51 protein-coding genes (2 of these 51 only partly in view) are annotated in these 57671 nt (G+C 40.0%); 38 read left to right on the top strand and 13 right to left on the bottom strand.

All coding sequences use genetic code 11. The annotated features are described in order from the left end of the window. From ACSHZO_RS03855 to ACSHZO_RS03835, 5 genes are all read left to right on the top strand, one after another. Positions 1-501, top strand: the 3' end of a protein-coding gene (locus tag ACSHZO_RS03855; protein WP_298246140.1) for a cytochrome c oxidase subunit II. It extends 693 nt beyond the left edge of the window; only the last 501 of its 1194 coding nucleotides appear in the window; its start codon lies off the left edge, out of view; the stop codon is at positions 499-501. Positions 502-540: 39 nt separating this feature from the next. Next, on the top strand, positions 541-2364 hold the full coding sequence (locus ACSHZO_RS03850) for a cytochrome c oxidase subunit I (RefSeq protein WP_295181061.1): 1824 nt from the start codon (positions 541-543) through the stop codon (positions 2362-2364). 333 nt (positions 2365-2697) lie between these two features. Next, positions 2698-3657, top strand: a complete 960-nt coding sequence (locus ACSHZO_RS03845; RefSeq protein ID WP_298246141.1) for a S41 family peptidase — start codon at positions 2698-2700, stop codon at positions 3655-3657. Between the two features lie 3 nt (positions 3658-3660). After that, positions 3661-4683, top strand: coding sequence for a Holliday junction branch migration DNA helicase RuvB (gene ruvB, locus ACSHZO_RS03840; protein ID WP_298246231.1), 1023 nt, complete (start codon positions 3661-3663; stop codon positions 4681-4683). Positions 4684-4692: 9 nt separating this feature from the next. Continuing rightward, the gene (locus tag ACSHZO_RS03835; protein ID WP_298246142.1) at positions 4693-6027 is read left to right on the top strand and encodes a cytochrome P450; all 1335 of its coding nucleotides are present in this window, start codon (positions 4693-4695) and stop codon (positions 6025-6027) included. 2 nt (positions 6028-6029) lie between these two features. Here ACSHZO_RS03835 and ACSHZO_RS03830 read toward each other — a convergent pair whose 3' ends face one another. Then, positions 6030-6620 (bottom strand): TetR/AcrR family transcriptional regulator, encoded by a 591-nt coding sequence (locus tag ACSHZO_RS03830; protein ID WP_298246143.1) that lies wholly within the window; start codon positions 6618-6620, stop codon positions 6030-6032. A 72-nt stretch (positions 6621-6692) separates the two neighbouring features. Here ACSHZO_RS03830 and ACSHZO_RS03825 point away from each other — a divergent pair, with 72 nt between their 5' ends. Genes ACSHZO_RS03825 through queG form a run of 3 tightly spaced genes read left to right on the top strand, consistent with a single transcriptional unit; the run spans position 6693 to position 8669 of the window. Then, positions 6693-7130: a cupin domain-containing protein gene (locus ACSHZO_RS03825; RefSeq protein ID WP_298246144.1), complete on the top strand. Its 438-nt coding sequence runs from the start codon at positions 6693-6695 to the stop codon at positions 7128-7130. Positions 7131-7152: 22 nt separating this feature from the next. Further along, positions 7153-7695 carry a hypothetical protein gene (locus ACSHZO_RS03820; protein ID WP_298246145.1) on the top strand — a complete coding sequence of 181 codons (543 nt, stop codon included), beginning with the start codon at positions 7153-7155 and terminating at the stop codon, positions 7693-7695. A 44-nt stretch (positions 7696-7739) separates the two neighbouring features. Continuing rightward, complete coding sequence (queG, locus tag ACSHZO_RS03815; RefSeq protein ID WP_298246146.1) at positions 7740-8669, top strand: tRNA epoxyqueuosine(34) reductase QueG; 930 nt, start codon at positions 7740-7742, stop codon at positions 8667-8669. Here queG and ACSHZO_RS03810 read toward each other — a convergent pair. After that, positions 8666-9436, bottom strand: coding sequence for an energy transducer TonB (locus ACSHZO_RS03810; protein WP_298246147.1), 771 nt, complete (start codon positions 9434-9436; stop codon positions 8666-8668). The two genes, queG and ACSHZO_RS03810, sit on opposite strands and share 4 nt — an antisense overlap. 123 nt (positions 9437-9559) lie before the next feature. On the opposite strand from ACSHZO_RS03810, the gene ACSHZO_RS03805 reads away from it, so the two are divergent. From ACSHZO_RS03805 to tsaB, 23 genes are all read left to right on the top strand, one after another. After that, positions 9560-11854: an NADP-dependent malic enzyme gene (locus ACSHZO_RS03805; protein ID WP_295181046.1), complete on the top strand. Its 2295-nt coding sequence runs from the start codon at positions 9560-9562 to the stop codon at positions 11852-11854. Positions 11855-11937: 83 nt separating this feature from the next. Further along, positions 11938-12519 carry a Holliday junction branch migration protein RuvA gene (gene ruvA / locus ACSHZO_RS03800; RefSeq protein ID WP_295181044.1) on the top strand — a complete coding sequence of 194 codons (582 nt, stop codon included), beginning with the start codon at positions 11938-11940 and terminating at the stop codon, positions 12517-12519. Between the two features lie 62 nt (positions 12520-12581). Continuing rightward, the gene (gene sprA / locus ACSHZO_RS03795) at positions 12582-19679 is read left to right on the top strand and encodes a cell surface protein SprA (RefSeq protein ID WP_298246232.1); all 7098 of its coding nucleotides are present in this window, start codon (positions 12582-12584) and stop codon (positions 19677-19679) included. A gap of 61 nt (positions 19680-19740) precedes the next feature. Next, a complete protein-coding gene (gene gcvH / locus ACSHZO_RS03790; protein ID WP_141878760.1) occupies positions 19741-20121 on the top strand; it encodes a glycine cleavage system protein GcvH in 381 nt (126 codons plus the stop codon). Next, the gene (locus ACSHZO_RS03785) at positions 20114-20512 is read left to right on the top strand and encodes a VanZ family protein (protein WP_260443446.1); all 399 of its coding nucleotides are present in this window, start codon (positions 20114-20116) and stop codon (positions 20510-20512) included. The genes gcvH and ACSHZO_RS03785 overlap by 8 nt, the downstream gene beginning before the upstream one ends. A 25-nt stretch (positions 20513-20537) precedes the next feature. After that, positions 20538-21254 carry an energy transducer TonB gene (locus tag ACSHZO_RS03780; protein WP_298246148.1) on the top strand — a complete coding sequence of 239 codons (717 nt, stop codon included), beginning with the start codon at positions 20538-20540 and terminating at the stop codon, positions 21252-21254. A 111-nt stretch (positions 21255-21365) separates the two neighbouring features. After that, positions 21366-22088: an energy transducer TonB gene (locus ACSHZO_RS03775; RefSeq protein ID WP_026914147.1), complete on the top strand. Its 723-nt coding sequence runs from the start codon at positions 21366-21368 to the stop codon at positions 22086-22088. Positions 22089-22193: 105 nt separating this feature from the next. Continuing rightward, the gene (locus tag ACSHZO_RS03770) at positions 22194-24314 is read left to right on the top strand and encodes a gliding motility protein RemB (RefSeq protein ID WP_298246149.1); all 2121 of its coding nucleotides are present in this window, start codon (positions 22194-22196) and stop codon (positions 24312-24314) included. An 88-nt stretch (positions 24315-24402) separates the two neighbouring features. Continuing rightward, a complete protein-coding gene (gene cyoE, locus ACSHZO_RS03765; protein ID WP_141878756.1) occupies positions 24403-25305 on the top strand; it encodes a heme o synthase in 903 nt (300 codons plus the stop codon). Next, the gene (locus ACSHZO_RS03760; protein WP_298246150.1) at positions 25296-25877 is read left to right on the top strand and encodes a cytochrome c oxidase subunit 3; all 582 of its coding nucleotides are present in this window, start codon (positions 25296-25298) and stop codon (positions 25875-25877) included. The genes cyoE and ACSHZO_RS03760 overlap by 10 nt, the downstream gene beginning before the upstream one ends. Before the next feature lie 45 nt (positions 25878-25922). Further along, entirely contained in the window at positions 25923-26903 is a 981-nt protein-coding gene (locus tag ACSHZO_RS03755; RefSeq protein WP_298246151.1) for a cytochrome c oxidase subunit 3, read from the top strand. Between the two features lie 17 nt (positions 26904-26920). Continuing rightward, the gene (locus ACSHZO_RS03750) at positions 26921-27280 is read left to right on the top strand and encodes a cytochrome C oxidase subunit IV family protein (protein WP_141878753.1); all 360 of its coding nucleotides are present in this window, start codon (positions 26921-26923) and stop codon (positions 27278-27280) included. An 82-nt stretch (positions 27281-27362) separates the two neighbouring features. After that, on the top strand, positions 27363-28007 hold the full coding sequence (locus ACSHZO_RS03745; RefSeq protein ID WP_298246152.1) for a hypothetical protein: 645 nt from the start codon (positions 27363-27365) through the stop codon (positions 28005-28007). After that, the gene (locus ACSHZO_RS03740) at positions 28007-28741 is read left to right on the top strand and encodes an SCO family protein (protein ID WP_298246153.1); all 735 of its coding nucleotides are present in this window, start codon (positions 28007-28009) and stop codon (positions 28739-28741) included. Before ACSHZO_RS03745 ends, ACSHZO_RS03740 begins: the two co-directional genes overlap by 1 nt. Beyond that, complete coding sequence (locus tag ACSHZO_RS03735) at positions 28738-29277, top strand: DUF420 domain-containing protein (protein WP_295180736.1); 540 nt, start codon at positions 28738-28740, stop codon at positions 29275-29277. Before ACSHZO_RS03740 ends, ACSHZO_RS03735 begins: the two co-directional genes overlap by 4 nt. A gap of 44 nt (positions 29278-29321) precedes the next feature. Then, on the top strand, positions 29322-29558 hold the full coding sequence (locus ACSHZO_RS03730) for a hypothetical protein (protein ID WP_298246154.1): 237 nt from the start codon (positions 29322-29324) through the stop codon (positions 29556-29558). A gap of 123 nt (positions 29559-29681) precedes the next feature. Next, on the top strand, positions 29682-30383 hold the full coding sequence (locus tag ACSHZO_RS03725) for an ABC transporter ATP-binding protein (protein ID WP_295180738.1): 702 nt from the start codon (positions 29682-29684) through the stop codon (positions 30381-30383). Then, entirely contained in the window at positions 30376-31620 is a 1245-nt protein-coding gene (locus ACSHZO_RS03720) for an ABC transporter permease (RefSeq protein WP_298246155.1), read from the top strand. The genes ACSHZO_RS03725 and ACSHZO_RS03720 overlap by 8 nt, the downstream gene beginning before the upstream one ends. 1 nt (position 31621) lies before the next feature. After that, entirely contained in the window at positions 31622-32884 is a 1263-nt protein-coding gene (locus tag ACSHZO_RS03715; RefSeq protein ID WP_298246156.1) for an ABC transporter permease, read from the top strand. 26 nt (positions 32885-32910) lie between these two features. Beyond that, complete coding sequence (locus tag ACSHZO_RS03710; RefSeq protein WP_298246157.1) at positions 32911-34029, top strand: efflux RND transporter periplasmic adaptor subunit; 1119 nt, start codon at positions 32911-32913, stop codon at positions 34027-34029. Positions 34030-34090: 61 nt separating this feature from the next. Then, a complete protein-coding gene (locus ACSHZO_RS03705) occupies positions 34091-35527 on the top strand; it encodes a TolC family protein (protein ID WP_298246158.1) in 1437 nt (478 codons plus the stop codon). A 3-nt stretch (positions 35528-35530) separates the two neighbouring features. Further along, the gene (locus ACSHZO_RS03700) at positions 35531-36814 is read left to right on the top strand and encodes an efflux RND transporter periplasmic adaptor subunit (RefSeq protein WP_298246159.1); all 1284 of its coding nucleotides are present in this window, start codon (positions 35531-35533) and stop codon (positions 36812-36814) included. A 10-nt stretch (positions 36815-36824) separates the two neighbouring features. Beyond that, a complete protein-coding gene (gene tsaB / locus ACSHZO_RS03695; RefSeq protein WP_298246160.1) occupies positions 36825-37484 on the top strand; it encodes a tRNA (adenosine(37)-N6)-threonylcarbamoyltransferase complex dimerization subunit type 1 TsaB in 660 nt (219 codons plus the stop codon). 3 nt (positions 37485-37487) lie between these two features. On the opposite strand, the gene ACSHZO_RS03690 is transcribed toward tsaB, so the two are convergent. After that, a complete protein-coding gene (locus ACSHZO_RS03690; RefSeq protein WP_295177897.1) occupies positions 37488-38354 on the bottom strand; it encodes a mechanosensitive ion channel family protein in 867 nt (288 codons plus the stop codon). Positions 38355-38430: 76 nt separating this feature from the next. After that, the gene (locus ACSHZO_RS03685; protein ID WP_298246161.1) at positions 38431-40467 is read right to left on the bottom strand and encodes a thioredoxin domain-containing protein; all 2037 of its coding nucleotides are present in this window, start codon (positions 40465-40467) and stop codon (positions 38431-38433) included. 152 nt (positions 40468-40619) lie between these two features. On the opposite strand from ACSHZO_RS03685, the gene ACSHZO_RS03680 reads away from it, so the two are divergent. Next, on the top strand, positions 40620-42890 hold the full coding sequence (locus tag ACSHZO_RS03680) for an inorganic phosphate transporter (RefSeq protein WP_298246162.1): 2271 nt from the start codon (positions 40620-40622) through the stop codon (positions 42888-42890). Positions 42891-42951: 61 nt separating this feature from the next. On the opposite strand, the gene ACSHZO_RS03675 is transcribed toward ACSHZO_RS03680, so the two are convergent. Beyond that, a complete protein-coding gene (locus ACSHZO_RS03675; protein WP_295177903.1) occupies positions 42952-43866 on the bottom strand; it encodes a NifU family protein in 915 nt (304 codons plus the stop codon). 10 nt (positions 43867-43876) lie between these two features. On the opposite strand from ACSHZO_RS03675, the gene ACSHZO_RS03670 reads away from it, so the two are divergent. Further along, complete coding sequence (locus ACSHZO_RS03670; RefSeq protein WP_298246163.1) at positions 43877-44974, top strand: PorP/SprF family type IX secretion system membrane protein; 1098 nt, start codon at positions 43877-43879, stop codon at positions 44972-44974. Here the strand turns inward: ACSHZO_RS03670 and murI are convergent. The 8 genes from murI to ACSHZO_RS03630 all read right to left on the bottom strand — a co-directional run bounded on the left by murI (position 44971) and on the right by ACSHZO_RS03630 (position 52932). Next, a complete protein-coding gene (gene murI, locus ACSHZO_RS03665) occupies positions 44971-45762 on the bottom strand; it encodes a glutamate racemase (RefSeq protein WP_298246164.1) in 792 nt (263 codons plus the stop codon). The two genes, ACSHZO_RS03670 and murI, sit on opposite strands and share 4 nt — an antisense overlap. A 70-nt stretch (positions 45763-45832) precedes the next feature. After that, on the bottom strand, positions 45833-46342 hold the full coding sequence (locus ACSHZO_RS03660) for an OmpH family outer membrane protein (protein WP_298246165.1): 510 nt from the start codon (positions 46340-46342) through the stop codon (positions 45833-45835). 31 nt (positions 46343-46373) lie between these two features. Continuing rightward, entirely contained in the window at positions 46374-47183 is an 810-nt protein-coding gene (locus ACSHZO_RS03655) for an OmpH family outer membrane protein (protein ID WP_298246166.1), read from the bottom strand. A gap of 31 nt (positions 47184-47214) precedes the next feature. Further along, entirely contained in the window at positions 47215-49839 is a 2625-nt protein-coding gene (locus ACSHZO_RS03650; RefSeq protein WP_295177912.1) for a BamA/OMP85 family outer membrane protein, read from the bottom strand. Between the two features lie 7 nt (positions 49840-49846). After that, positions 49847-50587 (bottom strand): isoprenyl transferase, encoded by a 741-nt coding sequence (locus tag ACSHZO_RS03645; protein ID WP_298246167.1) that lies wholly within the window; start codon positions 50585-50587, stop codon positions 49847-49849. Continuing rightward, a complete protein-coding gene (locus ACSHZO_RS03640) occupies positions 50588-51286 on the bottom strand; it encodes a DUF6089 family protein (protein ID WP_298246168.1) in 699 nt (232 codons plus the stop codon). It lies immediately after the preceding gene. A 100-nt stretch (positions 51287-51386) separates the two neighbouring features. Further along, a complete protein-coding gene (locus ACSHZO_RS03635; RefSeq protein WP_298246169.1) occupies positions 51387-52271 on the bottom strand; it encodes an NAD kinase in 885 nt (294 codons plus the stop codon). Positions 52272-52275: 4 nt separating this feature from the next. After that, positions 52276-52932, bottom strand: coding sequence for a CBS domain-containing protein (locus ACSHZO_RS03630; protein WP_295177920.1), 657 nt, complete (start codon positions 52930-52932; stop codon positions 52276-52278). An 89-nt stretch (positions 52933-53021) separates the two neighbouring features. On the opposite strand from ACSHZO_RS03630, the gene ACSHZO_RS03625 reads away from it, so the two are divergent. The 5 genes from ACSHZO_RS03625 to ACSHZO_RS03605 form a co-directional block, all read left to right on the top strand. Beyond that, the gene (locus tag ACSHZO_RS03625; protein WP_298246170.1) at positions 53022-53735 is read left to right on the top strand and encodes a pyridoxine 5'-phosphate synthase; all 714 of its coding nucleotides are present in this window, start codon (positions 53022-53024) and stop codon (positions 53733-53735) included. A 1-nt stretch (position 53736) separates the two neighbouring features. Further along, complete coding sequence (locus tag ACSHZO_RS03620; RefSeq protein WP_298246171.1) at positions 53737-54498, top strand: alpha/beta fold hydrolase; 762 nt, start codon at positions 53737-53739, stop codon at positions 54496-54498. A gap of 120 nt (positions 54499-54618) precedes the next feature. Continuing rightward, positions 54619-55881, top strand: coding sequence for an OmpP1/FadL family transporter (locus tag ACSHZO_RS03615; protein ID WP_298246172.1), 1263 nt, complete (start codon positions 54619-54621; stop codon positions 55879-55881). 8 nt (positions 55882-55889) lie between these two features. Further along, positions 55890-57470 (top strand): SGNH/GDSL hydrolase family protein, encoded by a 1581-nt coding sequence (locus ACSHZO_RS03610; RefSeq protein WP_298246173.1) that lies wholly within the window; start codon positions 55890-55892, stop codon positions 57468-57470. Between the two features lie 86 nt (positions 57471-57556). Beyond that, a protein-coding gene (locus ACSHZO_RS03605) for a phage holin family protein (RefSeq protein WP_295177931.1) crosses the window boundary here: on the top strand, positions 57557-57671 show its 5' end (the start). The gene runs 227 nt beyond the window's last position; only the first 115 of its 342 coding nucleotides appear in the window; its start codon is at positions 57557-57559; its stop codon lies off the right edge, out of view.

Genomic DNA, 57671 nt, shown 5'->3' with positions numbered 1-57671 from the left:
TTCAGGTCTCAGGATGTATTGCATTCAGCTTATTTCCCATTCTTCCGTGCACAAATGAACGTAGTGCCTGGTATGATCACACAGTTTGGCTTTACTCCAACGATCACTTCCGAAGAAATGAGAGAAAGCGAATATATGCGCGATAAGGTGAAGAGCGTTAATGAGGTAAGAAATGAGCGTAACGAAGTATTAAGAGCACAGGGTGAAGCTACGCTTGATGAGTATGAGTTTGAGTATTTCTTATTATGTAACAAGATTTGTGGGCAGGCTCACTACAACATGCAAATGAAGATCATAGTGGAATCTGAAGAAGATTTTAATGCATGGATGGCAGAGCAGCCTACTTTTGGAAGTACTATGGAAGAAAGCAGTCAGAATGTAGATAGACCAGAGGATACGGCTGGAGACGGCACGCCAGAGGCAATGCAAGAAGATTCTGAAGGGCAGATGGAGACTGAAAATGCACCGGAAGGTGAGAATGCAGTAGCTTCAGTAGAATAGATAACGAACGTACAATTTTAAGATAAAGAAATTAGAGATATGTCAGCACTTGCAACAGCACCGGCACACGATCACCACGATGATCACGGACATCATCATAAGGAAACTTTTATAACAAAGTATATTTTCAGTACCGATCATAAGATGATTGCGAAGCAATATCTTATTACAGGTCTTCTAATGGGAATTGTAGGGATCGGGATGTCCATACTTTTCCGTATTCAGCTTGCATGGCCAGAGGAATCTTTCTGGGTATTTGAAGCACTGTTAGGAGAACGTTGGGCACCGGAAGGAGTAATGTCACCAAGTATTTACCTGGCACTTGTTACTATTCACGGTACCATCATGGTATTCTTTGTATTAACTGCCGGACTTTCTGGTACGTTCTCGAACTTATTAATTCCGTTGCAAATTGGTGCGCGGGATATGGCCTCTGGATTCCTGAATATGGTTTCTTACTGGTTATTCTTCCTTTCTTCAGTGATCATGCTTTGTTCATTGTTCGTGGAGTCAGGACCAGCAATGGCAGGTTGGACGATTTATCCGCCACTATCTGCATTGCCACAGGCAATTAGCGGTTCTGGAACAGGGATGACATTATGGTTGGTCTCTATGGCGATCTTCATTGCATCTTCATTACTAGGATCTTTGAACTATATCGTTACGGTATTGAATCTTAGAACTGCAGGGATGTCTATGACCAGACTTCCACTTACTATATGGGCGTTCTTTGTAACAGCTATTATTGGAGTTGTATCTTTCCCGGTATTACTTTCAGCCGCATTATTATTGATCATGGATAGAAGTTTTGGGACATCCTTCTTCTTAAGTGATATCTTTATTAAAGGAGAGGTATTAAGTCATCAGGGAGGTTCCCCGGTACTTTTTGAACACCTATTCTGGTTCCTTGGTCACCCTGAAGTTTATATCGTATTACTTCCAGCACTAGGGATCACTTCAGAAATTATCGCTACAAACTCACGTAAGCCAATCTTTGGATATCGTGCGATGGTAGCATCTATTTTGGCTATCGCATTCTTATCTACGATCGTTTGGGGTCACCATATGTTCGTGTCTGGTATGAACCCGTTCCTTGGATCGGTATTTACCTTTACCACATTACTTATTGCAATTCCTTCAGCAGTAAAAGCTTTTAACTATATCACGACACTCTGGAAAGGTAATTTACAGATGAACCCGGGAATGTTATTCTCGATAGGTCTTGTTTCTACTTTCATTACGGGTGGTCTAACAGGAATTATCCTTGGGGATTCTACACTGGATATTAACGTGCACGATACTTACTTCGTGGTTGCTCACTTCCACCTGGTAATGGGTATCTCTGCTCTATACGGATTATTCGCCGGTGTTTACCACTGGTTCCCTAAGATGTTTGGTAGAATGATGAATAAGAATCTTGGTTATATCCATTTCTGGGTAACAGCTGTAGGTGCTTACGGAGTCTTTTTCCCAATGCACTTCATCGGGATCGCGGGACTTCCAAGACGTTATTATACCAATACAAGTTTCCCATATTTTGATGACTATGCAGATGTGAACGTTATTATTACGGTAGCTGCCATTATCACTGCATTAGTTCAGTTGGTATTCATTTATAACTTCTTCTCTTCTATGTTCTACGGAAAGAAAGCAGTTATGAACCCTTGGAGATCGAACACTTTAGAATGGACTACTCCTGTAAAACATGTACATGGAAACTGGCCTGGTGCAATCCCATCGGTATACAGATGGCCATATGATTATTCCAAAACCGGAGAAGATGGTGAATATGTAATTGCCGGTCAGGATTTCGTGCCGCAAACGACGCCACTTCAGGAAGGTGAGGAAGAATTAAATCACTAGAAGAACATAAGGTATATACAGAAAGCCTTTTCCATTACGGAAAAGGCTTTTTTTATTCTATATGTTTTATTGACTTCTCAAATTGTAATATCTTTTTACAAATCAACTGATATGAAATATTTATGCTCTTGCTTGCTTTTGATAATTTGCTTCAGCCTTTCTTCGCAAAATGATTGTGACTGCAGCCGGAATGTTGAAATTCTGAATAAAACCGTCCAAAATTTACCTGTCACCAGGAATACATCAGATCTATCAGCATATAATATTGCGTTAAGTGCTGCTGATAATCATTCGTATACCGGAAATTATCCTGAATATGACTGTTTTCAACAGATGAGTAACCTACTTGTCACTCTAAATGATCGGCATAATATGATGTATTCTGAAGTTGGTTATGATGTAAAACAATCAGATACATTCTATCATGAATTTCCGAAGTTTGATGGCGATCTGGATAGCTTAAAAGTAAAGCTTGACGAGATGCCCTTGAATGAGGTACAGGGGATCTATTCCCGTGATGGTTTCAGCATAGGAGTATATGCTTCCGAAGAGAATTTAATAGTAGTGAATCTTAGCGGCGGAAAGAAGGTGTGGCAGCAAGGGGAAATCATAGGTAGATTCCTGAAATATGGGAATGGTCGCTATCTTGCAGCCATAGGTCAGTTTCATGACAAAAAGCTCGTGAATTTTCCACTCGAGATCAAGAATGGTTATATTTCAAAACTTCAGCTTTCAAAGTCCAACGCCAGTCAAAATCGCTCCAGGGTAGAGGATTCAGAAACTTATCAATATTTAAAATCAGGTGATATTACTTATTTGAGAATTGGAAGTTTTTCGGGTTACAATCCCGTTCTTAAAAATGCAGAAACTTTCTATAAAAGTCTGGAAGAGAAACCTGTTACTAAAGACCTCATCCTCGATCTTCGGGACAATGGTGGCGGTGGTGATAGAAATTCTGACATTCTCTATAAATATCTACGGAAAAACTATAAGAATTCTAATTTCTATGTTTTAGTAAATGGTACTACAGTAAGCAATGCAGAGCAGTTTGCACTAAGACTGAAGAAGTTTAAAAATGTAACCTTGCTCGGAAGTAAAACCAGCGGAACCATCGCATATGAACTTGGTAAAACTTATGATTTTCCCTGCTATAACTTCAAAGGATTCTTTACTTTTAAAGGCGATAAAAAATATCTGGAATATGAGTCTGTAGGAGTGCAGCCGGATATAAACCTGGATAATTCTGAAGATTGGATCCAGCAGACTAAAAAATATATTGCGAAAAGCAACTAAATGATGAACGAGAACCTGGATGCCAGTGGAGAAAATCTTTCTCCTGAAGAATTTGATATAGAAAGAGCTTTAAGGCCACTAAGTTTCGATGACTTTGCTGGACAGGAACAAGTGCTGGAGAACCTGCAGATCTTTGTTCAGGCAGCTAATATGCGTGGGGATGCTCTGGATCATACCTTGTTTCATGGACCTCCTGGGTTGGGAAAAACCACTTTGGCGCATATACTTGCCAGTGAGCTCAATGTTGGAATAAAGATCACCTCGGGTCCCGTTCTTGATAAACCCGGAGACCTCGCCGGTTTGCTTACAAATCTCGACGAGCGTGATATCCTATTTATAGATGAGATTCATCGATTAAGTCCCATAGTAGAAGAATATCTGTATTCAGCCATGGAGGATTACCGTATCGATATTATGCTCGAAACAGGTCCTAACGCAAGAACGGTACAGATCAATTTAAATCCTTTCACTTTAATAGGAGCGACAACGCGTTCAGGATTGCTTACGGCACCCATGCGGGCTCGTTTTGGAATTTCCAGTAGACTACAGTATTATTCTACTGAACTGCTTTCAGGTATCGTGGAAAGAAGTTCTGAGATCCTTAAAGTTCCAATATCACAGGAAGCTGCTATCGAGATCGCTGGAAGAAGTCGTGGAACTCCGCGTATAGCAAATGCCTTACTAAGAAGGGTTCGGGATTTTGCACAGATAAAAGGTAATGGAAAGATCGATATTGAGATCGCCAGGTATAGCTTAAAAGCACTAAATGTGGATGCGCATGGACTGGATGAAATGGATAACAAGATCCTGGAAACCATTATCGACAAGTTTAAAGGTGGTCCTGTAGGTATTACCACCCTGGCGACAGCTGTAAGTGAAAGTGCTGAAACTATAGAAGAGGTTTATGAACCATTTTTGATTCAGCAGGGATTTATTTACCGGACACCTCGAGGTAGAGAAGTGACCGAGCATGCTTACCGACACCTTGGAAGAACCAAGGTTCCCGGGCAAAATGGATTGTTTTAATATAGTATCATGAAGGAGAAAGAGAAAAGTATTCCCGAAGTTTCACTGGCTAAATTTTTAAAGCATTCAGCCAATATTTTAAAAAATCCGTTGCCGTTTCATAAAAAGAACTTTGAAGAAAAAGGAGATACTTTTCGACTAAAGATCGGTTTTAGTAAATCGGTTATTTTTAGCAGGGATGCAGCTCTTGTAGAATATGTACTTCAGAAGAATCAGAAAAACTTTGTAAAATCTGAGATTCAAACTAAAGATCTGGTAAAATACGTGGGTAAAGGTCTGCTCACTTCAGAGGGAGAGCACTGGAAGAAACAACGGAAGTTGGTCCAGCCGGCATTTCATAAAAAGCAACTTGCCAACTTGCTGGATTCTATCAAGGAGGCAATCTGTGCCGAATATGAAAAAATCGAGACCGGGAAAGGGATCGATATTTTTCCAATTATGAACGATCTAGCTTTCCAGACGGTTGTAAAATCACTTTTTAGTAGTGCTGCAAATCAAACTGAGATCAACCGACTCCAATACATAACTGAAGCCACGCAACAAATGCTGGTAAAAGAATTGAGGCAACCTTATCTTGGTTGGTGGTTTAGTCTTAGTGGAAAAATTGATAGTTATCTTCAACTAACAGAGGAGGCAAGGAGCATTTTACGAACCATAGTTCACGAACGACAGGCTTCAGGAAACCGTTATGACGATCTCCTGGATATGCTGCTGGATGCGAAATATGATGACGGGAACTTCATGGATGAAGAACAACTTATTGATGAGATCCTGATTCTGTTTACTGCGGGACATGAAACCACCTCGAATTCGTTAACTTTTACAGCTCAGTTACTCGCATTTAATCCGGAATGGCAGGAAAAGGTATATAGAGAGGTCTCAGTTTTGAAGAAAGAAAGCAATGATCTTATGCATCTGGTGACTAAAGCGCCATTCACTCAAATGGTTCTAGAGGAGTCACTGCGTATGTATCCTCCAGCTTATTTTATAGACCGAGTGAATCTTGAGGAATTTGAATTTGAAGGCAAATATTTTGAACCAGGTTCCAATTTGTTGTTCTCACTGCACGAAGTTCATAGACACCCAGATCTATGGCAAGAGCCAGACACTTTTAGGCCAGATAGGTTCGCTGATGGCGGAAGACAATATTCTTCACAGTATTTCCCATTTGGTGCGGGTCCAAGAAAATGTATTGGAAATAACTTCGCAATGTTCGAGATGATCATTGCGGTTGCGGAATTGATGAACGATTACAAACTGCAGCCGGTGAATAACGAGATCGAAATCAAACCCTTGATAACTCTGAAGCCTGAAAATGCTATTCTAAAGTTTACAAGGAGATAGATTTACTTCAATATGGATTCCAGTAATTTTTCCAATCCCCAGTTCAATAGTTTTTTAGAATCTTCATTATTTAAACCGCACATGTCTTTGGTCACTACAAAGGCTTCAACACCCATTAGCACTGTTGCGATATTGGCTAAATTTTCCTTGTCCTCAGCACTCATTTGCTGAGCCTTGTTCTCGAGCAACATCATCAAGGATTTTTTACGCCGAGCCCCACGCATTTTATCGCTTTGATCATTATTGAGGACTACGCTCATGTATTTCCTAAACCCGGATTCGTTATCAATGGTTAACTGGTTGTAGTAATCCTGCATGGACAAAATAGCTTCTTCCAAATCTTTCCCAGCAACTTCATCATACAGATCTTCCGAACTTTTAGTATTCAGATCCAGTACTGCTTCTGCAGCTAGTACATCAATACTGGAGTAGTAACGATAGATCGTTGCTCTGGATATATCTGCTTCTTTCGCTACATCCTCGAGGCTTATATCTTTATTCTTTTCCAGCAACTTTTGTGTGCTTCTAAGGATTTTGTCCCGGGTTTTCAGTTTCTGGGTCTTCCTGCCTTTCTGAATGTATTGTTTATTCATGAGACAAATATCTTATAAAATTTTGATTAAACAAAATTCCGTTTTATATTTACGAGACTAAAATCTCATAAGATGCGTAACGAATTAGAATCATGGGTGTTAGGTCACAAAGTTTCAGTACAGAATCTTTCGGGTGACTATGATCTTAGTATTGGCGAATCCCTTAGTCAGGTACCTGGTCCACCACCACATTATCATGAAAATTTACATGAGTCTTTTTACATCGTAGCGGGTGAGATGGATTTCATCATCAATGGCGAACAGAGAAATGTGAAAGCGGGGGAATCAATAGATATTCCACCAAAAACGCTGCACACATTCGTAAACTCCAAGAGCGAAAACTGTAAATGGGTAAATATTCACAGTCCCAAATGTTTCGGAGAATTCTTTCATAAATACGGGATACCCGCCATTGAGGAAAATGCTATGGAAAAGTCGGTTTCGCCAGAAATTATTCAGCAGGTCTTAGAAACTGCAGGCGATTATGATATGATCATCAAAATGGAATAGGAACCAACAAAAATATATACAAATGAAAAAGAATTTATTTACGAAACCATTTCTGGTTTTGCCAGTTCTATTCTTAGCACTAATTAGTTCCTGTAGTTCAGATCCATTTGAAGATGAGAACTTACAGTCCTATGATTTCAAGGTTGAGAAGGCTGAGACTCTGGATGATCAGCTAGTCATGCTTACTAAAGCAATGCGAAGATTTCATAATTTTGACGTAGCTGTGGATCAGGGTTATAAGCAGGTGAGTCCGCTTGTACCTGGTATGGGCTATCATTATGCCAAAGAAGAATATGTGGATTTGAAATTCGATCTTCTCAAACCTGAAATCCTGGTATATCATCCAGATGAAAACGGGGAAATGCAATTTGTAGCTGCAGAATATTTGATCCCGGTTCCTAACTGCGATCAAACTGAAGATTATACAATACCCGAAGGACCTTTCATAGGGGAAGATGATCACTGGCATCTCAATTGTACCGCTGGAGGATGGACGCTCCACGCCTGGGTGGGACTGGAAAATCCCGATGGGGTTTTTGCGCCATTTAATCCCACACTCCAATGATCTCAGCTAATTAATTTTTACATTAGCTGCTCTAAAGTCATTCTTTGAATCCTTCAGCAGCAAAATATTCTCAACTTATTAAAGCCGAAGCAAAACGCCTCGGCTTTTTGTCATGCGGAATTTCAAAAGCTGAATTTCTGGAAGAGGAAGCGCCGAGACTGGAGAGCTGGCTTCTGAATAATATGCATGGGGAAATGCGCTATATGGAAAATTATTTCGATAAACGTTTGGATCCTACCTTGCTGGTTCCGGGTTCTAAAAGTGTCATTTCGTTATTACTGAACTATTATCCTTCAGAAACTCAAAATTCAGAATCTTATAAGATCAGTAAATACGCTTACGGGAGAGATTATCATTTTGTGATCAAGGATAAATTGAAGGAAATGCTCACCACGCTACAGGATGAAATTGGTGATTTTCACGGTCGTGCTTTTGTAGATTCAGCTCCGGTGCTGGATAAGGCCTGGGCTGCAAAAAGCGGACTCGGGTGGATTGGGAAGCATTCAAATTTGCTTTCGAAACAAACCGGCTCTTTCTATTTTATTGCTGAATTGATCGTAGACCTTGATCTGGAATACGACACTCCGGTTACCGATCACTGCGGAAGCTGTACCGCCTGTATTGATGCCTGTCCAACGGAAGCGATCGTAGAACCTTACAAAGTAAATGGCAGTAAGTGTATTTCTTATTTCACTATTGAATTGAAGGATGAGCTACCGGAGAGTATGAAGAATCAGTTTGATGACTGGATGTTTGGCTGCGATGTCTGCCAGGATGTTTGCCCGTGGAATCGATTTTCCAAACCTCATCAGGAGCCACTATTCAATCCGCATTCTGAACTTCTGGAGAACTCAAAAAAAGACTGGGAGGAGATCACCCGGGAAACTTTCAATGAGATTTTTAGAAAATCGGCCGTAAAACGGACTAAATATGAAGGTTTAAAACGAAATCTAGAGTTCCTAAAGCCTGACTAGTTCGAGAAGTCATAAGAAATAAGCACTTTTTCGTATTCTCCATTCTTATTTTTTGCTGCTTGCTCGATCACGATCCTATCTACTTCAGTCTTTACAATATTCTGAAGTTTACGCTTGGGATGAATTACCATTTTTCTGGAGATGTCTCCATTTTCCTCGATGATCAATGAAATTTTCAGTAGGTCAATTTGCTTGTCTTCATAACTCATTTGCCTTAGCTTCATTCTAAGATCATACTTAAAACGATCAACTATATTTCTAATTCCTGTCTCGTAGCCTAGAAACTCAGGAGGAGTTGCTACTTCATTCACATCGGTTATGTTTGCAAAATCTCCGTCCCCTGAAATCCTGGCGCTATCATTCTCTATTTCAAGGCTTCTGAATTTAAACGGCAGGGTGTAAGTGATCGCTACGGGTTGGTCATTTAACATTGCCGGCTCAGCGATCGTCAATTCCTTTATAGCGTCTTCCGCTACTCGGGCAATGGTAGGAAATTTAGATCTTGATCTTACATTAATGACTTCTCCTTTTTCACTTACAGTAAATTGTATATACGCCTTTCCGGATCCTTTGGATTTGATGATATCAGCAATTTTAGCATTGCTATTCATAAACTGACTTATAGAAATGGTAAAACATTCTTCGGAAGGGTCTTCTTCGCAATAGCCCTTTATAAGTGGTGGACTGTCTACCTCGTTTATGGATAGACTTTGTGCAAATATGTGCACAGGCACCATAAATAGTGCTAAAAACAGACTTTTGATCATGAAAATAATTTAGGCCTCCAAAGTATAAATTATCTTAGAGATACGTTTGAAGCTTTTGTTCTTTTTATTTCTCTAAGGACAGCAGCCTTATTAACTTTGCTAATTAGCCGAAAACTTAAAATTATGAGTAACACTTCCAGAAAAAGAAGAGAGGCATTGGTTTACCACGCTAAACCTAAGCCCGGGAAAATTGAAGTTGTACCAACTAAGAAATATGCCACCCAGAGAGATCTGTCTCTGGCTTATTCACCAGGTGTAGCTGAGCCATGTCTAGAGATTGAAAAAGATAGGGAGAATGTTTACAAGTATACTACTAAAGGAAACCTGGTAGCAGTGATTTCCAATGGTACTGCCGTTCTGGGTCTTGGTGATATTGGTCCCGAAGCATCCAAGCCGGTGATGGAAGGAAAAGGTCTTCTTTTTAAGATCTTTGCAGATATTGATGTTTTCGATATTGAAGTAGACACTAAAGACGTTGATAAGTTTATAGAAACGGTTAAGAATATTGCGCCTACTTTCGGCGGAATCAACCTTGAAGATATCAAAGCTCCTGAAGCATTTGAAATTGAACAACGTTTAAAAGCAGAACTGGATATACCGGTAATGCATGATGACCAGCATGGAACTGCGATCATTTCAGCAGCAGCATTACTGAATGCCTTGGAACTTGCAAAGAAAAAGATCAGTAAAGTAAAGATTGTCATTAGTGGTGCAGGAGCCGCTGCAGTTTCATGTACCAAGCTGTACAAAGCTTTTGGTGCTAAAGCTGAAAATATCGTGATGCTTGATAGTAAAGGTGTCATTAGAAAAGATAGAACAAATCTTTCCGAAGAAAAAGCAGAATTCGCAACTGCCCGTAAGATTGACACACTGGACGAAGCCATGAAGGATGCCGATGTATTCGTGGGTCTCTCTATTGCTAATATCGTAAGTCCGGCAATGCTAAAAAGCATGGCAAAAAGACCTATCGTTTTTGCAATGGCCAATCCTAATCCAGAGATCGATTACAACCTGGCGATGGATACCAGGAAAGATATCATCATGGCGACAGGTAGAAGTGATCATCCAAACCAGGTGAATAATGTGCTTGGATTTCCATTTATCTTTCGTGGAGCACTGGATGTACGCGCGACCAAGATCAATGAGGAAATGAAAAAAGCCGCTGTGAAAGCTTTGGCAGAGCTGGCTAAAGAAGCGGTGCCGGAGCAGGTGAATATTGCTTACGGCGAAACCAGGTTAAATTTTGGACCTGATTATATTATTCCGAAACCTTTCGATCCCAGATTGATCGCCAAAGTTCCACCTGCAGTGGCTAAAGCTGCGATGGAAAGTGGGGTTGCCCGTGAAGGGATCGATGACTGGCAACGTTACGAGGAAGAGTTACTAGAAAGAATGGGTAATGAAAACAAGATCACCCGTTTGTTGCAAAACCGCGCTAAAACAAACCCTAAACGAATCGTTTTTGCTGAAGCAGATCATCTGGATGTTCTTAAAGCTGCACAGATCATTAATGATGAAGGAATTGGATTCCCAATCCTTCTTGGGCGAAGTGAAGTGATTAAGGAATTAATGGCTGAGATCGATTTTCAGGAAGAGGATGTGGTTATTATTGATCCAAAATCTGATGATGAAGAGGAAAAAAGGAAAAAATACGCCTACAAATACTGGGAAACCAGGCATAGAAGTGGCGTAACTAAATACGATGCTGAAAAACTACTAAGAGAACGTAACTATTTTGCCGCGATGATGGTCAATGAAGGAGATGCAGATGCATTGCTTTCCGGTTATTCCAGGGCTTATCCCACGGTGGTGAAACCTATGCTGGAACTTATTGGACTGGCAGATGGCGTTTCCAGGGTAGCAGCAACCAATGTGATGAATACCTCCAGAGGTCCGTTATTTATTAGTGATACCTCTATCAATATAGATCCTTCAGCTAAAGATCTTGCCAAGATCGCGCAAATGACGGCTCGTACGGTTCAGTTGTTTGGTATGGAACCAGTAATTGCGATGGTGTCTTACGCAAACTTCGGATCTTCTAAACATCCAAGAGCGACCAAAGTAAAAGAAGCAGTTTCTTACCTGCACAGGTTTCACCCTGAACTAAGTGTTGATGGAGAATTGCAGGCAGATTTCGCTTTAAATCGTGAGATGCTTCAGAATAAATTCCCGTTTTCAAAACTAGCGGGTAAAAAGGTGAATACGCTTATCTATCCAGATCTGGATTCGGCTAATAGCACTTATAAACTTATCAAAGAACTTAACAATGTGGATTCTATAGGCCCGATTATGATGGGAATGAGGAAACCTGTTCATATTCTTCAGCTTGGTGCAAGCGTGGAGGAAATGGTGAACATGGCGGCAGTAGCAGTGATAGATGCACAGGAGAAAGAAAAGAAGGCTAAGAAAAAAGCTTAGTACCTAGATAAAGTAAAGGCGGAAAGATGATTTCCGCCTTTGCTTTATTTTACTACATTTGAACCTCAATACAACTTTCTTTCATGATTCATCACCTCAAGGGTCAGTTAATAGAAAAAAATCCCACCTACGTGGTTATTGAATGCAATGGAGTAGGATATACCGTAAATATTTCCCTGCATACTTTTTCACTCATTCCTGAATCTGAAGCGATCAGTCTTTATACCTATTTGCAGGTAAAGGAAGATTCGCACACCTTGTACGGGTTTATTGAAAAATCTGAAAGAGAGATCTTTAAACTTCTTATTTCCGTTTCTGGTGTAGGTACGAGCACGGCTCGCGTAATGCTGTCTTCTTTGCAACCAAAGGAAGTGATCAATGCGATTGCGACCGGTGATGTTCCTACCATCCAGAGTGTGAAAGGTATCGGCGCCAAAACAGCTCAAAGAGTTATTCTGGATCTCAAGGATAAAGTGCTTAAGGTGATGGGCGATGATGAAGTTTTAATGACTCCAAACAATACTAATAAGGAAGAAGCGTTATCAGCTTTAGAGATCTTGGGTTACAATAGACGCCAGGCTGGCAAGGTTGTAGAAAAGATTCTGAAGGATGATCCTGAATCCACCGTAGAATCTATTATAAAAATGGCTCTTAAAAAGCTGTAATTAAATTGAAGAACAATTACCTGAAATTGTCTTTACCGGTACGCCTGACTTTCCTGTTATTTATGGTGTTTTCTATAGACGCTATTTCACAGGAGACTCCTCAGGACACCATCCAGGCGGGCTTTGCTCTAGGTGAGCTTCAGCTCCCAGATCCACAATCTATAGAATCCAGATACGAATATGATCCTATCCTCAACCGTTACTTTTACAGAGAGCGTGTAGGCCAGATCAATATAGGACTGCCTTTAGTTCTTACTCCGCAGGAATATGAAGACCTCGTGCTGGAAGAGGAAATGCGTAATTATTTCAAGCTGAAAAATGATGCGCTTTCAGGTAGAAAGGAAGGAACTGAAGATATTCAGCGCGATCTTTTACCAGATTTCTATGTCAATAATAATCTATTTGAGAGCATTTTTGGTGGTTCTGAAATCAATATCGTTCCGCAGGGATCGGTAGAAATAGATCTTGGACTTCTTTATACCAAACAGGATAACCCGGCATTTTCTCCAAGGAACAGAAGCAATTTATCTTTTGATTTTGACCAGCGGATTAGTCTTTCCATGCTTGGGCAAATTGGAGAGCGTCTTCAGGTTACCGCGAATTATGATACCGAATCAACTTTCGATTTTCAAAATCAGTTAAAACTGGAGTATACACCCAATGAGGATGATATTGTTCAGAAAATTGAAGTAGGTAATGTGAATATGCCTTTGAACAATGCTCTTATTCAAGGTGCGCAAAGTCTTTTTGGTTTTAAAACCGAACTGCAGTTTGGGAAAACAAGGATCACCGGAGTATTTTCAGAACAGAAGTCGGAGCGACGTACACTTAATGTGGAAGGTGGAGCAACCGTAGAGGAATTTGCCAAATTTGCTCTTGATTACGATGCCGACCGGCACTTTTTCCTTGCGCACTACTTCCGCGATACTTACGACCAAGCGCTAAAAAATTATCCGTTTATCAATACCAATATTCAGATCAAGAGGATACAGGTTTGGGTCACGAACAGAACCAACAATATCCAGAATATCCAGGATACACGAAATATCGTAGCGATCCAGGATCTTGGAGAATCCAATGTTCCTGGAAATATTGGACTGGATACACCACCGGGCGGATTTTTCAATCAGCCAGCAGGAGCTTTTCCAGATAACCTTGTAAATGACTTTAATCCCTTCGGAATAAATGGCAATGGTGAATCTATCCTGAATCAGGCTATCAGGGATATCGCTACTGTAGACCAGGGATTTGGAACAGTAACAGTTTCCGAAGGAACCGACTATGCAAAACTGGAAAATGCGCGACAACTAAAACCTTCAGAATATACCGTTAACACCCAGCTTGGATATATAAGTTTGAATCAACGTTTAAGTAATGATGAGGTGCTTGGGGTTGCATTTCAGTATACGATCAATGGCGAGGTTTTCCAGGTTGGAGAATTTGCGAATGATGGAGTGAATGCTACCAACGATCCCGGAACTGAAGAGCCAACTACCGGAACCAATTCCCGGGCTAGTCAGAATCTTGTGGTTAAGCTGCTTAAAAGTACGATCACCAATGTTCAGGAACCTATCTGGGACCTGATGATGAAAAACATCTACAGTCTTAATGCGTACCAGCTGAAACGTGAAGATTTTAGAATGAATATTCTGTACACAGATCCTCAGCCCTTAAATTATATTAAACCTGTAGAAGGAACTACGCTGCCTGAAGATGTGAATGAAACTCCATTATTACGGGTTTTCAGGCTGGATGAATTGAATACCAATAACGATCCAATCAACGATGGAGATGGATTCTTTGATTATGTACAGCAAATTACCATCGATCCCCAAAATGGTAATATCATCTTTACAACAGTAGAACCTTTTGGGGAACACCTTTTCCGAAAACTAGATGATAATCCTAACGCCGGAAGTGAAGACTATAATATCCCGGAAACCTGGAATGCAAACCAGGAAAAGTATGTTTTTCGTGCCATGTATCGCACTACGAAAACGCAGGCAGAGCAGGAAGAGGCAGATAAGAACAAATTCCAGTTAAAGGGTAGATATAAGTCGGCTGAGGTAGAAGGTATTCCAATTGGATTCAACTTACCACCGGGATCGGTTACTGTAACTGCCGGAGGGAGAATCCTTCAGGAAGGAGTGGATTACGTAGTGAATTACGAACTGGGAAGAGTACAGATACTTGATGAAGGTTTGCTTGCTACCAATATTCCAATCCAGGTAAATACCGAAAACAATGCTTTATTCGGTCAGCAAACTAAACGATTTACCGGGCTTAACGTAGAACATCAATTCAATGAAAATTTTCTTATTGGTGGTACATTTATTAATCTTAAAGAACGCCCGTTAACTCAAAAAGCGAATTACAGCTACGAGCCAATTAACAATACAATTCTTGGTTTAAACCTGAATTATAGTACAGAAGTTCCATTTTTAACCAGGCTGGTAAATAAACTTCCAAATATTGATACAGACGTTATGTCCAATGTATCTGTACGTGGAGAATTTGCTTATTTGCTGCCGGGTTCTCCTAATTCGAATGATTTTAATGGTGAAGCGACTACCTATATAGATGATTTCGAAGCTGCACAAACTGCCATTGATATCAACAATCCTCTAGCATGGGAATTGTCCAGTGTTCCGGTTGGGTTTGGTGGAGAACTTGCGAACGGAGACCTAAGTGTTGGCTATAGAAGAGCAAAAATGAGCTGGTATACCATAGATCCAATTTTCTATAGTAATAACAGGCCAGATGGGATCAGCGATTCAGATATTTCTAGTTATGCGACCAGACGGGTTGCGCTAAATGAGATCTTTCCAAATACAGATGTAGTTCAGGGTCAGCCGCAAGTGGTTTATACGATGGATGTGAATTATGATCCTTCAGTTCGTGGGCCTTATAATTACAATCCTGCGGCGGCTGGTGGAAATACGCTTCCTGTACCAGGGAATAATTTCGCCGGAATTACAAGGCCTATCAATACGACCAATTTCGAGCAAACCAATGTTGAGTATATCCAGTTCTGGGTAATGGATCCTTATATCTATGCTGAAAATGCTAATAAAAGCGACGGACTCATAAACTTTAACCTTGGTAATATTTCTGAAGATGTATTGAAGGATGGACGAAAACAATATGAAAATGGACTACCAGAAGGTGAAGGTGAAGCGAATGTAATAACATCTGTATTCGGGAATACTCCTGCAGATAATTCGCTGGTGTACGCTTTTGATTCTGAAGGGGATGGAAGAACGCTTCAGGATGCAGGTTTTGACGGATTGCTTAATGCTGAAGAAGCCTTGAAATTCCCGGATTTTGGAAATCTTGCCGATCCTTCTGCAGATAATTACGAGTATTTCCTGAATCGGGATGGTAGTGTTTTGGATCGATACCTGGATTACAATGGAACGGAGGGCAATTCGCCAACAGATGTAACAGATACTAATCGCGGGAATACCACACTGCCTACTACTGAAGATATTAACCGGGATAATACGATGAATACCATCAATAGTTATTTCGAATATAAGATTCCTTTTTTCCGGGGGATGAATATTGATAATAACCAGTATATCACAGATGTCAAGGAATTAACGACCACACTAAGAAACGGTCAGGATTTGCCAGTACGTTGGGTACAGTTTAAAGTGCCAATTTTTGAACCTACCAATGCCATTGGAGGCATCGCAGATTTTAGATCCATTCGATTTATCAGAATGTTCCTTAGCGACTTTCAGGATGAAACCATCCTTAGATTTGGAACTATGGATCTTGTTCGGGGTGACTACAGGAGGTATAACCAAAGCTTATTCGAGGATTCCGGGCAACTGGAGAACCCGAATACTTCCTTTGAAGTGAATGCTGTAAATATTGAAGAAAATGAGAACAGGCAGCCTATTCCATACCGATTGCCTCCAGGTGTTCAAAGAGAACAGCTGTATCAAAATAATACCAGTTTGCGTCAAAACGAACAATCACTTTCTTTAAGTGTTTGTGATCTGGAACCTCAGGATGCCCGGGCAGTTTACAAGAATTTCCAGATCGATATGCGACAGTATAAGAATCTTGAAATGTTCCTGCATGCTGAATCTGTAATTAACCGCCAACCGCTTAAAGATGGGCAGCTGGTCGCGTTTGTTAGAATGGGAACAGATTTTAGTGACAACTTCTACCAGGTAGAAATACCCTTATCGCCAACACTTTTTGGTGCTTCTACTGCGGAAGAGATCTGGCCTGAAGTGAACCGAATGAACCTGGAACTGGATTTACTACAGCAGGTAAAAACTTCAGTGCTGGGAGATCCAACGTTGAATTCAACCGACTTGAATTTCTTTACTGAAGATCTTCAGGAAGTAGATGCTGAAGCTCCTTATGATATGGGTAGATTGCGTATTGGAGTAAAAGGAAATCCAAGTTTTGGAAACATCAGGTTACTGATGGTTGGAGTAAGAAATGGAACCAGGGAAGATGGGGTTACCGATCTTTGCGGAGAAGTATGGTTTAATGAATTAAGACTTTCAGACCTTAAGAATGAAGGAGGCTGGGCCGGAGTGGTAAGCATGGATAGTAATCTTGCAGATTTTGCAAATATTTCAGCTACAGGACGTAGAAGCACGGTAGGATTTGGAGCTTTAGGACAGGGACCAAACCAGCGAAGCAGGGAAGATCTTCAACAATATGATGTAGTTACGAATCTTAATATGGGGCAGTTGCTTCCGCAGAAATGGGGAGTTAAAATACCTGTGAACTATAGCCGGGGAGAAGAGTTGATCACGCCAAAATATGACCAGGAATTTCTGGATGTGGAGTTGGATACTAGACTGGATAATATCGAAGACCCGGCTCAGAGGGATGCGGTAGAAAAGCAATCTCAATCCTATACCAAAAGGCAGAGTATAAATGTAATTGGGCTAAGAAAGGAGCGTACCGGGGAACGAACGCCCATGCCTTATGATATTGAGAATTTTGCATTTGCTACTTCCTATAATCAGGTAGACCATCGGGATTTTGAGATTGAGGAAAGTATCGATCAAAGTGTTAGAGTAGGTGGAACTTATGAATTTAGTTTTCCGCAGAAAAGTCTGGAACCTTTAAAGAATCTGGCAGTTCTGGACAGTAGTGATTATTTAGCCATTTTTAGAGATTTTAATATTAATTACCTGCCAACGAATATCAATGCGAGTTCCAATATTTTCAGGCAGTACAATCAGCAAAGGTTTCGATCTCTGGATCTTAGTGACAGCGATATAGGGATACCAACACTATACCAACGTAACTTCCTGTTCGACTGGCAGTATGGGATCAATTATAATTTAACCAGGTCTTTGAGTTTTGCGTTTAACGCCAGCAATAACAGGATCATAAGAAATTATATAGATGATGAAGGTTTTGCTGATGATTCTATAGGAGTATGGGATGACTTTTTTAATATTGGAGAGCCAAATCAGCATTTCCAGACACTTCAAGTGAATTACGACCTGCCTTTTGAAAAGATTCCAGTCTTAAAGTTCGTGAACGCCACCTATTCTTATACAGGAGACTTTCAGTGGCAACGAGGATCTCAGCGTTTTCAGCAATTGGAAGATATTCCAGAGATAGGAAACAGCGTTCAGAATTCCAATACGCACCAGATCAATGCCAGTTTAAATCTTCAGGATCTTTACAATTATGTAGGACTGGTTCAGAAGAAGAACAATAGTGCCGGGAAAAGCATTCAGGAACGGAGCAGAGGCATTCCAACCCTGGGCCCACCTTCCGAAGATGATAAAGAGGTAGAGGAAAAACCTAAGCAAAAAACCAATAAGGGATATAATACGCTTATAGGGATCGCGACAGGATTGAAAACTTTCCAGGTCAATTATCGCAATAGTCGCGGGATTTTCCTTCCAGGTTATACAGAAAGTGTTGGCTTTATGGGAACTTTCAGGCCAACCGCAGGATTTACGTTTGGTTTCCAGGATGATATCAGGCAGATGGCGGCAGAGAGAGGCTGGCTTACTTTATTTCAGAATTTTAATCAGCAATTTTCCGCAGTGAAAAATGAGCAGCTGGATTACCAGGCAGGTTTCGGTTTTATACCAGATCTTACCATTGAACTTACCGGGAGAAAGAACGAAGCCGAGAATTATTCTGAAAATTATCGTGTAGATCCTGTGACTATGGATTATCAATCGCTTACTCCTTATACCTACGGAAACTTCAATATTTCAACATTATTGATCGCGACAAGTTTCCAGCAGTCTAATGAAGCCAGTTCTGAAGCATTTCAGAATTTCAGGGCGAACAGAATTGAGGTTGCCAGAAGAATTGCCAGCGAGCGTGGTCTAGATCCAACAGATGTGGACGAAGAAGGTTTTCCAAGAGGTATAGGAAAAACAAACCAGGCGGTATTATTGCCAGCATTTATTGCAGCGTATTCTGGAAAGGATGCAGGAAGTGTGCAATTGGGAGCTTTTAGAAATGTGCCTATTCCAAACTGGAATCTTAAGTACACAGGATTAATGCGTTTTGAGTGGTTCCGGGATAAGTTCCGAAGATTTTCCATAAACCATGGATATCGCGCAGATTATACGTTGAACCAATACCAGACAAACCTTGATTATGATCCTGCAGATCCTGAAGCATTGAACCAAGCAGGTGATTTTAAGAATCCTGTTCTTTTCTCAAACCTGGTGTTGACAGAACTATTTACTCCGCTTGCACTTATCGATTTTGAAACCAAGAACAGTATACAAATCATGGCGAAAATGGAGAAAGATCGCTCGCTCGCATTCAGTTTTGATAATAACCTGCTCACAGAATACAGCGGAAATGAATATACTCTTGGACTTGGATACAGATTGAGAGATCTAAAGATTGCAACGGCGCTTGGAGGAAGAAGAAGAGTGCTTAGTAGTGATCTTAATTTCAGGACTGATGTTAGTTACCGTAAGAACCGCACCATCGTAAGGTATCTGGATCTTGCCAATAACCAGACGATCTCGGGACAGGATATCTGGTCCATCAATTTCAAGACAGATTATGCATTTACCAGAAACTTAACGGCGAGGTTCTATTATGATCATACATTCTCGGAATATGCAGTTTCAACGGCGTTTCCACAAACAACAATTCGATCTGGTTTTACCCTGATCTATAATTTCGGAAATTAACGAAGCCATATTTGAACAATTCAGCGAAAAAATTAACTTTGCCACAAGATAAAACTAGCACATGAATATTCCACAAGAATTAAAGTACACAAAAGACCACGAGTGGGTTAAAATTGAAGGAGACACTGCGACTATCGGAGTTACAGATTTTGCCCAGGGTGAGCTTGGGGATATCGTATATGTTGAGGTAGAAACTCTGGATGAAACTCTTGAAAAAGAAGAGGTTTTTGGAACCGTAGAAGCAGTAAAGACCGTTTCAGATCTTTACATGCCAGTTTCAGGTGAGATCATTGAATTTAATGATAGTCTTGAAGATGAGCCGGAAAAAGTAAATAATGATCCTTACGGTGATGGATGGATGATCAAGATCAAGCTTTCAGATGCTTCTGAAGTTGAAGGTCTTCTTTCTGCCGAAGAATATCAGGAAGTAGTAGGTGCATAAATTAGTTTTAATTTTAGCGCTTCTTTATACAGGTGCCATCACGTACTTTTCTTTGATCGTGATGAACTTTAAAGTAAGTGTAGGTGGTTTCGATCCTACAGACAAAATGCTCCATGCCGGAGCATATTTGTTTTTGTGTGTTTTGTGGAAACTATTTTTTATTCTGAAAAGCACCGATTTTACGCGTTATCGCCCTAATCTCTACTGGGTTGCTATCGCATGTTTTCTATTTGGTATGTTAATTGAGGTTCTACAGGGAACTCTAACCAGTTACAGGACACCCGATTGGTGGGATGGCCTGGCAAATTCAACTGGTGTATTGCTTGCAGTCATCTTTTTCCTGGTAATGGCGCCCACCATAAAAAAGTTGAAAAGCAGGTATTCTTTGTAATTAACCTTTATTAACCTAGCTTTTTATGAAACCGAAAAAAAATCCGAAAGCCGATCTTCGTCGGAACTGGGTCCTGTTTCTTCAAATCGGACTTATCGTAACCTTATTTTTTACGCTACAGGCATTTCAATGGAAAACTTATGATCCTGCTCAGGCAGGTAAAGATGTTCTGAGCCTGGATGATCTGCCCCAGGAGGAAGTTCCTGTAACCGTTTATGATCAAACACCGCCACCTCCGCCGCCGCCAGTAGAGCCTCCGGAAATTAAAATTGCTCCAGACGATGCAGATGTAGAGGAAGATGAAATAGCTCCCACTGAGATCAATCTGGATGATATTGTGCAACCTGAAGATATTATTGATGCAGAGCCTGATGAAGAGGTTGAAACGGTCCCATTTAAATTTATTGAAGATGTTCCATTATTTCCAGGTTGTGAGGATCTGGATAATAATGCAGATAGAAAGAGCTGCATGAGTGAAAAGATTAGCAGGTTCGTTGGAAAAGAATTTGATACCAGACTCGGAGAGAAATTAGGACTAACGGGAATGAACCTGGTAACCGTCCTGTTTGTGGTAAATACTCAGGGTGAAATTGAGCAGGTGCAGGCACGTGCTCCTCATCCCAAGCTTGAAGAAGAAGCTAAACGGGTGATCTCGAAACTGCCTAGAATGAAACCAGGAAAGCAAAGAGGAAAGGCGGTACCGGTCTCTTATGCCATCCCAATACGGTTTAAAGTTCAATAGTTTTGAGCTTAAACTGAAAATTAGCGGTAGATTAATTACTTATTCTATCAGATTAATTTAGTTTTTTAGAAAAAATCTTTATTTTAGCAACCCTTAACAACTAAACGCATTATGGAACCTAAGAAAAATCCAAAAGCTGATTTAAATAGAAACAGAACTCTTTATTTGCAGCTAGGTCTTATTCTTGTTCTGCTAATTACCTGGCAGGCAATAGAGTGGAAGACATATGATCCTGAAGCTGTAGATATCGGGCAGTTAAATATGGACGAACTTGATGAAGAGGATGTGCCAATTACAGAAATGATGAACACACCTCCACCACCTCCACCGCCACCACCGGCACCGGAAGTTATCGAGGTTGTAGAAGATGAGGAAGAAGTAGAAGAGGATGAGATCCAGTCTACAGAGACCAATCTTGATGAGATCGTAGAGGTAGAGGAAGTTGTTGAGGCTGTTGAAGAAGAAGAGGTAGCTGATGTACCGTTCGCGGTTATTGAAGATGTGCCGATCTTCCCTGGATGTGAAAATCTAAAGAATAATAACGAGCGTAAAGCTTGTATGAGTGAAAAGATCAGTAAGTATGTGAACAAGGAGTTTGATACAGATCTTGGTTCTGAGTTAGGACTTTCTGGTATTAACCGTGTAATCGTTCAGTTTAGAATTGATGAAAAAGGTAATATTGGTCAGGTTAGAGCTCGTGCTCCGCACCCTAGACTTGAGAAGGAAGCTGCTAGAGTAATTAACAGTCTTCCTAAAATGAAGCCTGGTAAGCAACGTGGAAAGCCGGTAGGTGTTATGTACTCCCTTCCAATTGCTTTTAAAGTACAGGATTAAGAATAAACTCAATATCATATATATCCCGGCTCTGTCCGGGATTTTTTATTTTGGGATACTTCTGTTTTATGTATATTACAGCACCAATTAACCTGCTACTTACCTATGAAGTACTGCCTGCTTCTTGTTTTTACATTTTTATGTCTAAGTGTTCCAGCTCAGGATTCGAGTACAGTTTCTGAAATCTATCCCGAATTTGAAGAATGCTCCAATGTTACTTACGCAAATCAGGAAAGCTGTTTTAAGAATACCTTCCTTACAAGGTTCAAAGATAATTTCAAGCTGCCGGAATCTCTAATGCAGGAAAACTATACTGGTAAGATCACTATAGTTTTTGAAGTTGATGAAGATGGTCTGTTTCAGGTGATCTATCTGGATGCTGCCTACGAAGAACTAAAAACAGAAGTGAGAAGAGTATTTGCAAGTCTGCCGCAGTTAAAACCTGCTACCTACAACGGCAGAGCGATTCATATGCAGTTTAAGATGCCATTGCAATTACCGCTCGGCTCCAATTCAAACTTGTATCCGGTCGAAGATATTTCCGAAGAAAAGAACAGCCAGGTAGTGGCCCAGGAGAAAGAGTCCCAGGAAACCAATATTCTTGAAGAATATGAGAGAATAAAGTCTGATGATTTTACTCAGCCACGATATAGCAGTCAGATCAATATCCCGCTTTCCCATGAATATTATAGTTGGTTTGATGCTGAGATCAACCAGATAGGTCTCAATTCTCATTCGGCTTCAAAACCACTAATGTTTACAGAGGTCAACAAATACTATGATTTTGAAGCTGAAAGACAGGAAATGTTGCAGAATCGAAGTACGTATGCAGGTCGAAAACTTTGGAATGAACACCTGGTTAGGTTTCAGACAGATGATTACTGGTTTACGATAGATCCTGGATTTGACTTGCAGATAGGAAAGGATTTTGATCAGACAGAACATGAATTTACGTATAACAATACCCGGGAATTTATTATCCAGGGAGGTTTGGGTAAAAAGTTCAATTTTTATTCAGTCATCTACGAAAGCCAGGGAAGATTTGCCCAGTATTATAATGATTTTGCTGAATTTATTCGTCCTGCCGGAGGTGACCCTGCGATCGTACCAGGTAGAGGAATAGCTAAAACTTTTATGAATGATGGGTATGACTACCCGGTTGCAGAAGGTTACTTATCATTTACTCCTTCAGAATTTATAAATATCCAGTTTGGCCACGGGAATAATTTTATTGGTGATGGGTATCGCTCCCTTTTACTAAGCGACAATCCATCTCCTTATCCTTATTTGAAGCTGAATACCAAGTTCTGGAAAATAAAATACACAAATACCTGGATGTCTCTAAGGGATGTTCGTCCGGAAGTTACCAATAGTGGTTCTTTCCGAACAAAATATATAGCAAATCATTATTTGAGTTTGAATCTTACCAAACGTCTTAATTTGGGGTTCTTTGAGTCGGTTATGTGGGAGAATGACAACGATCGTGGCTTTGATTTGAATTATTTAAATCCTGTGATCTTTTATCGTGCAATAGAATTCGCTACTGGAGCCGATGGTGGAAATGCCATTATTGGACTCACAGGAAAATATAAGATATCGAACCAGATGTACACGTATGGACAGTGGTTGATTGACGAATTTTCTTCAACAGATGTTTTTGGAGGCGAAGGAAGCTGGAAGAATAAACTAGGTTTTCAAATTGGTTTAAAGTATTTCAATGCTTTTAAAGTAGATGATCTGTACCTGCAGGCTGAATATAACCAGGTGCGCCCATATACTTATTCTCATAATTCCATCACGCTAAACTATGCACATAACAACCAGTCCATGTCTCATTTATGGGGTGCGAATTTTCGAGAGTTTGTGGGGATCGCACGCTATAGAAAGGATCGGTATTATGGTAGCGCGAAACTGATTTTAGGAAAGCGCGGTTTTGATTTTTCTGAAGATGGAGCCTATTATGGTCAGGATCTTTACAGGAGTGAAGAGGCTCGACCATTCGAAACCGGAGTAGAAATAGGGCAGGGAAATACTACGAACTCATTTTATTCTGAATTGGAAGCAGGTTATATCGTGAATCCAACTACGAACTTAAAACTGTTTGCAAGTTTCGTTTACAGGGACTTCAATCCCCAGGTGAATACTCCTTTAAATTCTGAAATTTCCACGACCTGGATCAACTTTGGATTGCGCACAGATATTTTCAACTGGTATTTTGATTACTAGTCTTTTTTGTCCCTGAAAATTAACACATTGCCTGCCTTGCCAAAACCTAATTAAGGAGTATCTTTGCACAAGTTAAAAAAAAGCTTTTTTGAGCAATACTCGCGTACATAATCCCAACGCTTCCATACTCTCAGATTTTAAGGAAATTACTAAGATGAGGCTGGCCATTAGTGTGGTTTTCTCCTCTGTGGCGGGTTATTTTTTAGGTGCCGATTCCATAGATTTTGTGACTGTTACTTTGCTTGCCATTGGTGGTTATCTCATGGTGGGAGCAAGTAATGCTTATAACCAGATCATTGAAAGAAACCTGGACAGCCTTATGGACCGTACGAAAAACCGTCCGCTGCCAGCAGGAAGAATGTCTGTGACCACAGCATTCACGATCGCAAGTATTTTTACTGTTCTGGGATTGATCGTTTTATATGTGATCAATCCAAAGACCGCAATGTTCGGTGCGATAAGCATCTTCATGTATGTGAGTCTTTATACACCATTGAAAACAAAAACGCCTTTGGCGGTATTTGTTGGAGCATTTCCAGGAGCTATCCCGTTTATGTTAGGCTGGGTGGCGGCATCAGGAAGTTTCAGTATAGAGCCAGGTACTTTGTTTATGATACAGTTCTTCTGGCAGTTCCCGCATTTCTGGGCAATTGGTTGGTGGTTGTTCGATGATTATAAGAAAGGTGGATTCTTTATGCTTCCGACTGGAAAACGTGATCGTGGAACAGCAGTTCAGATTATATTATATACCTGCTGGACAATTATGGTTTCATTAATTCCGGTTTTTGGAGTTACCGGTAAGTTATATTTAACACCGGTTTCTGGAGTAATCATCCTACTGCTGGGACTTGGAATGATGTATTATGCGATCAGGCTTTTCAAAGAGAAAACGGCTGAAGCAGCAAAAAAATTAATGTTTGCAAGTGTGTCTTATATCACCTTACTGCAAATTGTATATGTACTCGATAAATTTATTAGACAATGGATTTAACACAGGGATCGGACGAAATGAAACAGGCCCGTGCAAAGAAGATGATGCTTTGGTTCGGGATCATAAGTATGGTAATGACCTTTGCAGGTTTGACCAGTGCTTATGTAGTGAGTAAGAACAGACCAGACTGGCTAACCGACTTTGAACTTCCAGTTTCATTCCTCTGGAGCACACTGGTGATCGTAGGAAGTAGTATCACCCTCTGGTTGTCGAAACAAGCGATAAAATCTTGTAATCGTAGGAATGCTTCGGCTTTCTTAATTGGAACGCTTATTCTGGCAATTCTATTCGTGGTTTTCCAGTTCTATAGCTTTTCAGAAATAGTGCAATCCGGTTATTATTTTACCGGTAGTGAGAGTACGATCACAACATCTTTTATCTATGTATTGGTGCTGGCGCATTTAGCCCACCTGGCGATAGGATTGATAGTACTTTTAGTGTTAATTTATAACCATTTTAAACAGCGTTATAATGCAGGTCAAATGCTTGGATTTGAGCTTGGTGCAACTTTCTGGCACTTTGTTGATTTTCTGTGGATTTACCTGATTATCTTTTTATATTTCTTTAAATAATAAAATTGCGTATTTTTGCGCATCCTTTAACATTAAAACACTTCTATGGAGGCTACTGTTGTTAGAACAGGCACTGAAGGAAAAACCTGGGGTGGTGGTAATGATCCACTAAAAGCAAGTTACGGTAAGATGATGATGTGGTTCTTCATCCTATCTGATGCTTTAACATTTTCAGGATTTCTTGCCGCTTATGGTTTTTCACGCTTTAAATTTATTGATTCCTGGCCAATTGCGGATGAGGTTTTCAATCACTTTCCGTTCTTGCATGGAGTAGACGCTCCAATGTATTACGTGGCGTTGATGACGTTCATTTTGATATTTTCTTCGGTAACTATGGTACTTGCCGTAGATGCTGGGCATCATATGAAGAAAGCTAAGGTTACGCTATATATGTTTCTAACCATTATTGGTGGAATTATATTCGTGGGATCTCAAGCCTGGGAGTGGAAGAATTTTATTAGTGGAGAATACGGAGCTGTAACTACCAAAGGAGGTAACATCCTTCAATTCGTAGATGGTGAAGGTCATCGCGTAGCATTATCTGAGATCGCAGTTCCAATTGAAGGCGATAGAGTAGAGCATGAAGCGAACAACGGGATCTGGTTTGATTCTGGAGCTGAGCTACCAACCTACTCACTTGATGAGATCAAAGCTGGTTTTGCAGCGAATGAAGATCTTCTAATTAGAACACAAACATTTACCGAAGATAACGAGAAAACCATCTTAAGCAGAGATGAGTCTCTGGCTAAGCTGGATGCTGAAGCTGTTGGGACTGTAGAAGGTGCTAACCTTACTCAAAATGAGTATGGACCACCATTATTTGCAGACTTTTTCTTCTTCATTACTGGTTTTCACGGTTTTCACGTACTTTCCGGGATCATTATCAACATTATCATCTTCTTTAATGTGGTTATTGGAACTTACGAGCGAAGAGGAAGTTACGAGATGGTTGAAAAAGTTGGTCTTTACTGGCACTTTGTAGACTTAGTTTGGGTATTTGTATTTACATTCTTTTACCTGGTTTAATTCTGAAATAAATTATTATGGCTCACGATACAACACATGAGGGATCTGCAACTAAAAGGATCTGGTTTGTTTTCGCAATACTTTCAGTAGTAACAATCGCAGAAGTAATTCTTGGAATTATTAAGCCTGCTTTTCTAACAGACACTATGTTTTTAGGAATGAGGTTACTTAACTGGATTTTTATCATTCTTACGATCTATAAAGCGTATTATATCGCATGGTCTTTTATGCACCTCGAACATGAAACTAAAGGGCTGAGAAGAGCGATCGTATGGACGTCTATTTTCCTTATATCTTACCTTATTTTTATCCTTCTTACTGAAGGTGGATATATCTACGAAGTATATAAGAGCGGGCATGTAGCCTGGGACTTCTAACAAAAGTTAAAAGCATTGGAAAAGGCGGTTTTATAAAACCGTCTTTTTATTTTTGTACCCGTCTGTAAAGCATCTCATTGCTATGAAGAAGTTTCTAGTTCTCGGTATCTTATTCGCCCTTCCAATTACCGCATATTTGTTCTTTGCTTCTGGCAAGAACAACTTCGCCAGGTTACCTGTTCTTACAGAAAATGTAACAGATATCTCTGGAATGGAAACCAATACCGATAGTGTGCTCAGTTTCGATGAGCATATCACAGTGGTCGCCTTCTTTGGATCAGATCTCGAAAAGATCAAAGGCAATACCTTCAATCTCGATAAAAAGATTCTTGAAAAATATTACGACTTCGACGATTTTCAATTCGTATTAATCCTTCCTTCGGAAACTAAAGAAGATACTGGCAACTTCATCGAAGAATTTAAAAAGATCAGCGAATCTTCAAAATGGAAAATAGCTTATGCAACTTCCGAAGAGATAGAAACAGTCTTTGAAAGTTTTGCCAGTCCGCATAAACTCGATCAGGATCAATACACGCCTTACGTTTATATTGTAGATAAAGATCGTAATCTTCGTGGCCGTGATGACGATGAAGAGCACGGTGAACTTTATGGGTATGATTCGCGGGATGTAGCAGAGCTCAATAACAAGATGAATGATGATGTAAAGGTTATTCTTGCTGAATATCGTCTAGCTTTAAAGCGTAACAATCGAAACGATAAGATCTAATGAAGAATTACTCATATATAGGAATTTCACTGATCATCCTGGTTTTCGGGATTATTTTTATTCCGAAGATCATAGATAGAATTAGTGATAATGAGATCGTTAAAGCAGATCGCCTGAATAAAACAACTGATAAAAAACGTACTAAGACCGATGTCCCATTGGTATACCTTGAAATTGACGGAGAGCGAAAAAAGGCACCTCAATTTAGTTTTGTGAATCAGGATGGCGATACGATCACCAATAAAGATTACGCTGGTAAAGTATATGTGGCAGAATTCTTTTTTACAACCTGTCCTACCATTTGCCCGATCATGAATAAGAATCTGGTCGAGATTCAGAATGAGTTTGAAGATGCTTCCAATTTTGGGATCGCTTCATTTTCCATAGATCCCGAGCATGATACACCAGAGGTGCTCACAGAGTATGCCGATAAGTATGGGATCACAGATCCAGACTGGAATTTGCTTACAGGTGACCGTGAAAAGATCTACCAGGTAGCTAATAAGGGTTTTGGTATTTATGCGGGCGAAGATGCATCTGTGGCTGGAGGATTTGCTCATCAGGGCTGGTTCGCCCTAGTAGATCAGGAAGGTTATATCAGATCAAGAACCGATGATTTTGGCAATCCAATCATCTATTATCGTGGTTCTGTAGAACGAAATAAATCGGTTACTGGTGATCAGGAAGAACCGCAGATCGAAATATTAATTGAAGATATAAATAACTTACTTTGAAAACTTCCCTGAACACTTCAGATAAGATCGCCGTTCCTGTTATTATAGGACTATCTATCGCCGTTCCTGCCATTGTTGTAGTTCTTATGTTATTACCAGAGCGTTACAACATCTTTGGAGCCGATTCGATGACATTCCCGCTCTTTCATGGCGTGCTGAACTTCCTAACCGCAATTTTACTGGTAGTTGGATATTTCTTTATGAAGGCAGATAAGTTTTTAGCACACAGAAATACTATGATCGCTGCATTTGGTCTTTCTGTAGTTTTCCTGGTGAGCTATGTTCTTTCAAAGATCAGTAATGAACCGGTGCCTTACGGAGGAGAAGGAGTTTTGCGGTATGTTTATTTCTTTATTCTTGTTTCCCATATCATACTATCGGGAATCATTGTACCACTGGTTTTATTCACTATGTATAGAGGCTTGAGTGGAGAATATGACAAGCACTCGAAGATAGCAAGATGGACATTCCCAATCTGGTTATACGTAGCCGTTACGGGTGTACTGGTATTTTTATTTATGATGCCGTATTATTAATTCTCTTCGGAAATTTATAATTTGGTGAAATCAAGAGACTGAAGATGAAGAAACTACTTATTATAAGCATTCTATTTGCAGCATTTCTTTTAATTCCTGAAACTGCTGAAGCTCAATGCTCCATGTGTAGAGCAGTGCTTGAAAGTGAAGGTGATCAAAGTACCGCAAAGGGTATTAATGATGGTATTCTCTATCTTATGATATTTCCATATTTACTAATTGGTGGGATTGGTTACTTCATTTATCGCACCTGGAAGAGAAGAGAAAAAGAAGAAGTTTAGATTCTCACTAAATGTAAACTCAAGTTTAAGAATTACACTTTCCCTAACATTATTGTAACATTTCATTTTTTTGATAGTCTTATTAAGTAGAAGACAGGTTCTTCTGTTTAATAACCATCAATCATGATCAATATTACCAATCTTCACAAATCCTATAAAATGGGTGCGAATTCATTGCACGTGCTCAAAGGGATTAATTTCGAGGTTGCTGAAGGCGAACTCGTTTCCATTATGGGCTCTTCAGGTTCCGGAAAATCCACACTACTTAATATTCTGGGAATGCTGGATGAAGCCGATGAAGGTTCCTACATTCTCGATGGAGTGCCTATAAAGGGACTTAGCGAGAAACAAGCAGCTAAGTATCGGAATAAATTTCTGGGTTTCATCTTCCAGTCTTTCAATTTAATAAGCTATAAATCTGCATTGGATAACGTAGCACTTCCGCTTTATTACCAGGGTTTGCCTCGCGGTGAACGTATGGACAAAGCGATGAGTTACCTGGAGAAGGTAGGCCTGGCTAAATGGGCTGGCCATTTACCTAATGAACTTTCAGGAGGGCAGAAGCAACGTGTGGCCATAGCGAGAGCCCTGGCGAGTGATCCAAAAGTCTTGCTGGCAGATGAGCCAACAGGTGCACTTGATACGAAAACTTCTTATGAAGTGATGGATCTCATTCAGCAGATCAATGATGAAGGAAGAACCATACTGGTGGTAACTCATGAAAATGATATCGCCCAGATGACAAAAAGGATCGTCAATCTAAGAGACGGTTTGATCATTGAAGATACCCTGGTTTCACAAATAAGAGCTTCAGAAAATGTTTGATCTGGATCGTTGGGATGAGATCTTCGAAACCATCCGAAAAAATAAATTACGCACATTCTTAACCGGACTTTCAGTAGCATCAGGAATATTTATCCTGGTGATCCTGCTTGGAATTGGTGAAGGAATGAGAAATGGGATTGCCCGGGAATTTGAGCAGGATGCAGCAAATTTGATGTTGGTATATCCAGGGATGACCTCTAAAGAATATAAAGGATTAAACCCGGGAAGGCGCATTCAGTTCAAAAATGAAGACTACGACCAGATCCTAAGACTTTACGGCGATAAACTTGATAAAAGCGCCTCGTTATATCAGCAATGGGGACAGGTGCTCACCTACGGGAAAGAATCTGGTTCCTACCAGGTCTACGGAAGTTTTCCCAGTTACCAGGTTCTGGAAAATAACACTCTAACTACAGGTCGATTTATCAATATACCAGACCTTGATAATTCAGAAAAGAATATGGTCATAGGTCAGCGAATCAAGCTAGACCTTTTTAAGGATGAAGATCCTATTGGTAAATACGTGCAGGTTTCTGGAGTGAACTTTAAAATTGTTGGAGTTTATACCGATCCCGGGGGAGAACGTGAAGAATCCCGCGCTATAATTCCTATTACTACTGCTCAGAAAGCTTTTGGTGGTGGAAACGATATAGCCAGAATGTATCTTACGCTCAAACCTGAAGATGATTTTGACAAGTCGGTAGCTGCCTCTACACAATTTACTGCAGAACTGGACCAGTTCTTAAAGGAGCGTCATACTGTTGCACCAGATGATAATAGTGCCATCTACGTAAATAACTCACTGGAAAATGCGAAACGCTTTTTCACCTTAATGGATATGATAAAATTATTCTTCTGGGGTGTTGGTGTTTGTACCATTATCGCGGGAGTTGTTGGGGTGAGTAATATCATGCTTATTATCGTGAAAGAACGAACCCGTGAAATCGGTGTTAGGAAAGCATTAGGAGCTCAGCCACTTTCAATTATTGGAATGGTGCTTCATGAATCGATTTTTGTAACCGCCATTGCCGGTTTCCTCGGACTCATATTTAGTCTCGCACTACTGGAGTTTGTGGGACCAATGATCGAAACCCAGTATATTTATAACCCAACCGTGAATTTTACGGTAGCGATAAATACGGTGTTTATTCTGGTAATAGCAGGAGCACTGGCGGGATTCTTCCCGGCCTGGAGAGCAGCCAGGATCAAACCAATTGTAGCACTAAGAGACGAATAGTATGTTTAGTAGAGATCGTTGGAATGAAATTATAGAAGCGCTAACCTCGAATTGGTTTAGAACCCTGATGACTGCTTTTGGAGTTTTATGGGGAATATTTATACTTGTCATCCTGCTAGCTGCGGGAAAAGGATTGGAAAATGGAGTAAAACAGGGTTTTGGTGGTATAGCAACCAACACCATGTTTATGTGGACACAAGTAGCTTCAAGACCTTATAAAGGAATGCCGAAGGGAAGGTTCTACAGTTTTGAAGTAGAAGACGTTGCGGCTATCGAGCGGGAAGTGCCAGACCTAAGGTTTGTTTCACCTAGAAATCAGCTTGGTGGTTTTGGTGGTGATAATAACGTGGTACGTGGCTTAAATACCGGTGCATTCAATGTGTACGGAGATTATCCAGAAATTATTCAGCAGGAACCCATGGATATTATCTCCGGAAGGTTCGTGAATCATTCAGATATTGATCAGAAAAGGAAGGTTGCTGTTATAGGAACCGGTGTGCAGGCTGCTCTTTATGATAAGGGAGAAGATCCGCTAGGAACTTATATCAAGATTAGCGGAGTGAACTTCATGGTGATTGGAACTTACAAAAAGAAAAGTCGGGGTGGTGATGCCGAGGAAGGTCAGAAGGAGATATTTGTTCCATTCACAGCTTTTTCCCAGGCTTTTAATCGTGGGAACAAAGTAGGCTGGATGGCCATCACCGCGAAGGATAATAATAGTATTACTGCGCTTAAGGGAGATATTATCGACCTGGTCAAGGAACGCCATAAAATACATCCGGAAGATGATCGTGCGGTAGGTAATTTTGACCTTTATGAGGAATTTTCTAAAGTAAACGGACTTTTTGTAGCTCTTAAAGCAGTGGCCTATTTCGTAGGAGTACTTGTCTTACTTTCGGGAATTATCGGGATTAGCAATATTATGCTCATTGTAGTTAAAGAGCGTACCAATGAAATTGGAGTAAGACGTGCTCTGGGAGCAACGCCTTGGTCTATTAGAGGGCAGATCCTGATGGAGTCCATCTTTCTTACCATCATTTCAGGAATGAGTGGGATTATTCTCGCTACAGGGGTGATCTGGCTGGTCAATTTTCAACTGGACCAGATGGATACTTCAGAAATGATGTTCTTAAACCCTTCCGTAGATCTGGGAGTGGTAATCGTGGCCCTTAGTATTTTAATAATCTCCGGTCTTCTGGCCGGCCTTATACCTGCACAGCACGCCATTAAAGTAAAACCTGTGGATGCTCTGCGTACTGAATAGTTAGTAAATAGAAACACAATCAAGAAATGAAAAAATTTGTAACCATCGGAATTTTAGTTTTAATAGCAGTGACCTTCGTTGGGGCACTTTATTATCTCTATCAAAAAAGTGAAGAAGATCCAGTTGTCTATCAAACCGAGGAACCTTCAGAACAAACGATTATCAAGAAAACTGTAGCGACCGGAAAAATTGTTCCGAAGGAGGAAGTGCTTATCAAGCCAAATATTTCAGGAATCATCGATGAAATATATATCGAGGCTGGTGATAAGATTAAACAAGGCGATCTAATTGCTAAAATTCGCGTTATACCGAATGTATCATCACTGCAAAGCGCGAAAGATAATGTGGCAACTGCCCGTATCAACCTTGATAATGAAAAGAAAGTTTATCAAAGACAGAAAGAGCTTTATGATAAAGGCGTGATCTCTGCCAATGATTATGATGCTGCGGAAGTTTCTTACCAGAGAAGTGAGCAAAACTATCGTTCAGCACAACAGAATTACGAGATCGTAAGAACCGGGACTACCAGCGGAATTGGAAGTGCTGCAAATACACTAATTCGTTCTACGGTAGAGGGAATGGTGCTGGATGTTCCTGTGAAGACTGGAAACCAGGTGATTGAAAGTAACAATTTTAACGATGGGACTACGATCGCAACGCTTGCCGATGTGAACGAAATGATCTTTGAAGGGAAAGTTGATGAGAGTGAAGTTGGAAAGATCAAGGAAGATCTTCCGCTTGAAGTAACCGTTGGTGCAATTGAAAATAAATCATTCGATGCTGTGCTTGATTATATTGCTCCAAAAGGAGTAGAGGAGAATGGTGCGATACAGTTTGAGATTAAAGGGACTCTGAACAAAGCAGATACCACATTTATTAGAGCGGGGCTTAGTGCGAATGCATCCATTATTCTTGCCAAAGCCAGAAACGTACTTGCGATCAAGGAAGCGCTTGTGCAATTTGATGATGAGACCAAGAAGCCATATGTGGAGATCATGACCGGTGACCAGGAATTTGAACGGAGGGAAATTGAACTTGGAGTAAGCGACGGAATTAATGTAGAGGTGACTGAAGGTCTTAAAATGGGCGATAAGATCAAGGTTTGGAATCAGCTTAAAGCTCCTGCAAATATTGCTCAAAACTAGAATTTAATTTTTAGGTGTAACAACCTGTACCTTTTACAGACATATCATACAGAATTATATTATGAAGAATTATAGTTTACTTGTTACCCTTTTTCTTTTCTGCGGAATGATGAATGCGCAGCAGAAAGAGTGGACACTGGAAGAATGTGTGGAGTACGCATTGCAAAATAATATTCAGGTTAAACAATCTGAACTTGATCTTGAACTTTCCGAAATCGAGAAATTGGATGCACTGGGTAATTTTATTCCAAGTATCAACGGCCAGGCTACCAATGCATGGAATACGGGTCTTACTCAGAATGTTACCACGGGAATCCTTCAGAATCAAACAGTGAGAAACTTCTCTGCTAACTTGACTGCAGGTCTTACAATTTTTGACGGACTTCGAAATTTCAAACAATTACAAAGAGCTAAGATCTCGAGATTAGCCAGCCAGTATTCGCTGGATAAAATGGAGGATGATATCGCCTTGTTCGTTGCAGATGCCTACTTGCAGGTATTGTTTAGCAAACAAAATCTTGATGTTCTACAGGCTCAGAATGAAGTTACCAAAGAACAATTAACACGAACTCAGGATCTGGTTGAAGCAGGAGTATTGCCTCAGGGTGACCTTCTGGAGATTAAAGCTACCATGGCAGACGAGAAGCAACGAATCATTCTTGCTGAAAACCAAATACAAATATCGCTTATTGGGTTAGCACAAACTTTAGGGATTAGAGACTATCAAAATTTTGATATTGTAGATCGTGATTACGCGGTCTTCGGAAATGAGATTCTTGCGAACTCTGTTTACGATGTGATCGAGAAAGCGAAAGAAGAACGTTCAGAATTAAAAATTGCGGAAGCTAACAGAGATCTTGCAGAGCAGGATGTTGCATTGGCTAAAGGAGCTTACCTGCCAACTTTAGGAGCTTTCTTTAACTATAATACCAGGGAAACCGGACAGGGAAGAATCACTGGAGCAGTGCTGGATCCAACCGAACCTACAAGGCAGATTGGTTTGGTGCAGGATACAGAACAGATTGTGGTTGCTCCTAATACGATACCAACGATAGGAAGTCCGTTGCCATTTTTTGATCAGTTATATAGAAATGATGGGATTAGTTATGGTTTCCAGTTAAGCGTTCCATTCTTAAATGGCTTTGCTACCAGAAATGCCGTAAAAAGAAATCAGATCAATGTGAAAAGAGCTGAATTCCAGTTGGAGCAGGCTGAACTTGATCTGGAAGCGAATGTTTACCAGGCTTATACAGATGCTAAAGGAGCTTTTGAAGCCTATGAAGCTGCTTTGGTAGCTTCCGAAGCACAGGAGAAAGCATTTGAGTATGCTACAGAGCGCTACGATGTTGGTCTTACCAACGCGTTCGATTTTAGCCAGGCGAAGATCCGTTTTGAGAATACACAAAGAGAGGCTCTAAGAGCTAAATACGATTATATTTTTAAATTAAAAGTTGTAGAACTTTATTTTGGAATTCCGGTTAGGGATTTAAAACTGTAAATAATGAATAAGAAGAAGCTTTTCATCATCCTTGGGATCATCATCGTTTTAATCGTTGCACTAGTTATAGGTAAAAAAGCTGGTTGGTTCGGTAGTTCCGTCAACATCAAAGAAGTGGAGATCACTGAAATTGAACCGGTAGATATTATCGAAACCGTATCGGCAACAGGTAAAATTCAGCCGGAGGTTGAGGTGAAACTTTCTTCTGAAGTTTCTGGAGAGATCATTGAATTACCAATAGTTGAAGGTCAATTAGTGGAAAAAGGTGACCTTCTGGTAAAAGTAAATCCTGATATATACCAATCTAGCGTACAGAGAGCCAGAGCAAGTTATTCTAATTCTCAGGCTAATTTTGCACAGACAAAGGCTAGTTTGAAACAAGCTGAAGCAGATTATAACCGTAACAAAACTTTGTTCGATAAAGGCGTGATCTCAAAAGCTGAATGGGACGGGATCGTTTCTAATTATGAGATGGCAGAAGCTAATAAAGAATCTGCTTACTACAGCATGCAAAGTAGCGCAGCTACGGTAACTGAAGCGACCGATAATCTTGGACGTACCAATATTTATGCTCCAATGAGCGGTACGATCTCAAAACTGGATGCTGAGCTTGGAGAAAGAGTTGTTGGTACTCAGCAAATGGCCGGAACCGAAATTCTTCGGGTAGCCAATCTTGACAATATGGAAGTTGAGGTTGATGTGAATGAAAATGATATCGTAAAAGTTGCGGTGGGAGATTCTACGATCGTGGAAGTAGATGCATACTTAGGCAAGGATTTTAAAGGTATCGTTACTGAAATTTCCAATACTGCAGATAATACACTAACCACAGATCAGGTAACTAACTTCAAAGTGAAAGTTCGTATTCTAAAGGAATCTTACATGGATCTAATGGAAGGGAAACCGGAGAGTTACTCTCCATTCAGACCAGGAATGACTGCTACAGTGGATATTATTACGAATAAGAGAATGAAAGTAATTGGAGTTCCAATTAGCTCAATCGTAATTAAATCTGATACTACAGCGACCAAAAAGACATACGGAACCGCTCCTGCTACTGAAGGAACTGAAAAATTTGAATGTGTATTTGTAAAAGACGGACAAAAAGCTAAACTTCGCGTGGTGCAAACCGGAATTCAGGATGATTCTCAGATTGAGATCACAGATGGCCTGAAAGAAGGTGATGTAGTAATCACTGGCCCTTACAACACCGTTACTAAAAGTCTTAATACCGGAGATGATATCGAGGTGAAAAAAGAAAAAACGGAAGAAGAAGAGGCGGAATAAATTCTAAGATTTGGCAACTATATTATGTCTTGAAACTGCAACGACCAACTGCTCAGTTGGTCTTTCTCTTGATGGAAAACTAATCAGTCTTAAAGAAGATAATACCAAAGGTTATTCACATGCTGAAAAGCTACACCTGTTCATTCAGGATGTATTGCAAGATGCAGGGAAGACCCTTCAGGATCTGGACGCAATTGCAATAAGCAAAGGACCAGGTTCTTATACAGGTTTAAGAATTGGAGTTTCTGCTGCCAAGGGATTATGTTTTTCTCTTAATATACCAATGATCTCGGTTCCTACGCTGGATCTGCTCGTGCATCAATTAAAGAATGAAACTGGAATGAAGATCGCTATGCTGGATGCCAGAAGGATGGAAGTCTACGCTGCTGTTTTTTCTGAAGATCTAAACCAGGTTCGTGATACGAATGCTGAAATTTTAGATGAAAGCTCGTTTGCGGAATATCTTAAAAAATCTAAAGTACATTTTATTGGAAATGGAGTGGCAAAATTCAGGGAGATCATCTCTTCTGAAAATGCCGTTTTTCACGAACAAAGATTTCCTTCGGCTTCAGAAATGGCGGAGATCGCTGAGGTAAAGTACAAAATAAGCGACACCGAAGATGTCGCTTATTTTGAGCCCTATTATCTCAAAGACTTTATGATTGGTTAAGAATTATTCTGCCGATCTTTTCTCTCTTTCAGTTCCTCTCATTTTAGTTTGATCATACAGGTAAACATCTCTTTGTGGATAAGGAATGGTCATTCCAGCTTCCTCAAGTCTAATCTTACCTTCCTCGATCATATACCAGTGCAGGTCCCAGAAGTCTGGCAATTCAGCAAAATATCGAACAGAGAAGTTTACCGAACTGTCTCCAAGTTCTGAAACTATGATCTGCGGTGCAGGATCCTTCAGGATTTTCTCCTGTTCCATTACCATATTGGTAAGTACTTCCTTCGCTTTCTTGATATCATCATCATAAGAAATCCCGAAGCTTAGATTCTCCTTACGCGTTTTGTTGAAACTGTAATTTGTTATATTATCATTGCTTAGTTCACCATTAGGAATTACTACTCTCTGGTTTCCGAACGTATCAAGTTTCGTGTAAAATAAAGAAATCTCTACAACACTACCAGAAACTCCCTGAGCCTCGATCCAATCTCCAACCTTGAATGGTTTTAGAACGATTATAAGCACTCCACCGGCAAGATTGGATAGCGATCCCTGCAATGCAAGACCAATAGCAAGACCAGCAGCACCAATTGCCGCTACAAGCGATGCACTCTCCACGCCAAGTTGTGTGATGACAAGTACAAAAAGCATTATCTTAAGACCCCAGCTGGCAGCGTTGACAGTAAACTTTTCCAGTGTTGGATCGTAGTCCTTCTTGTCGAATAGTTTCTTTAAATATTTTACAATGAGTTTTATTACCCAAAGTCCTACAAGCAGCAGCACGATCGCACCGATTAGCGTAGGGAGGTAATCGATAAATTTGTTAGCGTATTCTTTAGCGATTTCGCCGTAGTTGTTCAACTTGTCCATTCCTGTTTATCTAATTTAAGTTCAAGCCCCTATTCTAAAAAAATTGAGACTATATCCTGTTTATTTTATGTTAAAATTAATTCATCTGCACCAATGCCTCACTTAGATTATGCACTGGAAGCTGACAATTTCCATGTTCGCAAATATAGATCAATGAATCGCCAGACTTAAGCCGATCCTTTAAAATTCCGAAATCAGATTCGGTTTTAGAGGCTGCCAATACTTTGTGAGGTAAATACTGTTCCTGGAATCCTTTTGCAAGTTCTACTGAATTGTCTCCGGTGATGGCCACCTCGTAGAAGGGATGTGTGAAATTAAGTAATAAAAGCAACCAGTTCGAGTAGGATTGTGCATAATCGTTAATACCCGGAAGCACTGCCTGCAACATTTTTTCGGACCTGTCAACAAGCTTAGTATTACCTGTGAGTTTACCAAGCTTATAATAATTATGTGCCATTACTGAGTTGGCTGCAGGAATCACATTATCCTGTACATCAATTATTCTATTGATTAACGCCCGGTCCTTGGATGAAGTAAAGTAAAACAGCCCGGTCTTCTCATCCTTAAAATCATGTTCCACAATTTCAAGTAATTCTTGAGCTTTTTTCAGGTAGTATTTTTTGAAACTGCTTTCATACAGATCCAGTAAAGCCTGAATCACAAAAGCATAGTCTTCGAGATAAGCATTGATACTGCCTTTTCCGTTTTTATATGTATGAAAAAGTCTGCCGTCCGGCTGAATTAAATTCTTCAAAATAAAATTGATTGCCGCTTCTGCTTTTACAAGATAATTTTCATTTTGCAGCGCCTGGAAAGCATGGCAATATCCGCTGATCATCATTGCATTCCAGGAAGTGATGGATTTGTCGTCAAGTCCGGGTTTTGCCCGTTTAGATCTTTCAGACCCTAATTTTTCATGAAGTGCTCTCAATTTAGCGCTTAATTCTTCCTTTGATAAATTTAAATTAGCTGAAAGCTGCTCAAGGCTCTGAGTTCGAATGAGCACATAATGATCTTTTTCCCATCTTCCGAAGGCATCAATACAATATACTTTAGAAAACAGTTCGTAATCATCTTCCAGAATTTCCATCAACTCATCCTTTGTCCAGACATAATATGCACCTTCTTCAGAATGTTCCTGACCATTCTTGCTGTCAGCATCGAGTGCCGAGTAAAAAGCTCCTGATTGGTGCTGAAGATCAGTTTCCACGAATTCCAGCGTCTTCTCAACTACATCGGCATACCATTTATTCCTGGTGAGTTTATACAAATTCGCATACGAACTTACTAATTGCGCATTATCATAAAGCATTTTCTCAAAATGCGGGACATGCCATTTTTCATCCACCGAATATCTTGAAAAACCTCCATCGATAGGGTCATAAACTCCTCCCCACGATATTTTATCAAATGTATGTTGTACATAATTTAAAAGTTCTGTGTCTTTTTCCTGGTGGGCGAACCTTAAAAGAAAGTCATAATTGGAGGGCATCATAAACTTCGGACTCCTGTTATACCCGCCATTTTTATGGTCTAAAACAGATTTCCATTTTGAGATGATCCCATCAAATAGAAACTTCTCTAACTTCTTTTTATTTTCCGGAATCTCAATGATCTGCATTTGAGAAAGTCCTTCTTCCAGTTTTTCAGCATATTCCAGGAGTTTTTCTGGTTGATTTTCATATAAATGCGCAATTTGGGTAAGTGCAGATTTCCATTGATCCTTTTGAAAATAGGTGCCTCCCCAAACCGGTCTTCCATCAGGCAAGGCTACGACATTCATTGGCCAGCCTCCCATCCCGGTCATTGCCTGTACCGCATTCATATATACCTGGTCTACATCTGGTCTTTCCTCGCGATCTACCTTTACAGAAATGTAGTTGGTATTCATAATTGCAGCTACTTCAGCATCTTCAAAACTCTCATGCTCCATTACATGGCACCAGTGACAGGCAGAATATCCTACACTAATTAGCAGTAGTTGATTCTTCTCCTTTGCTTCATCCAGGGATTTATCATTCCAGGGACGCCAATCTACCGGATTGTGCGCATGCTGTAGAAGATAAGGACTGCTTTCATTGATAAGCTGGTTGGTATGATCAGGTTTTTTCATAGCTCTAATTTGATGGGTTTGATGTACAGGAAGCTAAAATTAAGGCGATTGTGGCGGGAGCTGCCGGATATTATTAATCTTTTAATAACTTTAACACCCCTGTAATTCAGTTAAATTATAACAGTTTTGCAGATTGAAAACAGATCTAACATATGGAAGACATTTACATTGTGATGCTTGTGGCGCTATTCGCCCTTGCTATTACAGATCTTGTAGTTGGGGTTAGTAACGATGCCGTGAACTTCTTGAATTCAGCTATAGGATCCAAAGCGGTCTCTATGCGAACGATCATGATCATAGCCAGTGTTGGAGTCGCCGTGGGTGCCATATTTTCCAGCGGACTCATGGAGGTTGCTCGAAAAGGGATTTTCATGCCGGGAGAATTCTACTTTGAAGAGATTATGATCATCTTCATGGCCGTAATGATCACCGATGTGTTATTGCTGGACTTTTTTAATTCACTTGGATTACCTACTTCCACAACTGTATCCATTGTATTCGAACTTCTTGGTGCTGCCGTGTGTATGGCAGTCATCAAGATATATACGCAGGATAATGGAGATCTTGGTTTACTGCAGAATTATATTAATTCATCAAAAGCAACCGAGATCATTATTGGGATCTTGCTCGCCGTGGTCATTGCATTTATAGTTGGAGCTTTTGTCCAATACATATCCCGACTTATATTTTCATTCCAATTCGAGAAAAAAATAAAATATGCAGGCGCCGCTTTTGGTGGTTTCTCACTTACTTCCATACTCTACTTTATAGTAATTAAAGGTTTGAAAAGTGTTTCTTTTATCTCTCCGGAAACACTTACTTATATAAACGACAACACATGGTTTATTGTGTTAATAGGATTTATAGCATTTACGCTAATCTCACAGTTTCTAATGAGTGTGCTAAAGCTGAATATCCTAAGGATCATCATTATTATTGGAACCTTTGCGCTGGCACTGGCATTTGCAGGCAACGATCTTGTTAATTTCATTGGGGTTCCCATTGCCGCCTGGCAATCTTTCGATCTATGGCAGTCCGCTTACAGTGCAACCGGAGCATTGCCATCAGAATTTTTGATGACCGGTCTTTCTGGTAAAGTCAATACTCCAGAACTTTTGTTAGTTTGTGCCGGAGCAGTTATGGTAATCACTCTCTGGTTTTCTAGTAAAGCACAAACAGTGGTCGATACTGGGATCAATCTTTCCAGACAGGGCGATTCCGTAGAAAGATTTGAACCAAACTGGCTTTCAAGAGGAATCGTACGATATTCTGTGATCATTGGCGGGGCTGTAAGTTCAGTTTTACCCGATGGATTAAAGAGTAGTATCGATAATAAATTCAGTAAACCTAACTCTCACAAGCAAAGTAGGAGGGTAGACGCACCGGCATTTGATATGGTTCGGGCTTCCGTAAACCTAGTCGTAGCCAGTGTGCTTATTTCTATTGGAACTAATATGAAGTTGCCACTTTCAACTACCTATGTGACTTTTATGGTCGCAATGGGTACTTCACTTGCAGATAGAGCCTGGGACCGCGAAAGTGCCGTATATCGCGTTGCAGGTGTGCTAAATGTAATTGGTGGGTGGTTCGTAACCGCGATCGTAGCATTTACAGCCGCTGCAATTTTCGCGTCTATCCTTTTTTCCGGCGGAACCATAGCCCTGGTTGTTCTAATTATAGCAGCATTGGTGGTGGTCGTAAGAAGTAGTATTCTTCATTCTAAAGAGATGAAGAAAGAGAAGGATCAAAAGAAATTCAATAAGAGCGATATTATTACGATCAATGAGATCACTGCGGAAACTTCAGAAAATATTTCCAAAGTAATTGCAGGTATAGACAAGGTGTATTCTAAAAGTGTCGATCATCTGGGTTATTATGATCTAAGTAAACTGAAGAAGAATTACAAGCGTATTGAAAAGCTGGAGGTTGAAGTTGATGAGCTCAAAGACAATATTTTTTATTTTATTAAATCCCTTGACGAGAATTCTGTAGAGGCCAGTAAGTTTTATATCCTAACCCTGGATTACCTTCAGGATATGGTGCAGTCGATTAGTTTTATTGCCAGGAATAGTTATAACCATGTACATAACAACCATAAGAACCTGAAGTTTAATCAGATTCGGGATCTTAAAAAGGTGGACGATCGCTTACAGGTCCTTTTTGATGAGCTAATGCTGACCTTCAACAACAACGAGTTCAATAAAATCGATAGCCTGCTGAATGAGAAACAGGAGTTGCTGGACTATGTTAGTGATCTAATTCAGAAACAAATAGAAAGAATTAGAACATCTGAATCGAGTCCCCGGAATACGAAGCTTTACTTCGGAATCTTACTTGAAACGAAGGATCTGATTGGTTCTACTATGAATCTGCTACAACTCTTTCAGGAGTTCTACCGGGAAGCAAGAAAGACCAATTACTAAATAAGAAATCCCTTCAATTTGAAGGGATTTTTATTGTTATAGTGCAGTAGTATCAAAGTGATTAGCCATTAATAGCCTCAACATATTGTACTTTATCACGAAGCATATCACGAAGCATCGTTTCGATTCCGCTTTTCAAGGTCATCGTAGAAGAAGGACATCCACTACACGCACCCTGTAAGATTACTTTTACGGTCTTGGTTTCTTCATTGTAACTATCAAAAAGAATATTCCCTCCATCACTGGCCACTGCAGGTTTGATATACTCATCCAGAATAGCAATGATCTGCTGGCTTGTATCGTCCAGTTCCTTATAGGCTGCATCATCATTTTCCTCCTGCACCTTTTCAGTTTCCTGAGTTTGAATAGTCTCGGCGGTCAGCACTTCATTTCCTTGCTCGATATAATTTCTAATGAATTCACGAAGTTCCATGGTGATCTCTTCCCATTCAGCAACCTCATATTTTTGAACTGAAACATAGTTCTCATCAATAAAGACCTCTTTGACAAAAGGGAAATGAAATAACTTCTGAACCAATGGTGCATTCTTCGCATCATCGATGTTCTTGAATTCAACCGACTTCAAAACAAGTTTTTTGTTCGCTACAAATTTCATTACCGCCGGGTTTGGTGTGCTTTCAGCATAGACTGTCACTGGTACTTTACCGGTGGTGGTCTTTTCTTCCTTGATCACTTCGCCACCTTTGTTAAGGTATTCTTCGATTTGTTCTGCAACTTCCTGTTGTACGTCGCTCCATTCCACGATATCGTATTTCTCAATAGCGATGAAATTTTGTGCGATATAAACCGTTTTAACAAATGGCAGATAGAATAATTGCTGGGCAAGCGGTGAACGCTTAGCTTCGTCTATATTCTTAAATTCGAAATTTTCATGACGTGTCAGAAACCTGTTAGCTTCAAATTTTACAATTGAAGTCGTGGTTGTAGGGACTATGTTGATATTAAAATCTTTCATCTCAAAATTTTTGGCAAAAATACTAAAGAAAAACTACGTTATACATATATTTACAGCCTTTATGGTGAATTGGGGATATCTTAAAAGAGGCCTTTCACGGTTCTCTTATCAATTGATTTTATGCACTTTTGCTTCGTTTGCGCTGTGGAATTCTCCAGCATTGAACGCGCAGGAAGTGATCCCTACCTATTCAGATTATCTAACCGACAATCTTTATCTTATCCATCCCAGTATGGCTGGTGCTTCTAACTACGATCAACTTCGTATAACCGGAAGAACGCAATGGTTCGACGTGCAGGATGCTCCTAACTTACAGACCGCAGCTCTAAATATTCGAGCTACCGATAAAATAGGACTTGGAGGTATCATGTTCAGAGATGAAAACGGGAATTATTCAAAACTGGGTGCTTACGCTACTTTTGCTTATCATCTTATGTTTTCCCGAAGTACGGTCGATCTTAACCAATTGTCATTTGGTATTAGTGCTGGATTAATTCAGCATAGACTTGATACGAGTGGTTTTACAAGGTTTGATCCTTTGGTGGGGAATAATCAGTCAGATATTTTTGGTAATATAGATATTGGAGCATCTTACTATGTGAATGATCTTTATTTTCATCTTGCCGCAAAGAACGTATTATCAGTAAAAAGAGATCTGTTCTATTCAGATGCTGTACCAAGTAATATGAGGAAATATCTTTTCTCTGCAGGCTACGTTTTTAGCTTTGACCGTAACAGTGACTGGAGTTACGAGCCTTCCATATTATTCCAGGCCAGAGAAGCTACCGAAGAAATGGCGATAGATGCCAATATCAAGGCCTATTATCAACTTGATAATAGCAGACTTTGGGGCGGTGTTTCTTATCGAAACAGTTTTGAAAGTGTTGAGGTTACCGGGGAAGGTGAAGCGGTTGCAAATCAGCAATTGCGCTACATTACTCCGTTTGTTGGAATAGATTACAACAAGTTCGTTTTTGGCTACACCTTCAGTTACCAGCTAAATTCCCTTGTGCTAAGCAATACTGGATTCCATCAGATCACATTAGGCTATAACTTCGGAAAAAGCCGCCAGCGTTATGATTGTAAATGTCCCGCGATCAACAATTAAAAATCTAAAGTTTCAACCTTGTAATTTTGCTCTTCCGAAGAAATAATAGAAGAGAGGACATCAGGATTAGCATTTGAAAAAAATGAATTGCTAATGGCTTCAGGATTATCATTAAGCAGGTCCCTTTCTGCAAGGATGATCTTCGTTTGTTTAGCCACTGCCTCTCCAGAATCAATGATCTTCACCGTGTCTGGCAATATCTCCTGAAGAACGGGAATTAGATATGGATAATGACTGCAGCCAAGTACCAGGTAATCTATTCTGGCATCTAGCATTGGTTTGAGTAAGTGCTGGAGCAAGCCAATCATCTCAGGAGAATTCGTTTTTCCTGCTTCGATGAGTTCTACGAGTCCGTTACCTTCTACTTCTACCACCTGTATATCCTTAGTATATAATTCGCTGGTCTGGGCAAAGAGTTCACTTGATAAAGTTCCTCTGGTAGCCAGTATACCTATAGCCTTATTAGTACTTTTTAAAGCAGCTGGTTTAATAGCAGGCTCTATACCTATAAAAGGGATTTTATAAGAACTTCTAAGTACTTTAATAGCATTTGTAGTAGCAGTATTACAGGCGATGACGATAAGCTTGCAATTGAGCTCCAGAAGCTTTTCAGTATTTTTGATAGAAAGTGCTATGATCTCTTCCTGGGTTTTTAAGCCATAAGGTGCATTCTTACTATCAGATAAATAGATGGTATGTTCGTTGGGAAGAAGTTCATGTATTTCTTTCCATATGGAAGTTCCTCCTACGCCGGAATCAAAAATGCCAATTGGCTGAGACTTGTTCATAAGGTCTTAAAAATAAAAAACTGCGTACTAAGTGTACGCAGTTTAAACATTTTATGGAAATGTAATTGAATTACAGTCCTAAATCTTTTTTCACATCTGGAGTTAGATCATAACCATCAGCTAAAAGAACTCCTGTTCCTGTAGTAGAGTCTAATACGTAATCGTATCCTTTTGCTCTGGCTACTTTTTGAATGCTCGTACGAACTTTCTCAAGAACTGGTCTTAGAAGATCAGTTTCTTTTTTCTGAAGATCCTGTCTAGCCTTAGTGCTGTGTTCCTGGATTCTTCTTTGAGCAGCCTGAATTTCAGCTCCTCTTTTCTGATTTTCTTCATCAGATTTTGTGTTAGCTTCAGCTTCGTAACGCTGCATTGTGCTTTGAGCTTCAGATAACATATCCTTGATCTCAGCATCGTAAGTCTTCTCAAGTTTCTGAAGTTGATCCATTGCACTCTTGTATTCCGGAAGTGACTGTACCAAATCCTGAGTAGCGATATGAGCAACTTTAGACTGTGCGTTTGTAAAAGCAGTAGCGCCCATCATTAAAGCTAAAGCTATAAAAAGTGTTCTGAATTGTTTCATTGTAATCGTCGTTAAAAATTAAAGTTTAAATTTAGTTTATAGTATCATTCTTAGTTTCGCGTGCTTTCAACAAAGAGTCCCTTTTACGTTCTCTCTCAGCTAAAATCCTTGCACGTCTTTCTTCAAATTCTTGTTGTCTCGCAGCCTTCAAGGAATCCCTTTCCTTTTTTCTGGCTTCGATCAATGCTTCGCGTTCAGTCTGGCGTTCTTTTACCAGTTCTTCCCGTTCGGTAACTTCAGCATCTTGTTCTACCGTTCTGTTTTCTTCGCGTTCAAATTCTTCTACTTCCTCACGGCCCTCTAACTGCTCGCGATTGGCGGTACGTTTAATTGTTCTTAATACCGTTTCGCTTACATCGTACTGCTTATCTGCATAGATCATTCCAACGTCTGAAGTCCGGTCGAAAATAAAATCAAAATTTCTGTTTTCAGCAATTTGCTGAACCGCCGTGAAAACCTGATCCTGAATTGGTCGTACCAATTGTTTCTTCTGAATCATATAATCACCATTGTGCCCGAATCGTTTTTGCTGATATTCCAGTACCTGTTGTTCCATGTAAGAAATTTCAGATTCACGCTCCTCGATAAGTTCTCTTGTTAAAAGAGCTTTTTCATTATCCAGTTTGGACCGCATCGCTTCCACAGCGCGCATTTTAGTTTCGGCTTCCGCTTTCCATTCCTGAACACGGCTTTCCAGTTGCTTGGAAGCTTCCTGGTATTCCGGAACATTTTCAAGAATATATTCCATATCGATGTACCCTAATCTAATCGTCTTTTGAGCCGTCGCTGTGCTAAGACCGATCACTAGAAATACCAATATGAAGTTTATTCTTTTTTTCATTCAGATCGAATATAGAAAATATCGTGCCAATTTAAAATTGTTGTCCTATGATAAAGTGTGTTTCCCATCCATTAGGTCCTGGCTGACCACCTACGATCTCGTCGAAACCATAACCAAAGTCAATTCCAAGTAATCCAAATGTTGGCATAAATACTCTTAGTCCAACACCAGCAGATCTGTTTAACTGGAATGGGTTGTAATCTCTGAAGTTATCGTAAGTCGCACCTGCTTCAAGAAACGATAATGCGTAGATAGAAGCCGCTGGTTTCAATGTGATAGGGAATCTAAGTTCAAGTGAAAATTTGTTGTAGATCACCGCTCCGTCATCTCTGTCATTAATGCCTCTATCAATAGGCACAACAGACTGGTTTGGATAACCTCTTAACTGTATAGTTTCTCTACCATCAAGGCTGAATGCTCCAAGACCGTCACCGCCTAAATAGTAACGCTCGAATGGAGGAATACCTCTTTCGCTGTTGTAGGCTCCAAGGAATCCAAATTCAGCATGTGTACGTAGGACAAGATCACTACTTGGACCAAAGTTGGCTAAAGTCTCATACCAGCTTCCTGCCAGTTTAATTTTGTAAAATTCAAGCCAGTTGTATTTTTTCTGATCAACTTTCTCTTGGTCTGCAACAGAATTTTCTGAAGTTACTCTGTTTCCATTATTATCGATCAGGTTACCATTATCATCTCTTAACTGGTACTCGGGATCATTTTCCAGGTTTCCGTAGTCTACACCATTCCATAGAGAGTATGGAGGAGTGAACTTCGCGCTAAAATCAAATTTAGAACCCTGAGTTGGGAAAATAGGGTTAAAAGCGGTGTTGTCTCTTACAATTCCCAACTGGTAATAAAGGTTATTTGAGTGACCATCACCAAAAGTAAAGAGTCCTGTATTGTAGTTATTAAGGTCATATCTCTGGAAACCAACCACGTTTGAGATCGTAGCGTACTGGTCTGGTTCTCTAAGTCTTTTTCCAAGACCTATGCTCACTCCAAGAATATCAAAACTCCTTGTTTTATCTGCTTCTCTTTCAACATAATCGAACAGGAACTGTCTTGTATAACTAAAAGATGTGGATAAACTAACCGGTTCTTCGCCACCTAGCCAAGGCTCTCTGAAAGATAAGCTGTAGGTCTGGTAGAAAGTACTGGCCTGTGCTCTAAGAGATAAGGTTTGACCATCACCCATTGGAATTGGATCATATGCATCCTTGTCAAATAGGCCTTGTATGCTAAAGTTATTAAAGGATAGTCCCAGTGTTCCAATGAATCCACCACCACCGTAACCACCTTGTAGTTCGATCTGGCTGGCTCCTGACTCCACAACCTGGTATTCCAGGCTTAAAGTTCCTTCTCGAGGATCTGGATCCACAAATTCAGGATTTAATTGTTCTGCATCAAAGAATCCAAGTGCACCTAATTCACGAATGGTAGAAACCACGGCCTGCTGACTGTATTTCTGTCCCGGCTTGGTTCTCATCTCACGATAGATCACATGATCCTTGGTCTTGTTATTTCCAGTTACTCTAATCTCATCAAAAAAGGCCTCTTTACCTTCAAGGATCCTTACTTCAAAATCGATCGTATCATTGTAAACATTCGTTTCTACAAGATCGATATTGGAAAAAAGATACCCATTGTTTTGATAAATGTTGGCGATCGATGTTTTATTAGGTTCTCTACTCTGGATTCTTTCATCGATAAGGACTCCGTTGTAAATATCTCCCTTTTCAACACCTAAAGCTTTTCCTAACTGCTCGTCTGTATAAGCAGCGTTTCCTAGATAGTCGATATTCCCAACGTAATAACGATTTCCTTCTTCGATGTCCAGTTTCAGGCTAATGGTTTCCTTATCATTCTTAATAAGAGTATCTGAAACTATACGAGCATCACGAAAACCTTCTTCTTTGTATTTGTTGATTAGCGCAGTTTTATCTTCCTGGTAATCTGCACGAACAAACTTGCTACGCTTCCAGAACCTGATTATGTTCTTTTGCTTGGTATTCTTCATGTTCCTCTTCAGCTTCGCGTCTGATAGCTGTTCGTTGCCATTAAAGTCGATGCTTTTGATCTTAACGCGATCTCCTTTATTCACGTTAACCAGCATATTTACCTTATTTGCTCCGGTAGTATCTTCAACAGGCTTGGTCTGTATATAAACATCTGTATTGAAGTAACCTTCTTTCTTATATTTATTCTGAATATAATTTCTGGTTGTAGTGATAAGGTTTTCAGTAACCTTTGTGCCAGGTTTAAGGCTATTCTCATCTATAAGCTCGTCGCGGTCACTCTTTTTCTTTAAACCGGTAAATGTAGTTTGGTTTAAAACAGGAACTTCTTTGATCTCCAGTTCAAGATCTGCTACATTACCCTCAACGTTGGTGATATAAAAATTGATGTCACTAAATAGATCTAACGACCAGAGTTTATTGATAACATTTCTAAGCTTCTCACCTGGGATATAAAGCTCCTGGCCAGATTTAAGACCGGTATAGGTAAGGACTGTTTTTTCGTTGTAGGTGGTGGTTCCGGTAACTTTTATTTCTCCAATGGTGTATTTCTTAGAATCTCCCAGTGGAAGGTCCTGTGCTTTGGCAGCTATACTGAAAATGAAAAAAAATGCGAAAAGTGTAAAAATCTTCTTTGTCATGGATGCACTAACTGAGTTGCTCACTTGTTTTTCCAAATCGTCTTTCTCTGTTTTGATAGTTGTAAATGGCTTCAAAAAGGTCTTCCCTTCTGTAATCTGGCCATAAGATTTTTGTAAAATACAATTCAGCATAAGCAATCTGCCATAAAAGGAAATTACTAATGCGTTGCTCGCCGCTGGTTCTTATCAATAGGTCAACGTCTGGCAAATTTTGGGTGTAAAGATGCTTATTTATAACTGATTCATCAATAGCATCAATGGATAATTCCCGGTTACTTATCTTCTCTGCAATTTGTTTGAAACAGCTGGTAATTTCTTCCCTGCTCCCGTAGCTTAACGCCAAAGTAAGGGTCATTCTTGTGTTGGATGAAGTTTTTTCTATAACATCCAGTAATTCTTTCTTGGCTTTCTTCGGAAGATTGGAGATATTTCCTATACAATGAAGGCGAATATCGTTATCCTGAAGAGTCTTGATCTCTTTCTTAAGCGATGAAACCAGAAGTTTCATAAGAGTATCAACCTCCAGTTTTGGTCTGTTCCAGTTTTCAGTAGAAAATGCGTAGAGTGTAAGGTTTTTCACGCCAATCTCAGCGCAACCTTCTACTGTGTCTCTAACAGCTTTAGTGCCTTCTTTATGTCCTGAAGCTCTAAGAAAACCTTTTTGTTTCGCCCATCGACCATTTCCATCCATAATAATGGCAACGTGCGCAGGTAATTTATCAAGGTTTAAATTGTCTTTATAGTTCATCTAAAAGCAGTAACATGGCTTACGCCCAAAAGTAAATGTGAATGACAATCCGGTAAAAACATACCAGTCGTTCGTGTTTCTATTCCCGAATTCCAGTTGAGGCTCTCTTCGGTCTAAATATTCTTCAGGCCAGCTTCCATCTAGGTTATCTGTTAAAGTATAGCGGGCTCCAATTTCCAGCGCACCAATAATATGCTCGGTGATAGCCTCTTTGTAACCAAAAACCATGGGAATAGCGAATTCCCAATTGGTACCTTCATTGGATAGATTCCCGGCTCTGCCATCTTTCAAATAGACATGATCTGCCTTGAAATAGGTGATTCCGGTATATATATAAGGAGTTTTTTGAGGTAATGGCTCAGATAGATCGAAGTCCCAGAAATTGAATTCCAGTCCCAGGGATGCTTCAGCAATCGTATTATCAAAAGAATAACCACGCTGTTGTCTCCTGGTGTCATTAGACTCTGTATCATCTGCTGAAATTTTCGCGTATAATAAGGAGAGTCTCCATGCATGTCGCGGGCTACCATTCCATTTCGCCATAAAACCTCCAACGGGCGTATTGGGAAGGATAAATGTAGTTTTCCCAACGTCTCCTATAAAATTGGCACCACCGGCAAAAACCCCAACTTCATATTTTTGAGAGTAGGAATTTCCGGTAAAAAAAGCCATTATGATAAATGCGATCAGGTACCTCATAGGTTTTCAAAAGTTTGCAAATATAACAATTCTACTTGCCCTGCAATAATTTGAGCAGATTTGTACATACGTATAAACAACAAATGATTTTTTTTATTGCTTAATTTCGTTTGTCCTCGCCCCATAATAGCTTTTTTCGTAGCGTATTAAGGAAACTGTCTTCAGTTAGTTCCACGAAATTTATGCAGTAGGGTGCTTTTGAAATAATTATTTCGGTATCATTCTCTAGTGTGGCGATACGGGAATCCATGGATACAAGATGTGTTTTTTCCCGGCCAGATACCTTTAATTTGATCTTGGTTCCATCTCTTATTACCAGTGGTCTGGCATTTAGATTATGAGGTGCGATTGGTGTGATCACTAATGAGTCAGCATCTGGTGTGATTACAGGGCCACCACAGCTCAATGAGTAACCGGTAGAGCCTGTAGGAGTGGCGATAATAAGGCCATCTGCCCAGTAAGAAGTAAGGAACTGGTCATTTAACCAGGTATCCACAGTGATCATGGAAGTGGTATTCCTTCTGCTTACTGCGATTTCGTTTAAAGCGATCTGTGAGAAAACTGGATCCTGTTCTTTAGTATTCGTTTCGATGGTAAGCACAGACCGTGGTGAAAGCGTAAATTTCTTTTCAAGAATTTCGTTCAAGGTGCTTTCTATTTGTTCTTTCTGAATAGTCGCCAGAAATCCAAGTCTTCCCGTGTTGATGCCCACAATGGGAATATTCAGGTTTCTTATATAATTGATAGATTTGAGAATAGTTCCATCTCCGCCAATGGAAAAGAAGAGATCAAAGGTGTTATCCAGCTCTTCGAATGCGCTAAACTGGCGGTATTCCTTCTGAATTGAATTGTGATCATGGATCATTTGAAGGAAATCTTCTTCGATCAAAACTTCCACATTCTTTTCGTCAAGCAAATTAAGTAATTGTCCAATGTAATGACCCGCATTTTCATGGTAGAACTGGCCGTAAATACCTATTTTCATAAACTTATATATTCAGGTATTTATCAAGATATTTTGATCTATCCTTTAAATTTTTATTGAAAGTGTCTTCCTGATGTTCAGAAATAATAATATACCCATATCTTCTAAACGATTGGATGATCTCGGTCAATCCAGATGGCGATATCTTCAGGGTTATCTGGGCCATGTCATTCTCTATTTTCGAAACGAATGTTCCCAGTAAATGTGCATTATTAGATTCTACGATCTGGCTAACCTCACCAAGCGTGTAATCTTTAAATGCTTTTTCAACCACAAGAATGTTTCCAGGCTCATGTAGAAAAGGTGTTTCCTTAAATAAAGAGATCATTTCATTCAATTCTACATATCCTATGTAAAGATTTTCATCATTCAGAACTGGTAATATATTGGAGTTGTTCTGGGCAAAGGCTTCCAGGCTGTCCAGCCAATAATTGCTTTCCCGGGCAAAAAAACCTTCCAGAGCATAACGATAATCGCCAAGCGTTTTATCATTATCAAAACAACGCACATCATTTTCTGAAATGCAACCAATGTAAATTCCATTCTCCGAAACCGGAAGATGGGTATAAGTAAGTTGATTAAATAATCTGTGTACTTCTCCAATCTTTTCTGAAAGGCTCAAGATCTCCACATCATTTAGAATGTATTCCTGCAAACTCATATACTCAATTCCTTTTCTGCAAATTAATCAAAATAATATTCAATGAAGCAGGCTGCACTTTGTATTTTTGTTAATAAAACCAAGGGAAAATGACGAAATTAAGTGTAAATATCAACAAGATCGCTACCTTAAGAAATGCACGTGGAGGGGATGTCCCTAATGTGCTGGAGGCGGCAAAAAATATTGAAAAGTTTGGGGCAGAAGGGATCACGGTTCACCCAAGGCCAGATGAACGTCATATCCGCTATGCAGATGCCAGGGAATTGAAGCCTGTACTTACTACCGAATTGAATATTGAAGGAAAACCTATTCAGCAATTTGTGGATCTTGTGCTGGAGGTGAAACCCGCTCAGGTTACTCTGGTGCCAGATGCTGAAGATGCAATCACTTCCAATGCGGGCTGGGATACTATAAGGCATCGCGATTATTTGCGTGAAGTAATTTCAGAATTTAAAAGTTATGGGATTCGTACTTCGATCTTCGTGGATCCAGAGCTAAAGATCATTGAAGGTGCTGCTGAAACCGGTGCTGATCGTATTGAACTATATACGGAGCAGTTCGCGGTAGATTATGCTAAAGGAATGGAGAATGCTGCAAAATCCTATGCTGCCTGTTCTCAGCTGGCTTATGAGCTGAAACTTGGAGTGAATGCAGGGCATGATCTTTCTCTTGATAATATTGGATACTTCAGTAATAATGTGCCACATCTGGATGAGGTTTCAATTGGTCATGCATTGATTTCCGAAGCTTTATATATGGGGCTTGAAAAAACTATTCAGAAATATTTGAAATTATTGAAATAATATGGAGTTACATTCGATCATACTGGGAGAGGGAAAACCACTAATAATATTGCATGGTTTCTTAGGAATGTCTGACAACTGGAAAACCCTGGGTAAGAAATTTGCCGAAGATGGTTTTCAGGTTCATTTAATTGACCAGAGAAATCATGGTAAATCTCCGCATAGTGAGGAGTTTTCGTATAGTTCTATGGCGCAGGATATAGTGGAATACTGTGAAAAACATAATCTTAAAGATATATTTCTAATGGGTCATTCTATGGGTGGTAAGACGGCGATGCTTACGGCTTGTGAAAATGAGGAGCTCGTAAAGAAATTGATCATTGTAGATATTGCTCCTAAATATTATGCTCCACATCATCAACAAATTCTCAAAGGTTTAACGGCTCTGGATAATGCGCAGCTCAACTCTCGTGGTGATGCTGAAGAATTTCTTGGGGATTATATTAAAGAGCCTGGCGTAAAATTATTTCTTCTGAAGAATCTTTACTGGAAAACCAAAGAGAAGCTTTCATTACGAATGAATCTTGATGTTTTAAAAGAGAAAATTAATAACCTGGGAGAAGCTTTATATTCAGGAGCTACTTACAATGGTCCGGTTTTGTTCATAGATGGAGAGAAGTCTGATTATATTACAGAGGCAGATCATAAGCTCATTAAAGAACATTTTCCAGAGGCTGAAGTGGCTACTATATCGAAAGCAGGTCACTGGGTTCATGCTGAGAATATGAATGATTTTTACGTTGGAGTGTCAGAATTTCTCTAATTCTGCGGGATTTTATTATGTATGCATAATAAATTTAAATGTATTGTTGCATAATATCTAATTTATGCTATTTTTGGCAAGAGCATTTTAAGATATATTAAATATAATCCTACTTAAATTATGAAAAGACTATTTTTACTTAGCCTGTTTATGTTGGCGGCGGCTACAACCTATGCCGGAGGTTACAGGGTAAGTCTACAGGGTCAGCGTGGTCTCGCTATGGGACACACCGGAGTTGCAGTTGTTAACAACGCGGAACTTGCGTTTTTCAACCCTGCCGGGCTGGTATTCCTAGAGAACAAGATCAATGCATCTGTTGGTGTAAGTGCCGTATTCTCTGATGTAGTATGGCAAAATGATGAATTTGGGCAGATGGCCAGAACAGATAGCCCTGTGGGAACTCCGTTCTACGCTTACTTCTCTTATAAGTTGAACGAGAAATTAAGTCTTGGACTTGCAGCGTATACTCCTTATGGTAGTACTGTAGAGTGGGAAAAAGACTGGCCGGGATCTCACCTGGTAAATGATATCGAACTGGCTGCTATTTACGTGCAGGCGTTAGCCTCTTATAAGATTACCGACAACCTTGCAGTAGGTGGTGGTCCAATCTATGTTAGTGGTTCGGTTAATTTCAATAGAAACCTTAATAGAACTCTTAGTGACCTGGAAGGAAATCGTTCCAACGTTACTATAGATGCTTCCAATGTTAGTGCCTTTGGATGGTCTGCAGGTGTAATGTGGAGTCCGGTGGATAGTCTAAGAGTTGGAGTAAACTATCGTTCAGAAATTCTTGTAGAAGCTGAAGATGGTGACGCAGATTTCGAGAATGTTCCTAATTCTCCTCTTGCACCGTTTAGCGATACTCAATTTGATGCAACATTGCCACTTCCGGCAGAATTAAGCGTTGGAGTTTCTTACCAGTTAAACGAGCAGTGGTTATTTGCTTTTGATTACAACCGCACTTTCTGGGATGTATATAACTCACTGGATGTAGACTTTGCGAATCAACCTAGTGAAAGAGATTCTTTCAATCCTAGAGCTTACGAAGACTCCAATAATTATAGATTTGGTGTTCAGTATACCGCAAACGAAACCTTTACTTTAAGAGCTGGGTACTATTTCGATGGTTCACCGGTGCAGGATGGATATTTCGCGCCTGAAACTCCGCGTAATGATTCCAATAACTTTACAGGGGGGTTATCTATTAACGTGACAGATAATGTGGCTATTGATGCGGCATTCCTATACAGTAGATTTAAGGAGATAGACGCTACTTATTCTCCAGATCCATCTGAATTTCCTGATTATGAAGGAGCGCCTTTTGGAGGAACTTATAAGTCAAGTGCATTTGTACCAGGTCTTGGTGTAACTATTAAAATTTAATTAGAAAGATGAAGAACTATTTTAAATATATGGCAATTCTGGCGCTGGGAATCGTTTCCTGTGAACCAGAACTAGAAAATTCTATTGAAGACGGAGATTTTTATACAAGCGGTGAAGCAGATTTCTCCAACTATGTAGCTCTTGGAAATTCGTTAACCGCAGGATATGCAGATGGTGCACTTTATTTAAGCGGTCAGCAAAATTCTTTTCCAAGTATTCTTGCTGAAAAGTTTAGTGCTGTCCAGGAGACTGGAGAATTTATTCAGCCACTTGTAAATGATAATGCTGGTGGATTGCTCTTAGGAGGAAATCAAATCACGCAAAATAGATTTGTACTTGCAGTAGGAGCCAATGGGCCTTCACCTGCAAGATATACTGGAGCTCAGCCTACTACAGAGGTTAGTAATAAATTTGCTGGACCAGTTAATAATATGGGTGTTCCAGGAGCGAAATCCTATCACCTCCTGGCCGAAAACTACGGTAGCGTGGCTGGAGTGGCAGCGGGTACTGCAAACCCATACTTCGCAAGATTTTCAAGTTCTGAAAGTGCTACTGTTCTTCAGGATGCCTTAGCTCAGGAGCCTACATTTTTCACTTTATGGATAGGTAATAATGATGTTCTTAGTTATGCTACATCTGGAGGATCAGGGGAATACCAATTAAATAATTTTGATCCTAGAACCTATGGAGAGAACGACATTACAGATCCAACTGTGTTTGCAATGCTTTATCGTCAAATGGCAGAAGCATTAGCACAGAACGCAGATGGAGTTTTGGTTAATATTCCAAACGTAGCTTCGGTACCTTATTTTACTACGGTACCATTTGCACCATTAAATCCTGCGGATGAAGATTTTGGTCCTCAGATTCCAACTTTGAATGCTACATTTGCACCTTTAAACCAAGCCTTCGCTTTTCTAGGTGTTCCTGAAAGGAGTGTTAATTTCGCAACAGATGCTGCGAGTCCTGTATTAATTAAAGATGAGTCCCTTACTGATATCTCTACACAATTAACTGAAGTTTTAATTGGGGGTGGAATTGATCCCGCAACTGCAACTCTTTACGGAATGCAATATGGGCAATCAAGACAGGCTACAGCTGAAGACTTATTAGTTTTAACTAGTGCAGGGGTGATTGGTTCAGTCAATCAACAAAGAGTTCAGGAGCTAATGGGACTAGGATTAGATCAGCAAACTGCAGGGCAATTATCTGTCAATGGTGTGACTTACCCTATGGAAGACCAGTTTGTTTTAACGGACAGCGAGCAGGGTCTTGTTGAATCAGCTACAACTGCTTACAATATTGCAATTTCTCAAATTGCAGAAACCAATGGTCTTGGATATGTAGATGCAAACGCTTTGCTAAATCAATTAGATAATGGTGGAATTTCGTTCGATGGTGGAAGTGTAAATTCTGATTTTGTAACAGGAGGAGCTTTTTCACTGGATGGAGTTCACTTAACTCCTAGAGGTTATGCAATCATTGCCAATGCGATCATCGATGAGATCAACGCAACCTATGGTTCTAATGTACCAAAGGCCAATGTTGGTTCTTACGGAACTGTAACTCTAAGTCAGGACGTGCAGTAATATTAAAATTGACATAAATATTGAAGAGACCGGGCTTTGCCCGGTCTTTTTTTCGCAATTTTACCAGCAAATCAACCAATAATAGCATGAAATTATTACTAAGACTTTTACTTACAGCTGTAGCTGTGGTCATATTAGCCAAGATTTTACCAGGTGTTTCTGTAGATAGTTACTGGACTGCCATCATCGTTGCAGTAGTCC

It is taken from the genome of Christiangramia sp. 3-2217-3z (assembly GCF_051195275.1).
Lineage (GTDB): Bacteria > Bacteroidota > Bacteroidia > Flavobacteriales > Flavobacteriaceae > Christiangramia > Christiangramia marina.
Note: the sequence above shows the minus strand (reverse complement) of the source record. Positions and strands in the feature narration are given on the sequence as shown.

Excerpts from the sequence above, each read along its gene's own strand:
- ACSHZO_RS03775 (WP_026914147.1), top strand. The coding sequence starts at position 21,366 with ATGGAACCTAAGAAAAATCCAAAAGCTGATTTAAATAGAAACAGAACT.
- ACSHZO_RS03830 (WP_298246143.1), bottom strand. The coding sequence starts at position 6,620 with ATGAATAAACAATACATTCAGAAAGGCAGGAAGACCCAGAAACTGAAA.
- murI (WP_298246164.1), bottom strand. The coding sequence starts at position 45,762 with ATGAACAAGTCTCAGCCAATTGGCATTTTTGATTCCGGCGTAGGAGGA.
- ACSHZO_RS03685 (WP_298246161.1), bottom strand. The coding sequence starts at position 40,467 with ATGAAAAAACCTGATCATACCAACCAGCTTATCAATGAAAGCAGTCCT.
- ACSHZO_RS03710 (WP_298246157.1), top strand. The coding sequence starts at position 32,911 with ATGAAAAAATTTGTAACCATCGGAATTTTAGTTTTAATAGCAGTGACC.
- ACSHZO_RS03805 (WP_295181046.1), top strand. The coding sequence starts at position 9,560 with ATGAGTAACACTTCCAGAAAAAGAAGAGAGGCATTGGTTTACCACGCT.
- ACSHZO_RS03615 (WP_298246172.1), top strand. The coding sequence starts at position 54,619 with ATGAAAAGACTATTTTTACTTAGCCTGTTTATGTTGGCGGCGGCTACA.
- ACSHZO_RS03705 (WP_298246158.1), top strand. The coding sequence starts at position 34,091 with ATGAAGAATTATAGTTTACTTGTTACCCTTTTTCTTTTCTGCGGAATG.
- ACSHZO_RS03675 (WP_295177903.1), bottom strand. The coding sequence starts at position 43,866 with ATGAAAGATTTTAATATCAACATAGTCCCTACAACCACGACTTCAATT.
- ACSHZO_RS03620 (WP_298246171.1), top strand. The coding sequence starts at position 53,737 with ATGGAGTTACATTCGATCATACTGGGAGAGGGAAAACCACTAATAATA.
- ruvA (WP_295181044.1), top strand. The coding sequence starts at position 11,938 with ATGATTCATCACCTCAAGGGTCAGTTAATAGAAAAAAATCCCACCTAC.
- ACSHZO_RS03640 (WP_298246168.1), bottom strand. The coding sequence starts at position 51,286 with ATGAGGTACCTGATCGCATTTATCATAATGGCTTTTTTTACCGGAAAT.
- ACSHZO_RS03680 (WP_298246162.1), top strand. The coding sequence starts at position 40,620 with ATGGAAGACATTTACATTGTGATGCTTGTGGCGCTATTCGCCCTTGCT.
- ACSHZO_RS03625 (WP_298246170.1), top strand. The coding sequence starts at position 53,022 with ATGACGAAATTAAGTGTAAATATCAACAAGATCGCTACCTTAAGAAAT.
- ACSHZO_RS03835 (WP_298246142.1), top strand. The coding sequence starts at position 4,693 with ATGAAGGAGAAAGAGAAAAGTATTCCCGAAGTTTCACTGGCTAAATTT.
- ACSHZO_RS03845 (WP_298246141.1), top strand. The coding sequence starts at position 2,698 with ATGAGTAACCTACTTGTCACTCTAAATGATCGGCATAATATGATGTAT.
- ACSHZO_RS03650 (WP_295177912.1), bottom strand. The coding sequence starts at position 49,839 with ATGACAAAGAAGATTTTTACACTTTTCGCATTTTTTTTCATTTTCAGT.
- ACSHZO_RS03780 (WP_298246148.1), top strand. The coding sequence starts at position 20,538 with ATGAAACCGAAAAAAAATCCGAAAGCCGATCTTCGTCGGAACTGGGTC.
- ACSHZO_RS03610 (WP_298246173.1), top strand. The coding sequence starts at position 55,890 with ATGAAGAACTATTTTAAATATATGGCAATTCTGGCGCTGGGAATCGTT.
- ACSHZO_RS03690 (WP_295177897.1), bottom strand. The coding sequence starts at position 38,354 with ATGGACAAGTTGAACAACTACGGCGAAATCGCTAAAGAATACGCTAAC.
- ACSHZO_RS03755 (WP_298246151.1), top strand. The coding sequence starts at position 25,923 with ATGGAGGCTACTGTTGTTAGAACAGGCACTGAAGGAAAAACCTGGGGT.
- ACSHZO_RS03715 (WP_298246156.1), top strand. The coding sequence starts at position 31,622 with ATGTTTAGTAGAGATCGTTGGAATGAAATTATAGAAGCGCTAACCTCG.
- ACSHZO_RS03635 (WP_298246169.1), bottom strand. The coding sequence starts at position 52,271 with ATGAAAATAGGTATTTACGGCCAGTTCTACCATGAAAATGCGGGTCAT.
- ACSHZO_RS03725 (WP_295180738.1), top strand. The coding sequence starts at position 29,682 with ATGATCAATATTACCAATCTTCACAAATCCTATAAAATGGGTGCGAAT.
- ACSHZO_RS03810 (WP_298246147.1), bottom strand. The coding sequence starts at position 9,436 with ATGATCAAAAGTCTGTTTTTAGCACTATTTATGGTGCCTGTGCACATA.
- ACSHZO_RS03660 (WP_298246165.1), bottom strand. The coding sequence starts at position 46,342 with ATGAAACAATTCAGAACACTTTTTATAGCTTTAGCTTTAATGATGGGC.
- ACSHZO_RS03630 (WP_295177920.1), bottom strand. The coding sequence starts at position 52,932 with ATGAGTTTGCAGGAATACATTCTAAATGATGTGGAGATCTTGAGCCTT.
- sprA (WP_298246232.1), top strand. The coding sequence starts at position 12,582 with ATGGTGTTTTCTATAGACGCTATTTCACAGGAGACTCCTCAGGACACC.
- ACSHZO_RS03720 (WP_298246155.1), top strand. The coding sequence starts at position 30,376 with ATGTTTGATCTGGATCGTTGGGATGAGATCTTCGAAACCATCCGAAAA.
- ACSHZO_RS03820 (WP_298246145.1), top strand. The coding sequence starts at position 7,153 with ATGAAAAAGAATTTATTTACGAAACCATTTCTGGTTTTGCCAGTTCTA.
- ACSHZO_RS03850 (WP_295181061.1), top strand. The coding sequence starts at position 541 with ATGTCAGCACTTGCAACAGCACCGGCACACGATCACCACGATGATCAC.
- ruvB (WP_298246231.1), top strand. The coding sequence starts at position 3,661 with ATGAACGAGAACCTGGATGCCAGTGGAGAAAATCTTTCTCCTGAAGAA.
- ACSHZO_RS03750 (WP_141878753.1), top strand. The coding sequence starts at position 26,921 with ATGGCTCACGATACAACACATGAGGGATCTGCAACTAAAAGGATCTGG.
- ACSHZO_RS03825 (WP_298246144.1), top strand. The coding sequence starts at position 6,693 with ATGCGTAACGAATTAGAATCATGGGTGTTAGGTCACAAAGTTTCAGTA.
- ACSHZO_RS03730 (WP_298246154.1), top strand. The coding sequence starts at position 29,322 with ATGAAGAAACTACTTATTATAAGCATTCTATTTGCAGCATTTCTTTTA.
- ACSHZO_RS03760 (WP_298246150.1), top strand. The coding sequence starts at position 25,296 with ATGGATTTAACACAGGGATCGGACGAAATGAAACAGGCCCGTGCAAAG.
- ACSHZO_RS03700 (WP_298246159.1), top strand. The coding sequence starts at position 35,531 with ATGAATAAGAAGAAGCTTTTCATCATCCTTGGGATCATCATCGTTTTA.
- ACSHZO_RS03740 (WP_298246153.1), top strand. The coding sequence starts at position 28,007 with ATGAAGAATTACTCATATATAGGAATTTCACTGATCATCCTGGTTTTC.
- gcvH (WP_141878760.1), top strand. The coding sequence starts at position 19,741 with ATGAATATTCCACAAGAATTAAAGTACACAAAAGACCACGAGTGGGTT.
- ACSHZO_RS03770 (WP_298246149.1), top strand. The coding sequence starts at position 22,194 with ATGAAGTACTGCCTGCTTCTTGTTTTTACATTTTTATGTCTAAGTGTT.
- ACSHZO_RS03645 (WP_298246167.1), bottom strand. The coding sequence starts at position 50,587 with ATGAACTATAAAGACAATTTAAACCTTGATAAATTACCTGCGCACGTT.
- ACSHZO_RS03745 (WP_298246152.1), top strand. The coding sequence starts at position 27,363 with ATGAAGAAGTTTCTAGTTCTCGGTATCTTATTCGCCCTTCCAATTACC.
- ACSHZO_RS03655 (WP_298246166.1), bottom strand. The coding sequence starts at position 47,183 with ATGAAAAAAAGAATAAACTTCATATTGGTATTTCTAGTGATCGGTCTT.